A 55,943-nucleotide genomic window follows, 5' to 3' on the forward strand; every position below is an offset into this window, starting at 1 on the left:
GGAACTATGAACGCGTGCACCGCTTCTCCGCAGCGGTCATCCGCCACGCCGACAACGTAGGCCTGATCGACATCCGGGTGACCGGCCAGCACCCGCTCGATCGGCCCGGCGTACACCGGGAGCGCGTCCACGATGATCACGTCCCGTGCCCGGCCGGTCAGGTAGAGGTATCCGTTGTCGAGGTAGCCGAGGTCGCGGGTGCGAATCCAGCCGTCGACGAGCACCTCGGCGGTCTCCGCGGGATCGCCGAAGTACGCGGACATCATGTAGTCGGTGCGTACGTAGATCTCACCGTCGCGGATGTCCACCTGCACGCCGGGCAGCGGGCGGCCCACCGAGGCGAGGACGCCGTCGCTCATCTCGCGGGGCGTCAGCGTGGTCAGGCCGCCGGTTTCGGTCTGCCCGTAGGCCTGGTGCACCACCGGACCCAACAGCCGCATCGCCTCCGCCAGTCGATGTGGGGCGAGCGGTGAACCGGCGACCACCATGGCGCGCAGGGTGCTGGTATCCGTCGGCGCGACGCGCAGAGCGTCCAGCATTTGGTAGAGGCGGGGCACGTTCATGATCGTGGCGGTGATCCGCAGTCGCTCGATGACCTCGGGAAATAGTTGAGTGCCAACGGGTTCCGGGATCACCGCGGTACCGCCGCCGAGTAGGCACAGTCCGAGGTAGTCCTGAACGACCGCGCTGGCCAGCGTGCCGAACAGGAGGTAGCGATCGGTGCAGGCGGCCAGTTCGGCGGTGTCGGGGCTCCAGGTTTGCTTGCCCCAGGACCAGTGGGCGGACATCGCCCGGTAGGTCTGTGCGCAACCCTTGGGCAGGCCGGTGGTACCGCTGGTGTAGCAGATCCGGGCGAAGTCGTCCGGACGTGCCTCGATTGTCAACGGCTCGAACGGACTTCGCAGCAGGGTGGCCACCTGCTCGTCATCCAGGACGGCATCGACCCCGTTGGTCAGTACGTGCCGCTGCTGTCGCTCGCTCAGGCCCGGCCGAACGCCGATTACGCGGCAGCCCATGGTGAATGCCGCAAGATAGGCGGCCAGCGATTCGGGGCTGACATTCAAGACCATGGCCACGCCGCTGCCAGGGCCGAGTCCTGACCTACGCAGGCCTGCGGCGAGTTTGCCCATCATCGTGAGCAGCTGACCTCGGGTGACGGCGCGAGATCCGTGCTCGACCACCACTTTTCCCGGTTCGGCATGCAATGCCTGCACGATCGACTCAGGAAACCTCACGGTTTGTGATGATAGTGATTTCAGCGTTGGAATACTTTGAGATTCAACAAGTTTGGCCGGGTCGCCAGTAAGGTCGCGCTCCGGGCTTGGCGCACAGCCGGTCTCGACCTAAGGCGACGTGGTGCTCTACCCGCGTTCGTCACTCACTGGATGGCGCCTGGACCTGCGCGCGAGGTGACAACGTTCGCGTGCATCGGCTGGCCGCGAGCGCGCAACGCAGTTCGGCATGGCTGATCTCGCCGCACGCGTCATGGCGGATGGCCCGCCGTGCGCGCCTGCCACTTGCCCCCCAGCACGTCATGACGATGAGCTGATCGACCATTTCGGGTGCCCCGTGGATGTCGCCCCGGGGTCTTCTCGCTGAGAAGGCTCCGGGCACGTATCCCGAGCGCGATGATTTCTGCAGCTGTGTCTCGTCTACACATCAGAGCCGATTCGTCCGATCCTCGGGAGAAACCATGACTGAGCAGACCGCCAAAGCCCTTCCTCCAGTCGTCGACCAGCAGACCTGGCAAGCCGCGCTCGACGAGCTGCGGATCCGGGAGAAGGCCGCCACCCGTGAACTCGACGCCATCGCCGCCCAGCGCCGCAGACTGCCGATGGTCGAGCTGCCGGACTACACGCTGATCGGTCCGGGCGGCCCGGTCCGACTGGCCGACGTGTTCGACGGGCGTTCCCAACTGATCGTGTACCACCACATGTGGTCCGACGGTGCGGAGTGGCAGTGCGGTGGCTGTACCGGGCTCACGTCGCAGTACGTCCGGCTGGGCTTCCTCGAGCCTTACGATGCCCGTTTCGTCATCGTCACCAATGGGCCGATCGAGGAAGCGCTGGCGTACAAGAGAAAAGTCGGCAACAAAATGGACTGGTACTCGTCGTCGGAGAGTTCGTTCGGCGCCGACGTCGGCGCGCCGCCCGGTGGAGGCTTCGCGGTGAACGTGTTCCTCCGCGATGGCGAAAAGGTTTACCGCACTTGGCATACCAACGGCCGCGGTACCGAGCAGCTCAGCTACACCTTCGCGTTGATCGACACCCTGCCGTGGGGCCGCCAGGAGGAATGGCAGGATTCACCCGACGGTTGGCCGAAGTCGCCGACGTACTCCAAGTGGCTCGATTCTCCCGACGTCGCCCGGCTTTACGGCCCGGACACGGTAGCGAGTTCCGCTGGCCGCCGGCAAGATGAGGCGTGAGGCCGCCGGGATGAGAACGAAGCCTTCGCGCAGTGGTCACCTGCCGATCAATGGTCTGAGCCTCTATTACGAGGTGTATGGCGAGCTCGGCACGTCGGAAATTTCTCCGCTGCTGCTCATCCCCGGCGCGTTCATGGCCACCGACTCGATGACGTCGTGGACCCGCGCCTTCGCGGACCAGCGTGCTGTGATCGTCTTCGACCAGCAAGGGCATGGCCGCACACCAGACACTTCGCGCGAGATGTCTTACGAGCAGTTCGCCGACGATGCCGCGGCGTTGCTGCGCACGTTGCATGTCGAGCGTGCGGACGTGATGGGTTACTCGCAGGGCGGCGGGGTCGCGTTGCAGTTGGCGCTGCGTCACCCGGCGCTCATCGACAAGCTGGTCTCGATGTCGGCCACCTACCGCAGGGACGGCTGGTACCCGTCGGTGCTGGCGGGCATCGAGAGTCTCAGCGCCGCGGCGTTTGTCGGTTCGCCGGTCGAGGAGGCGTTCATGGAGCACACGCCGGACGCCGCGGCGTTCGGTGCCTATATCGAGAAGATGAAAGTCTTGAACGTCAACGACCAGAACATCAGCGACGCGCAGATGGCTTCGATCTCGGCGAAGACGATGGTCATCGTCGGTGACGCGGATGCGGTGAAGCCGGAGCATGCGCTGGCGATGTTCAAACTGCGCGGCGGCGGCGACGAGGAAGCGGCAGCGACGGGGATGCTGCAGAAGGTTCCGGCCGCACGCTTGGTGATGCTGCCTGCGACGTCGCATATCAGCATCGCCGGGGAGTCGACGGTACTCGCGCCGATGGTGAGTGCGTTCCTCGATGATGTGCCGCCGGAGACGCCGGACTTTTTCTGAGCGTCGCTGGGGGCTTATGGCCACGCGCACACCGGACCGGCGCGGCATCGGGCAGCAACTGATCTGCTGGATTCGCCGCGCCGTGTTCACCTTTCGACAGGTATGTCAGGAACCTGACGCCGTCGTGATCCGACGCCTCCGACGGGCACTCGGCGGCCCGGACTGCAGCACCCGAAGCTTTCGCGGCGGTCGTGTCGATCTCCGGCCTTCTCGGCGGGGAGGGGCGTCCTCTGATCGCATAAGGCTGGTCTGGCTCACCTCAGGTACGATATTTATACGCGTACGAGAAAGGTGGGAGAGTGTCGAACACGACTGGCCTTGTCGAAGTGGGGGAGCAGCTCGCGCCGCCACCGGAGGCCGATCCCAAGGGTGGTTTGGCGGCTCTGTTGATCCCGCATCGATGGGGTTTCCTCGCCGTAATCCTGTTGCAGGCCGTCGGCGCCATCGCGGGTCTGGCGCCATTGCTGGCGGTGGTCGAATTGGGACGAACGCTGTTGTCGCCCGGACCGATCGATAACGGTCATGTCTGGACCGTGGTGCTGTGGGGTGCCGTCGGTTTGTTCGTCCGGCTGCTGTTCACGGCCGCGTCGTCGGGCGTCGGGCACCTGCTCGACAACCGAGTGCAGCTGTCGTTCCGGCGAGAACTGGCCGAGCATCTGGGGCGGGTACCGCTCGGCTGGTTCGCCCGGCGCAAAACCGGCGAGCTGGCGAAGGTCGTTGGTGACGACGTCAGCGCGGTGCATCCGTTCATCGCGCACACCCCCGGCGAGATCGTCTCCGCGTTTCTGGTGCCGCTGGTTTCGCTGATCTACTTGTTCACCGTCGACTGGCGGCTCACGCTCATCACGCTGATCCCGGTGGTGTTGGCGGTGCTGTTCGTCCCCTTGATGATGACCCCAACCAAGGTGCGGGAGGAGCGCGAGTTCCAAGAGGGCTTGGGGCGCATCGGGGATACCGTCATCGAGTTCGTGGAGGGCATCTCGGTGGTCAAGGCGTTCGGCGGAGCCGAGCGTGCGCACCGCAAATTCTTCACGGCCGTGGACGATTTCGTTCGAGTCTTCTACCGGTGGGTGATCGGTCTGTCCCCGATCGCGTCGGGGATGCAGTTGGCGCTGTCGCCGCCGTTCGTGCTGTTGGTCGTGCTGATCGGCGGCTCGGCCCTGATCACCTCCGGCGGCATGCCCCCGGCCGACCTGGTGCCGTTCCTGCTGCTCGGTCTCGGCCTGACGGCGCCGTTGGCGGCGCTCGGCCACGGCTTCGACGACATACAGTCCGCCGGTGGCGCGGTCGGCCGGATCAAGCAGGTGCTCGCGGTGCCGCCACTGGCGGAGCCGTCGCACGCGGTGGCGCCGCTCGGGCATCGGGTGGAACTGCGCGACGTCCGATTCGGTTACGACGACGATCGCGAGGTGCTGCGCGGCATCGACCTGGTGCTCGAGCCTGGCACGGTCACCGCGATCATCGGGCCGTCGGGCAGTGGGAAGTCGACCCTGGTCCAGCTGCTACCGCGGTTCTTCGACCCCACCCATGGCTCGGTCACTCTCGGCGGCGTCGACCTGCGCGAGCTCGGCAGCGGGGAGCTGCACCAGCTGGTGTCGTTCGTCTTCCAGGATGTCCGCCTGCTCCGCGCGTCGGTGGCCGAGAACATCGCGCTGGCGGTGCCGCAGGCCGACCTCGACGACGTGGTTCGAGTCGCCAGGCTGGCGAACATTCACGACCGGATCCTGGAGTTGCCGCGCGGCTACGAGACCGTGCTCGGCGACGAAGCCAAGCTGTCGGGTGGTGAGGCACAACGGATTTCGATCGCCCGCGCGCTGCTGGCCGACGCGCCCGTGCTCGTGCTCGACGAGGCGACCGCCTTCGCCGATCCACAAACGGAACAAGCGGTGCGCCGCGCGCTGGCGTCGCTGGCCGGGGATCGGACCATCCTGGTCATCGCTCACCGCCTGGAGACGGTCGCCGACGCGGACACCGTAGTGGTGCTGGAGTCCGGCGTGATCGTCGAACGCGGCAAACCCGCCGAACTGCTGAGAAACAACGGAAAGTTCGCCGAGTTCTGGCAATCGCATCGCTCGGCGATCTCCGACGAGATCGACACCCACGCTTACGCGCTCGAAGGAGATGAGCCTCGATGATTCGGATGTTGCTGAGCGTGCTCGGAAACGAGTACGCGCCGCCGATGCGCCGCACCGTCATCCTGATGACGGCCACCGCGATAGTCGAAGGTCTGTCCTACGCCCTGCTGATTCCGGTGCTGCGGGAGCTGTTCGGGAGCGATCCCGGCGCGGCCCGGCCCTGGCTTATCGCGTTCGGCGCCGCCGTCGCGGTCTATGCGGTGCTGGATTATCTGAGCAGCTTGTCCGGATTCCGCGTCGGCACCACCCTGCTGCACGGCATGTATCACCGGCTCGGCGATCACCTGGCCCGGTTGCCCATCGGTTGGTACAGCGGCGGTCGCGTGGGAGAGGTGTCCGCGATGGCCAGCCGTGGCCTGCTCATGGCGATGGGTGTGGCCGCGCATCAGTTGCGACCGCTCATCTCCGCCTGCGTGACACCGTTGACGATCGTCGTGGTGATTCTGGCCCTCAACTGGCAACTCGGGTTGGCCGCCTTGATCGCCGCACCGATTGTCGTGCTGATCCATGTCTGGGCCGGACGCGCGATGGCCGCTGTCGACACCGAACGGATGGCCCGCGCTGACGACGCCGCCGGACGCGTCATCGAATACCTCCAGGCACAGCCGGTGTTGCGGGCAGGCGGCCGGACCACCGAACGCTTCCGGTTGCTCGACGACGCACTGCAAGGCGTCGAGCGCGCGGCACGTCGCTCCATGCTGGCGACACTCCCGGCCACCTTCGCCCTGGCGTTCGTGGTGCAGGCGATGTTCACCGCACTGCTGGTGCTCGGTGCCTACCTCGCGCTCGACGGAAGTGTCGGTGCCGCAGAAGTAGTCGCGATCCTGGTACTCGCGGCGCGATGCGCCGACCCGCTGATGTCGCTGGCGGAGTTCGGCGGCAAGATCCGCGCCGCCCGCGGCGAACTGGCCAGGCTCGACGCGGTGCTGCGCACCGAGCCGCTGCCGGAGCCGACCGACCCGATCGTGCCGCGCCACTACGACCTGACGTTCGAGTCGATCACCTTCCGGCACGACGACCGCACGGTGCTGGAGAACGTGTCGTTGTCGGTGCCGGAGGGCAAGCGGCTCGCCGTCGTCGGCCCGTCCGGTGCCGGCAAGAGCACACTGCTGCAGTTGCTCGCGCGGTTCTACGACGTGGACGCGGGCGCGGTGCGGATCGGCGGGGTCGACGTGCGCGCGATCGACGCCGACGCGTTGATGGAGCAGATCGCCATCGTCTTCCAAGATGTGTACTTGTTCGACGGCACGATCGAGGAGAACGTCCGCCTCGGCCGCCCCGACGCCACCGACGCCGAGGTGCGTGCGGCGGCGACCGCGGCGCGGTTGGACGAGGTGATCGAGAGGTTGCCCGGCGGCTGGTCGGCTGATGTCGGCGAAGGCGGTGCCATGCTGTCCGGCGGTGAACGCCAACGTGTCTCGATCGCTCGGGCGCTGCTGAAGAACGCCCCCATCGTGCTCCTGGACGAGGTGACCTCGGCCCTGGACCCGGTGAACGAGGCGGCCGTGCACGAAGGCATCGAGCGACTGATGGCAGACCGCACAGTGATCATGGTGGCGCACCGGCTACGGACCGTCCGCCGCGCCGATCGCATCGCCTTCCTGGAGGACGGTGGGATCGTGGAGCAGGGCAGTCACGACGAGCTGCTGCGCGCCGGTGGGCGATACGCGGACTTCTGGAGTGTTTCCCTGGAGACGGTCGCCAGCGAGTGAATCAGGGCGAGCCGGCGCGTTTCGTCGGCTCGCCCGCACTCGTATGCTCGCGCCCGGTCTGGCCGTCGCCTACGACGGGAACAGGCTGGGCTGAACTTGGCACAACTGCGCGACGAACCAGGCGATTGGTTACGCCCGGTCGCGCTGGGGTGGGCCGGCTACTCGAGGGGAGTAGCGAGACCAGAGATGAGGTCTTGAGTTTCTGGATCGACAGCGTGGATGACCACGCCCCGCATCCCTCGGGTCAAAAGAACCTTGTAAGTATTGCGAATGAGGATATCGAAATCCTCATCGAACAGGGCCTTACTTCTGAGCTTGTTGTCCTTGTTGGCATCTCGGCGCACTGCAAGTTGGTTGCGTTCGACAACGATCTCTGGTCCGAGTATGACACCGGCCCAGTCGTACTCGAATCCTTGGGCTGTGTAAATGCAGCCGACTTGTTCGAAGCCGCGCGGGTCGTTTGCCCACAGCCAACTCGGCGGAGGATCGTCCGGACCGCCAATTCTGTCCGCGAACTTATTCCATGGTTTGTACCACTCGCCGATTTTTATATCAGGTACCAGAAGCCCGTCACTGTCCGGTTCGCGGGTCCAGTCCCAGCAATAGCCAGCGGTGATCCTTGCGGAGACCGTTTCAGTGATCTGCGCCCGTAGGAAATCTTCCATCTGTTGTGGTGAGCGTGCTACGCGGACTGTGAAGTGATCGTCGTCTTTCCACTTCATCGGCCCGAACGCCCGCAGTCCGAGCAGGTTCAGTACCCACTCGTCGAAAGCTGAGCTGCCGCCACAGCGGAATTGACCGTTGAGGTTGATCTGGAAGACCGGCAGTCCTGCTCGTGCGGCATGGTCCCTGATCAGATCGACCGTACCTACTTCGTCCGGCCGGACCACTTGATTCTCGTCGAGGAGGAACACGGGGACCCTCGCGGCCTCTATCAATTCGTCAACCTGAGGACGCTTTGTCCGGAGAACGCTCCGTGTGTAGCGGTCAGTCGAGGTTCGCCGGATGCGGTGGGCCTCGTCGCAGATGACTACGTCCAACCACTCCTCCTGCATGGTGGTCAGACTCTTGTAGTAGGTGATCAGCTTCTCCAGCTCGCGCTCTTGACGGCCGTAGGTCCTTCGCATCGTTTTAGTGATGGCTTCCGACCCTGTTGCATATCGCACTCTGCGACCGTCCGCACGAAGGCGTTGAAGTAGCGACATCGCAACGATGCTCTTACCGCTGCCTGGTCCACCAGTCACGAGTACGACGCTCTTGTGATTGCCCTTGCGCGAGAGATTGATCCGATTCATCACCGCCTCGAAAGCGAGTCTCTGGTTGTCCACCAAAGAATCCCCTGCCGCGCGAAGATCCGCCGCAGTGGATTTCAGGAGTGTCGTCCTTCGCTGGATCTCGCTGTCGAGCAAGCGTTTCGCGGCCTCGGCGCCGGAAGTGGGCGCCAGCCGCGCGCGAAGATACTCGATGAACTCATCGCGTTGGTCGCCGGTGAACAGGCATCCGAATTGATCGGGATCGAGCTGGAAGAGTGGCTCTACAAACTGTCGTTCAGCATTGTGTAAATACGCAACCCCATACAGTGCCACACCGTGGTCATGGAGTACGGCAACGTCCCTTTGCAAGTACTTGCAGTAGCCACGCACCTGATCGGCCGGGTGCAGTTGATCTCCTCGGGTATGAAGTGACCACACGATCCGGGGGCTGTTCCACCCCAACTCGGCGTGCGTCCATTGCTTCAGCTCTACCAAAACATAGCTGTCGGCGCCGGTCGTCGGATGGGTCCCGGCGAGCACGGCGTCGACGCGTTGGCTCGAGCCAGGAAGGGAACACTCGATCAGCATGGCGACCTCAGGAAGGCCCGCACTGATCAAGACCTTGGCCAGCACCGGAAGGCTGGCATCCCATGATCGACGTTCCGGCGGGCTGCCCTTCTTGCCCGAATTGTCAGTGATAGCAGCCACCAACTTCGCTGCTCGCGACAGGGACACGACTTCCGGCGCGGTTGTGCAAAACGCCCGAAGCTTCACCGGCCCGCCAGTTTGCTTCACAGCAACCCACCTTTTCGAGCCTGCGGCAGTGCGGCTATCCGAAAGCAGGTTGCTCAGCAACCCACTGTTGATCTTCGGAATCTTAGCTCGACGTACACGATCACGCGTGAAGGTCTGTCAGATCGGCATCCTCTCGAACGATGCTCGACGGTGTGAGGGTTCCGCTGAGCACCTGCAAGAGTTCGTGCCTGTCGCATAGATCGTCCGTTGCCAACTGCTAGAACCAGAACATGGCAATCGACAGGCTCCAGCACATGGTTGCAGATTTCGCGGCGAAACGAGGATGGGAGCAGTTCCACACGCCCAAGAACCTTGTCATGGCGCTGACCGGAGAGGTCGGTGAGTTGTCCGAGCTCTTCCAATGGCTGACCGACGAACAGAGCCGGGCGATCGTGCGTGATCCGGGGCAGCGTACGAAGGTCGAGGAGGAGATCGCCGACGTCTTCATCTACCTGCTGCGACTTATCGATGTCCTGCAAGTCGACCTCGTGGACGCAGTCGAGACGAAACTGCGGAAGAACGCTGAGCGGTATCCGATCGAGCAGGTCTACGGCCGCGCCGTCAAATACTCGGAACTCGAGCACGATTAGGGCCGGGGGCGCGGCTTAGGGACGGGCGTACCTGGAAGGGGGTCCGGGGGCGAAGCCCGCCGGGCGGGGTGTGGGGGTTGCACCCCCACAAAACAGACGGAGCGAATCCTGCGAGCGCTTTCCGCGAGCAGGATTCGCCCATGAGCGGAGTGGGCGCAGAGGGGTTCGAACCCCCGACCGCTGGTGTGTAAAACCAGAGCTCTACCGCTGAGCTATACGCCCTTGTCGTTACCGACCGGGTTATGAATCTAGCGCGGTGAGCGCTTTCTCCCAAGCCGCCTGGTCACGGGGCTCTCCGGGGCCGTTCATCTCGGCGAAGCGGATGTATCCGGTGCGGTCGACGACGAAGGTTCCGCGGTTGGGGTAGCCGGATTTTTCGTTGAAGACACCGTAGGCCTGGGCTACGGCACCGTGCGGCCAGAAGTCGGACAGCAGGGGGAAGGTGTATCCCTGTTCGGCGGCCCAGATCTTGTGGGTGGGCGGCGGGCCGACGGAGATGGCGAGGATCTCCGCGTTGTCGTTCTGGAACTTGGGGAGTTCGTCGCGCACCTTGCACAGTTCGCCTTGGCAGATGCCGGTGAAGGCGAGCGGGTAGAAGACGATCAGGACGTTCTTCTTGCCGTGGTAGTCCGACAGGCTGACGTTCTGGTTGTTCTGGTCTTTGAGCGTGAAATCCGGCGCGACCGTGCCAACTTCGAGCGGCATCGCAAATCCTCCATCGTGTCGGGTTTCCGCCGGGCGGCACGATCACCGCCCGGCGACACCATAGCGAAAGGTGGGTCAGCGCTGCTTCGAGGGCGCCTTCGGTTGGACCAGGCGGCTGCCCGCCCAGGTACCCAGGCTGATCGCCGAGGTCTGAGTCAGACCGGCGGTGGGTGCGGATTCAGCGATTTCGCTCGGTTCGACATGGCCTGGATGTCCGGTCTTGGGCGTGAGTACCCAGACGAAGCCTTCGTCGGCGAGCGGACCGATCGCATCCATGAGTGCGTCGACCAGATCACCGTCCCCGTCACGCCACCAGAGCAGCACGACGTCGACTACTTCATCGGAATCCTCGTCGACAAGTTCGCTGCCGATGGATTCCTCGACGTCGGCTCGCAAGTCGTCGTCGACGTCCTCGTCCCAGCCCAATTCCTGGACAACCAAGCCGTGTGTAATGCCAAGCTTCTGAGCGTAGTTCTGCGCGTCCGCCGCGGCGACCACGGTGGTGTCCTCCTCAACTCCCGACAATAGGTAGTTGCAAGCGAACATGGTTATGGCCGCCAGCGCAAGCCGATCCGAAGAAAATGGCCCGGAATGTCGCGTGACAAAGTTGTGTCACGGACCGTTTCAGCGCTTCGGGCAGGCGTCGCGGACGGCGTTGCGAGCGTCGTTGACCCGCCTACTTGCCTCGTTGAGCGGCCCGACGGGCGCGGTGTAGGTCATCCGGCGGGTCTCCGCGGAGAGCGCGCGAGCCGCTGTGACGTAATCGGTGAATTTTGTGGCCAACTCGCCGGGCAATGAGTCCTTGGCGGTGTTGACTCCGGTCTCCACCTTGTTCGCGGCGTCATCCAGGGTTGACGCGGCAAGCTCGCGCTTGGCGGCGTAGTCGGGCGCGTTGGCGTCGTGCGCGTCGACGAATTCGTTGTACTTGGAGACCCCGACGCCGGTGGTGGTCGGGAACTGACCACAGTTGTCGGTGATCGCCTTCGTCTGCGCCGCAGCACGCTTGGACGAGGTTGCCGCGGCCGACGAGGCCGCTGCCTCGGTCTTGTAGGCCGCTAGATCTGCGGTGTTGGGATTGGCTGTGCCCTCGACCCGGTTCGCGCAGCCTGCCACGACCAAGCCGACCACGACCGCTCCGGTCGCGCACACCAATCCGAACCCGCGCGGGTCCAGCGTCTTCATCGTCCTCCCGTATGACGTGCGCCTCGCCGGCGCTCGAAAACTACAGCGGCCTGGGCTCATGTTGCCCAGCGCACGGTACTGGATTTCCTGCTGACATGATGACCTGGGGCACACCATCGGCAAGGATGGAGGGTGCGCCCCGACCTTACGTAAACGAGTGGTACGCAAACCCACGCGAATCCACTCGGGGATACCGACGCTATCCGCATGTCCACCCCTGTACGAGGAGCAGATTTGACCGACCTGATCCACTCTTCCGCTCCAGCGCAACCCGCTGGATCCGACTCCGCCGCTCCGGCCGGGCGCGATCCGAACGGATCGCTCGCCCAGCCGACCGAGCGTGTTCGGGTTATCCGCGAAGGGGTGGCGTCCTACCTACCGGACATCGACCCGGAGGAAACCAGCGAATGGCTCGAGTCGTTCGATGAAATGCTCGATCGTGAGGGCCCCGGCCGAGCGCGTTACCTCATGCTCCGTTTGCTGGAGCGGGCCGGTGAACGCCGTGTCGCCATCCCCGCGTTGACGTCTACCGATTACGTCAACACCATCCCCACCGAGAACGAGCCGTGGTTCCCCGGCGACGAAGAGGTGGAGCGGCGCTTCCGCGCCTGGATCCGCTGGAACGCCGCGATCATGGTGCATCGAGCCCAGCGCCCCGGCATCGGTGTCGGCGGCCACATCTCGACCTACGCGTCCTCGGCGGCGCTGTACGAGGTCGGCTTCAACCACTTCTTCCGCGGCAAGGATCACTCCGGCGGCGGCGATTCGATCTTCATCCAGGGTCACGCCTCGCCGGGTATCTACGCGCGCGCCTTCCTCGAGGGCAGGCTCGGTACCGACCGGCTCGACGGCTTCCGGCAGGAGTACAGCCACGGCGGCCCCGGCCACGGGGTGCCCTCGTACCCGCACCCGCGGTTGATGTCGGACTTCTGGGAGTTCCCGACGGTGTCCATGGGGCTCGGCCCGATGAACGCCATCTACCAGGCGCGGTTCAACCACTACCTGCACGACCGGGGCATCAAGGACACCTCCGATCAGCACGTGTGGGCGTTCCTCGGCGACGGTGAGATGGACGAGCCGGAGTCGCGCGGTCTCGCGCACGTCGCGGCGCTGGAGGGCCTGGACAACCTGACCTTCGTGGTCAACTGCAACCTGCAGCGGCTGGACGGTCCGGTGCGCGGCAACGGCAAGATCATCCAGGAGCTGGAGTCGTTCTTCCGCGGCGCGGGCTGGAACGTCATCAAGGTGATCTGGGGTCGGGAGTGGGACGCGCTGCTCGGCGCGGATCGCGATGGCGCCCTGGTGAATCTGATGAACACCACCGCCGACGGCGACTACCAGACCTACAAGGCCAACGACGGCGCCTACGTCCGCGACCACTTCTTCGGCCGCGACCCGCGTACCAAGGCGCTGGTGCAGGACCTGTCCGATCAGGACATCTGGAACCTCAAGCGCGGCGGCCACGACTACCGCAAGGTGTACGCGGCCTACGCGGCCGCGATGGCGCACAAGGGTCAGCCGACGGTGATCCTGGCCAAGACGATCAAGGGCTACACCCTCGGCAAGCACTTCGAGGGCCGCAACGCCACGCACCAGATGAAGAAGCTGACCCTGCAGGACCTCAAGGACTTCCGTGACCTGCAGCGGATTCCGATCAGCGACGCCGAGCTGGAGAAGGATCCGTACCTGCCCCCGTACTACCACCCGGGCATGGAGTCACGCGAGATCCAGTACATGCTCGATCGCCGCAAGGCGCTCGGCGGGTTCCTGCCCGAACGGCGCACCACGGCAAAGCCGCTGCAACTGCCCGGTGACGAGGCGTACAAGTCGGTGCGCAAGGGGTCGGGCAAGCAGAGCGTCGCCACCACCATGGCGCTGGTGCGGCTGATGAAGGAGCTGCTGCGGGACAAGGAGATCGGCAAGCGGATCGTGCCGATCATCCCCGACGAGGCCCGCACGTTCGGTATGGACTCGTGGTTCCCTTCGTTGAAGATCTACAACCGCAATGGCCAGTTGTACACATCGGTCGACGCCGAGTTGATGCTTGCCTACAAAGAGAGCGCCGTCGGGCAGATCCTGCACGAGGGCATCAACGAGGCGGGCTCGACCGCGTCGTTCACCGCGGTGGGTACCTCGTACTCGACGCACGGCGAGCCGATGATCCCGCTGTACATCTTCTACTCGATGTTCGGTTTCCAGCGCACCGGCGACGGTCTGTGGGCCGCCGCGGACCAGCTCGCGCGCGGGTTCGTGCTCGGCGCGACCGCAGGGCGAACCACGCTGACCGGTGAGGGGCTCCAGCACAACGACGGCCATTCGCTGCTGCTCGCCTCCACCAATCCGGCTGTGGTGACCTACGATCCGGCGTTCTCCTTCGAGATCGCGCACATCATCCGGGACGGCCTGCGTCGTATGTACGGCGGCGGCACCCCGGAACCGGGTCCGTACGCCCTGCCGGGCACCGACACCCGCAAGGCCGACGGCGGCTTCGGCGGCGAGGACATCTTCTACTACATCACCCTCTACAACGAGCCGTACCAGCAGCCCGCGGAGCCGGAAGACGTCGACATCGCCGGTCTGCTCAAGGGCCTCTACCTGTACAAGCGCGGAGGCGAAGGTGACGTGCGCGCTCAGATCATGGTCTCCGGCGTCACCGTGCCGGACGGTCTGCGCGCGCAGGCGCTGCTCGCCGAGGACTGGGGTGTGCAGGCCGACGTCTGGTCGGTGACCTCATGGGGCGAACTCCGCAAGGAGGCGCTGAGCCGGGAGATCGCCGCGCTGCGCTACCCCGACGAGGACCACGGCGTTCCGTACGTCACCGAGGCGCTGTCGACGGTCGAGGGACCGTACGTCGCCGCGACGGACTGGATGCGTGCGGTGCCGGATCAGGTGCGCAAGTGGGTACCCGGCGACTTCATCACCCTCGGCACGGACGGCTTCGGCTTCTCCGACACCAGGGCCGCGGCCCGTCGCGTGTTCAATGTCGACGCGCAGTCGATCGTGGTGGCCGCCCTGTCGGGCCTGGCCAAGGCCGGAAAGATCGACGGCGCCAAGGTGATCGAGGCGGCGTCCAAGTACCGCATCGATGACGTCGACGCCGCGCCGAAGGACGCGTCGAGTTCCGATGGGGACGGCGAGTAGCGGACGATTGAATGGTGGACCGTAAACCGCCGCGGCCGCGACGGATCTCCGAGGGCTCTTCCGAGCACGAGGTGTATCTGCCGACGGGCGCGCTCTCCCCGAACCGGCAAACCCGCGACCCACTCCCGGACACGCTGCTCAAACGCGTGAAGCAGTTCTCCGGGCGCCTCTCGACGGAGGCGGTCGGGTCGATGCAGGATCGGTTGCCGTTCTTCGCCGATCTGGACGCCGCGCAACGCGCCGGTGTCCAGATGCTGGTGCAGACCGCGGTGGTGAACTTCCTGGAGTGGCTGCAGGACCCGGACAGCGATATCCGGTTCAGTCTCGATGCGTTCCAGGTGATTCCGCAGGATCTGGCGCGGCGGCTGACGCTGCGCCAGACCGTGGACATGGTCCGGGTGGCCATGGAGTTCTTCGAACAGTGGCTGCCCGCGCTGGCGCGCAACGACCGGCAGCTCGTCGCGCTCACCGAGGCGGTGTTGCGGTACGGGCGTGAGCTCGGCTTCGCCGCCGCCTCGGTGTACGCGAGCGCCGCCGAGTCGCGTGGTGCGTGGGACACCCGGCTGGAGGCGCTCGTCGTCGACGCCGTGGTGCGCGGCGACACCGGCCCGGACATGCTGTCGCGGGCCGCCACGTTGAACTGGGACGCCACCGCGCCGGCGACGGTGCTGGTCGGCACGCCGCCCGGCGAGCAGGGTGTTTCCTCGGTGGGGTCGGTGCATGCCATCGCGGCACGGCACGGCCGGGCCGCACTGGCGGTTGTGCAGGGCACGCGGCTGGTGATGGTGGTGAGCGGTCACCTGGGGGAGTCCTCTTATATATCGCCGTTCCTGGCGGACCTGCTGGCCGAGGTCTTCTCCGACGGGCCGGTGGTGATCGGCCCGACCACGCGCACGCTGGGTGCCGCGCATGCCAGCGCGGTCGAGGCCTTGGCCGGTATGGAGGCCGTGGTGGGCTGGCGGGGCGCGCCACGCCCGGTGCATGCGACCGAATTGCTGCCCGAACGCGCGTTGCTCGGCGATCGAGCTGCGATCGACGCGTTGAACGAGTATCTTGTCCTTCCGTTGGCCTCGGCGGGATCGTCACTGGCGGACACACTCGAGGCCTATCTGGATTGCGGTGGCGCTGTCGAGACGTGTGCACGCCAGTTGTACGTCCATCCAAATACCGTTCGCTACCGCCTCAAACGGATCGCCGAAATCACGGGTCGTGATCCGATGAACCCGCGGGACGCGTATGTGCTCCGGATCGCCGCAACAGTGGGTCGTTTGACACGAACCCGTAACGAAACGTCAACACCAACCCCAGAGGCCACTCATTTCGCATCGGGCGGCGAGGGCCTGTAACGGAATCCGTGGGTTGTTCGATCCGGCCGACTCACGTGGTCTTTTGTGGGACCTCCACAAAACGCGAGGGCAAGCTTCATTCGCGTCGACATCTCCTGCGAGGCGCCTCACAGTGTTCTCTTAGGGGTGTGATCGCGTTGTTCGCCCCTGGACAGGGGTCCCAGACTCCCGGCATGCTCGCGCCTTGGCTCGATCTCCCTGGCGCGACTGACCGGCTTATCCTCTGGTCCATGGCCTCCGGCCTGGATCTTGTTCGCCTCGGCACCACCGCGACGGCGGAAGAGATTACCGATACCGCCGTGACCCAGCCGCTCGTCGTGGCCGCCGCGCTGCTCGCCTACGCGGAAATCCCCACGGATTCACTTCCGGCCGCTACCATCGTCGCCGGGCACTCGGTCGGTGAACTCGCCGCCGCCGCGGTCGCCGGGGTCATCTCCCCGGATGACGCGGTGAAATTGGCCGCCATCCGCGGAGCGGAGATGGCCAAGGCGTGCGCGTTGGAACCGACCGGCATGTCCGCGGTGCTCGGTGGCGATGAGGCAACCGTGCTCGCTCGGCTCGCGGAACTCGATCTCATTCCGGCCAACCGCAACGCGGCGGGCCAGATCGTGGCCGCAGGCCGGTTGGACGCGCTGGCGGAACTCGCCGCGAACCCGCCGGAACGGGCACGGGTTCGCGCGTTGCCCGTCGCGGGTGCCTTCCACACCGCGTTCATGGCGTCGGCCCAGGAGGCTGTGACCGATGCCATAGCGCAGATCGTGCCGAACGACCCGACCAGGACTTTGCTGTCGAACTTCGACGGCAAGCCGGTTACCTCGGGACGCGACGCGGTCGCCAAGCTCGCTGCCCAGGTCACCCGGCCCGTTCGCTGGGACCTGTGCACCCAAACCGTAAGGCAGGCAGAGGTTTCCATGGTGGCGGAGTTGCCGCCTGCGGGGACCCTGGTCGGCATTGCGAAACGGGAACTGAAGGGCGTGCGCACACTGGCCCTGAAGACCCCGGAAGACCTCCCCGCGTTGGCCGGAGTCAGCATCTCCGGCTAGCTTTCCTGCGCGGCCATGCATCGATATGCACGGCTGTGACCGAGCGGACGTAACCATCGGCCGTCTCGATCCGAAAACAGTACGAGCCCTACAAAGAACCAAGAAGGGAGCCACGAAGTGGCCGCTCTGACCCAGGAACAAATCGTCGAGGAACTCGGCAAGATCATCGAAGAGGTGACGGGTATCGAACCCTCCGAGGTGACGATCGAGAAGTCCTTCGTCGATGACCTGGACATCGACTCGCTGTCCATGGTCGAGATCGCGGTGCAGACCGAGGACAAGTACGGCGTGAAGATCCCGGACGAGGATCTGGCCAGCCTGAAGACGGTCGGCGACGCTGTCGGCTACATCCAGAAGCTCGAGGCCGAGAACGCTGACGCGGCCGCGGAGCTCAAGGCCAAGTTCGACGCCGAGTAGGGCCGACACTGTGACCACTCCTTCCACTTTGAACGGGAATTTCCCCAACGTCGTCGTCACTAGCCTGGCGGCGACCACGTCGATCGCTGGTGATGTCGATGCGACGTGGAAGGGACTCCTCAACGGCGAGAGCGGTATCGACGTTCTCGAGGATTCCTTCGTCGAGGAATACGACCTTCCGGTCCGCATCGGCGGCCACCTGAAGGTTCGGCCCGAGACCCTGCTGACCCGAGTCGAGTGCCGGCGCATGGCGTACGTCGAGCAGCTCGCGACCGTTCTCGGTCGCGAAGTCTGGCGTAACGCGGGCAGCCCGGAGGTCGACCCGGAACGGCTGGGTGTGGCCATCGGCACCGGGTTGGGTGGCGGCGACGCCCTCATCGACTCGGTGGACAAGCTGAAGAGCGGTGGCTATCGCAAGATTTCGCCGTTGGCTGTGCAGATGGTCATGCCGAACGGTCCTTCGGCCGTTGTCGGCCTCGAATTGAAGGCCAGGGCAGGAGTGGTCACTCCGGTCTCGGCATGCTCATCCGGCTCCGAGGCCATCGCCAACGCATGGCGGATGATCGTCATGGGCGATGCGGACATGGTCGTCACCGGTGGCGTCGAGGGTTACATCGACGCGGTGCCGATCGCGGCGTTCAGCATGATGCGTGCCATGAGCACCCGCAACGACGATCCGAAGGGTGCCTCGCGCCCGTTCGACAAGGATCGCGACGGCTTCGTCTTCGGTGAGGCGGGTGCCCTGATGGTCATCGAGACCGAGGAGCACGCCAAGGCACGTGGCGCCACCATCCACGCTCGCCTGCTGGGTGCCGGCATCACCTCCGACGGCTTCCACCTCGTCGCGCCCGCCCCCGATGGCGTCGGCGCGGCACGGGCGATGACCCGGGCGATCCAGACCGCTGGTCTGACCGCGAAGGACATCACCCACGTCAACGCTCACGCGACCGCGACCCCGATCGGCGACACCGCCGAAGCGAACGCGATCAACCTGGCGATTGGCAAGCACGCTTCGGTGTACGCCCCGAAATCCGCACTGGGACACTCGATCGGCGCCGTCGGCGCGCTCGAGTCCGTGCTCACCGTGCTCAGCATCCGGGACGGCATCGTCCCGCCGACGCTGAACCTGGAGAACCAGGATCCGGCCATCGATCTGGATGTGGTGCACGGTGAGGCACGCCGCCAGGAGATCGAGTACGCGATCAACAACTCCTTCGGTTTCGGTGGGCACAATGTCGCGCTCGCCTTCGGTCGGGCATAGCCGCCTGAACCGAATCGACTGCACAGCGACCCCGGCGGGATCGGGCCATCAGGCCTGGCCCCGCCGGGGTCGACATTCTGCAGCCGCGGTTGCGGCGCACTCATTCAGGTGAGGAGAAAACGCGATGACCATCATTGCTCCCGCGTTTCAACAAGACACAGCGTCTGATCCGCGTGATCCGCTCGGTCGACTGCAGCGCTTCTTCGATCCCGGAACCCTTCTGCCGCTCCACCCGCGCGACAAGTCCGGTGTGCTCGCCGCCATCGGCGAGGTAGACGGGGTCCGCACCGTCGCCTACTGCTCCGACGCCACCGTGATGGGCGGTGCGATGGGCGTCGACGGGTGCAAGCACATCGTCGACGCGATCGACACCGCCATCGACTCCAGCCTGCCGATCGTCGGTATCTGGCACTCCGGCGGCGCCCGCCTGGCCGAGGGTGTCGAGGCTTTGCACGCCGTCGGCCTGGTCTTCGAGGCCATGGTTCGCGCGTCCGGCCTGGTACCGCAGATCTCGGTGGTCGTCGGCTTCGCCGCCGGTGGCGCCGCCTACGGTCCCGCGCTCACCGACATCGTGATCATGGCCCCCGAGGGCCGCATCTTCGTGACCGGCCCGGACGTGGTGCGCAGCGTGACCGGCGAGCAGGTCGACATGGCCACGCTCGGCGGCCCGGCTACGCACGGCAAGAAGTCCGGCGTCACCCACATCGTCGCCGACGACGAGGCCGACGCGGTGCATCGCGCGCGTCGCCTGGTGTCGATGTTCGCAGAACAGGGTGAGTTCGATCTGGTCGCGGCCGAGCACGGCGACGTCGACCTGAAGGCGATGCTGCCCGAATCGGCCAAGCGCGCCTACGACGTGAAGCCGATCATTCACGAGCTGCTCGACAACGTCGACGGCGAGAGTTCGTTCGAGGAACTGCAGGGCGGTTACGCGCGCAGCATCGTCACCGGTCTCGGCAGGCTGGCCGGGCGCACCGTCGGCGTGCTCGCCAACAACCCGATCCGGCTCGGCGGCTGCCTCAACTCCGAAAGTGCCGAGAAGGCGGCGCGTTTCGTGCGGATGTGCAACTCCTTCGGTATTCCGCTCGTCGTGCTCACCGACGTTCCCGGGTACCTGCCCGGCGTCAGCATGGAGTGGGAAGGGGTGGTGCGCCGCGGTGCGAAGTTGCTGCATGCCTTCGCGGAGGCGCGCGTGCCTCGGGTCACCCTGGTCACCCGCAAGATCTACGGTGGGGCCTACATCGCGATGAACGCCCGCGCGCTCGGCGCGACGGCGGTGTACGCGTGGCCCGGGTCCGAGGTCGCGGTGATGGGGGCCAAGGCTGCGGTCGGCATTCTGCACAAGAAGGCGCTGGCCGCCGCGCCCGACGACGAGCGGGAAGCATTGCACGAGCGCCTCACTGCTGAGCACGAGCGCATCGCGGGTGGGGTCGAGCGGGCAGTGGCGATCGGTGTGGTCGACGAGGTGATCGATCCGGCCAAGACACGCAGCACCATCGCCGCCGCGCTGGCCGCTGCGCCGTCGCGAGCCAGTCACTTGAAGAACATTCCGCTCTGATCTGAAGCGCGAACAGTGGGCCCCGGGTAGTCCCGGGGCCCACTGTCGTTGTCCCGCAACGCTTCTCCCATACCGCCACCGTCAGCAGAACCGCCACGACCCCAGGGCTCGCAAACAACAGCCGCACTAGTTCTCGGGATCCGCGCTCCCCGCGGGTGTCAGTGCTGGTGCGTATCCCGGGAGATAGTGCAGATCGTTGACGACGGGCAAGGTCGGTAGCATCGGGAGGTGCGCTATGAGGAGCTTGCCGACGTGCCGTGTTCCATCACGCGGCCGCTCGTGATCTTCGGCGATCGGTGGACATTGCTGATTCTGAAGTTCGCGTTCTCCGGGATCCGGCGGTTCAACGGGTTTCAGAGCGCGCTCGGTATCTCGCGTAGTCGGCTGCAGGACCGGCTGGATCGGCTGATCGAGCACGGGATTCTGGTGAAGCAGAAGGCTGCGGTGGGGGCGTACGAGGAGTACCGGCTCACGCAGAAGGGGCATGACATCTACCCGATCCTGATGGCCATCCGGGACTGGGGTGACACGTACATGGCGCCCGAAGGTGCGCCGGTGCGCTACACCCATCAGGGCTGCACGGGTGAGGCGCACGCGGGGCTCGAATGCGATGTGTGCGGTCAGGAGCTGACCGCGCGGGATGTGATTCCCGAGCCGGGGCCAGGACTCCTCGAATCGGGTCAGTCGGCGAACCAGGTTGCTACCTGATCCACGTCCTCGCGTGAGGTGCGGAAGCTGTTGATCGGATGCTCGGTGTCCGGGTAGCCGAACGAGATGCCTGCGACCACCCGGCGATTGTCCGGTATGCCGAAATAGGCGCGGAGGAACGGGGCATACGACGCCAGCGCCGCCTGCGGTGCCGCACCGAGACCGAGGCTCTGCGCGCCGAGCAGGAAGTTGCCGATGTACAGGCCGCAGTCGACGGCACCGTAGACGCCGAGATCGGCCTCGGTGGTCACGATCGCCACATGCGGTGCGTCGAACAGTTCGAAGTTGCGTAGCGCCTGGCGCATCGTCTGCTCGCGGTCGCCCTTGCCGATGCCGACACTGTCGTACAGCCGCAGACCGCACTCGCGCCTGCGGTCCCGGAACACGCCCGTGTATTGCGCGGGGAACTCGAAATCCGGCTCCGGCGTTGCGGTTTGGATGTGTGCGAGCAGTTCCGCGCGGAAGCGGTCGGTGCCGGTGCCCTCGGTCACCGCCACCTGCCAGGGCTGAGTGTTGCACCACGAGGCGGTGCGCTGTGCCACCCGCAACAGCTGCTCGATGACCTCGTGCGGCACCGGGTCGGCGCGGAACTGCCGACAGGTCCAGCGTTCGTCGAGCAGTCTGGACAATGCCGTGTACTGCGCGGTGTCCACATCGGCTGTCGTCATTCCGCTCCTCGGTTTTGGTTCTATTTTGAGACTGAACGCTAGCATCGAAAGGCCTGTGGCGGAATGGTGCAAGGTCAGGCAACGGTGACTGCAGGGGCGCGGCGACTCGAGACGTGCCGGTTGCGAGGTAGGGCGACCGGAAGGTCGACCTGGGCGTGTGCGGCGGAAATCGGCAACGCAGGGGCGGCCTGGCGAACGCGGTGGCACGGCGCCGTCGAACTGGGCGGTCGGATCGAGTGCAGGCATTGTCGGGCCATGAGCCCGCTGACAAGGCAGAATCCAGCGCATGGCTTTCGGAGCCCCCGCCGCGCGTGATCGCAAGCGGCACGGCAGGCACTACACGCCGCCGGTGCTCGCGCGGTTTCTGGCGCAGCGGCTGCTCACGCACCTGCCGCGGCCCGAATCCGGGGTGTTGCGGGTGCTCGATCCGGCGTGTGGTGACGGGGAGCTGCTGTTCGCTCTCCGGGACGAGGCGGCGACTCGGCTGCCCGGCGTTCGGGTCGAGTCGACCGGGTATGACCTGGACGCGGGGGCGCTCGCGGTGGCGCGGGCGCGGGAGCCGGGAGCCGGCGTCGACTGGCATGTCGGTGACTTCCTCACCGCGTCCCACGAGCTTGCGGCGGCGTCGTTCGATGCCGTGATCACGAATCCGCCCTATGTGCGGACCCAGCAGCTGGGCGGTGCCACCGCGCAGCTGCTCAGCAAGCAGTTCGGGTTGCGCGGGCGGATCGATCTGACGCATCCGTTCGTCGCGACGCTGCCGCGTCTGCTGTGCCCAGGCGGTGCGCTGGGTTTGTTGTGCGCCAACAGGTTCCTGACGACCAAGGCAGGCACCAACATTCGGCGGTTGCTGCTTGCCGAACTGGCGCCGGTCGAGTTGTACGACCTGGGAGACACCAAGCTCTTCGAGGCGGCGGTACTTCCCGCGATAACCATCGCTACGCGTGCTGAGTACGGCGGGCAATGCCGTTACGCCTCGGCCTATGAGACCGATGTCAGCGAAAATGCCTCGGAGATGGACCTTTTCGGCGCGTTGACCGGTGACGGCTGTTGCCTCGTCGCGCACAATGGGCGGACCTTCGCGGTGGAGGTCGGCACACTGGTGACGGGCCATGCCCCGCCGGAAGAGCCTGGGACGCAGGAGCTTTACCCCGCCCGCATCGAGGCAAGCCGTGCCGAGCAGCGCGAACCCCTCCGCCCCGAGCGCAGGCTGCAACCTGGAACGTCTCCCGCACGGACTTTGCGAGCGCCCGATTCGCAGTCGGCTGAACTACCGGTTGCCCCACTCCGCGCAACCGCCCGGCGCACATCGGAACCCGAGACCGCGTGGCGCATGTCCAATGCCGAGGTCGACTCCTGGCTGGATGCCATCGCCGCGGCGACATGGAAGACCTTCGGCGAGGTCGCCCGAATCCGGGTGGGCATCAAGACAACTGCGGATCGGGTGTTCATTTCGGATCGGTGGGCCGAGGTCGAGCCGCCTCCCGAACCGGAGCTGTTGCGCGAGCTGATCACGCATCATGATCTGGAACCGTGGCGGATCGTCCGGGCGCGGGACACCCGCGTGCTGTACCCCTACGACTGCGGCCAGCCGCGCCGCACTCCTATCGATCTGAACGAATTCCCTTGTGCTGCGGAGTATCTGCGCACCCACAAGGACACGTTGTCGGCCCGCCACTACCTCGGCGCGAGCGGGCGTGAGTGGTTCGAGATCTGGGTGCCCCAGCGTCCGCAGCTGTGGTGCGAGCCGAAGCTGGTGTTTCCGGATATCAGCGATCGGCCGCGGTTCGCGCTCGACCGGTCGGGGGCGGTGGTGAACGGTGACTGCTATTGGATCTCGCTACCGGATCTGGCCGGGACGCCGTCCGCCGCGGATCTGCTCGCGTATCTGCTGATGGGCGTGGCCAATTCGGCGCTGGGTCTGCGGTTCTACGACGCGGTGTGCGGCAACCGGCTGTACTCGGGGAGGCGCCGGTGGATCACGCAGTATGTGACGCGGCTACCGCTGCCGAATCCGGATTCACCATCCGCGGCGGCCATCATCGAGCTGGCGCGCGAGTTCGTCGACGGCCGGGTGCCGGACGCGGCGGCGCGAACCGAGCTGGACGAGCGGGTCGCAGCGGCGTTCGGGGTGGCCCCCGCGCTGCACGCCTTCTGAGCCTTACGCGGTGACGTGCACGCCCACCATGGGCAGCAGGGTGCGGCGGGCGAACTCGCGGGCGGCGTCGCGGTCGGCGACCGGGATGAGCCCGTCGGGGGTGAGGGCCAGGGAGAGCGCGAGCCGGGCCATGATTTCGGCGACCAGGTCGGCGTCGAAATCGTGGGTGTTCTCGGTGTCGCGGAGTTCGCGCAGCTTTTCGGCCAGGTAGCCGCGGCCCACGGCGAGGATCGGGCCCGCGTCGGTGGTGAGCCGGGGCAGGATCAGGTCCGGTTCGGTGCGCAGCAGCCGGCGCAGCAGCTCGTTGTTCGCGATCGCGGTGATGAAGGCGACGAAGATCTCCACCAGCTGGTCCTCGGAGCCGTTGACGGCCTGTACCTGCTTGTCGATCATCGTGACGAAACGCTGTGCTTCGCGCACACTCACCGCTTCGACCAGCTCGTTCTTCGATTCGAAGCGGCGGTACAGAGTGGCGGGGCTGATGCCGGCGCGGCGGGCGATCTCACCCATGCTGGTCCGCTTGATGCCGAAGTCCAGGAACGCCGACAGCGCGCTCTCCAGGAGCTTCTCGCCGTCGGCGACGGGCTTGTCCAAGATGCGCTGCAGCATGGGCGGAACACTTGGCATCTGGTCTCCAGTCGATTCGTGCGAGGGCCGGCGTGCGGGGATGGCGTCGCGACGGTGCGGGTGATGGGCCTTCATTATTTCACCGGCCTCCGGCGGCTCGTCCGAGGATCGCCGGATTGGCGTCCAGGTCGCGCGTCCAGCTTTGTCTGGTTAGCCTCTGTGGATATCCGATTTGGATGTCGGGTGGGCTGGAAAGGGTTGAGCCGTGGCGTATTTCGCGAATCGGGTGGTGGCGATCACGGGAGCGGGGTCCGGCATCGGCCGCGAACTGGCACTGGCCCTGGCCGCCGACGGCGCCCTGCTGGCGCTGTCGGACAAGTCGGCCGACGCCGTCGCCGAGACCGCGAAACGCTGCGCCGAGGTGGGCCATGAGCCGGCGGTGAGCACGGTGGACGTCACCGACCGCGCGGCGGTGCTGGACCATGCCGCGGCGACCGCGGCGCGGTACGGGCGGGTCGAGGCGCTGTTCAACAATGCCGGAATCCTGCATGTCGGCAGTGTGGCGGACTCGCCGTTCAGTGATTTCGAGCACGTGATGGACGTGGACTTCTGGGGAGTCGTCAACGGCACCAAGGCTTTTCTGCCGTATCTGCTGGCCGCCGAGCGGGCGCACGTGGTGAACATGTCCTCGGCGTTCGGGTTGGTTGGCATGGCCCAGCACGCGCCGTACAACTCGGCGAAGTTCGCGGTGCGCGGCTTCACCGACTCGCTGCGCCAGGACATGCGGGCGGCGGGCGGCAGGGTCCGGGTGACCGGGGTCTATCCCGGCGGCGTGCTCACCTCCATCGCGCGGTCGGCGAGCGTCGCGCCCGGCATCGACGCGGCGGCGGTCGCGCGCCGGTTCGAAGGGCATGTCGCGCGCACCAGCCCGGCCGCGGCGGCCAGGACGATTCTGCGCGGCGCCGCGCGCGGCGAGGCGAAGGTGCTCGTCGGACTGGACGCCCTTCTTGTGGACCTGGTCACAAGGTTCGCGGGCGCGTATCACGAACGGGTGCTGGACATGGTATTTCGTTCCTGACCGTGCGCACCCGCGCGGTCGGGAACGGATGATGGTGAAATGGCAACTGGTCGAACGTTTCTCGTGACGGTGTCCGATCGGGCACGATCGATCGGACGCGACTGATGGCGAAATGGATCCTGGTCGAGTGCTTTTCCGGCGTGCCCGGCAAGGTGATCGCGTTCGGTGTCACGCCGAAGTCTTTCGTGCCGCTGCGCAATATCGTGCGCAACCCGCTGTCGCTCGCGGACGCGGAAGCCGCCCTCGTGCGGGCCTGCCGGATTCGCGAACCGGTCGCGCATGTGTCGGACGACGGTAGGCGCACGGTGCGGGCCGAGCCGCTGCTCATCACGCCGGAGCGGGCGCATGCCGTCCGGCTGTGGGTTGGCCCGGTGCGCGAGCCGCTGCCGCCGCGAGAACCGGTGGGGGCGTGGTACTTCAACCTCACCACCAATCGGTCGGTGCGCAGCGTGGATCTCCTGGATTTGTACGGTGTGGCGCCCGAGGACCGGGCGGCGGAGGTGGCCATCGCGGGCGCGTTCACCCGGTTGGTCACCAACCGGGACGAGAGCGAGGCGCTGGCGAAGATCGTGAACTCCGCGCCCGGTACCGAGCATCAGGCGGTGTGGACCGTCCGCCGCGACGACGGGGCCTTGCGCGCAGGGCATTTCGCCTGCCGGATCATTATCGAGCCCGATGCCGACGGGCACGAGGAGGTCTTGTTCCGCGGGGTGACCCAGGACATCGGTGCCGCGACCGCGGTGCCCGCCGCGCCGCCGCCGATGATCCTGGAGTACCAACTGCTGGAGGCGTCCACGGCGCCGGGGGAGTACCGGGCCATCATGAATCTTCGTTCGCTGCAATTGATTCGGTGGATCGGGCCGCCGATGCCCGAGATCGCCTGGGCGGATCTGCCCGGTCAGCCCGCGCCGCAGATCCATCCGGACGATCTGGCGGCCGCGCAGGCCATGTCGCGGGAGTTGGCGCGGCATCGCACCGAGGGCACGCTACGGCTGCGCCGGGTGGATGGTGGCTGGCAGTCGGTGCGCGTGCGGGCCGCGCTGATGGTGCTGGATCAGCACACCACGGCCGGGCTGGCCACGGTCACCGCCGGCTGACCCGCGGTGACCGTGGGATGACGATCACTGGCGCGGTAAGTCCAGCGCCGCCATCTCCTGCTCGATCGCGTTGGCGGCGAAATCGACACCGCTGGAACGCAATTCGTGGACTCGTCGCTGTAATGCCTCGATGCCGCCCGGTTGAGCGGCGATGTCGGCCACGCTGATCCGCCCCGTGGACCGGTGCATACTCGACTGCATGTACGCCATCATCGTGAAACCTCCTGCCTGCACGCTTCTGCACCCACCGACCCAGGTGGGTTAACCACTGCGCTACAAGCCGCACGACAACCGTGTCGGCAGGAGACCCCGGGTCACCGGGCACGCTGGCCGAATGTTATCAGCGATTCCTACTGGTCGCTTGATCAGTGTGTGCTGTCTCACACCTCTTTTGCGGCACGGTGATTGGCCGTGTTGTGTAGGTACACAGCCCCATTCAGCTTTATGCCGTCCTGCTCGGCCTCGCTGAGCTCACGCCGGACCTTGCCCGGCACTCCGGCGACGAGCGAGCCGGGCGGAATCTGCGCGCCCTCCGGAATCAGCGCGTTGGCCGCGATCAAACTGCCCGCGCCGATCACCGCGCCGTTGAGCACGGTGGCGCCCATCCCGACGAGCACGTCGTCGCCGACCGTGCAGCCGTGCAGGATCGCGTTGTGCCCGACCGACACCCCGCTGCCGACGGTGAGCGGAAAGCCGGGATCGGCGTGCAGTACGCAGCCGTCCTGGATGTTGGTCCGCTCGCCGACGCTGATCGCCTCGAGGTCACCGCGCAGCACGGCGCTGTACCAAACGCTGACCTCGGCCGCGAGCCGGACCCGGCCGATCACCGTCGCGTTGGGCGCGACCCACGCCGCCTCGTCGATCTCCGGGGCGAACTCACCGATCTGAATCCTCATGCGGACGAACCTAGCCGTGCCCCCTGGAACAACGCGCGGTGGGCGGCCGGGCTGGTGCCGAGGATGCGGTGGAAATGGTGGCGCAGGCTGACGGCGGTGCCGAAGCCGGTGTCGGTGGCGATGCGGTCCATGGTGTCGTCGGTGGTTTCCAGCAGCAGCCTGGCGCGGTCCGCGCGCTGGTGCAGCAGCCACTGCTGCGGGCTGTTGCCGGTGCGATCGCGGAAGCGGCGGGTGAAGGTGCGCCGCGACATCAGCGCGACCCTGGCCCAGCCGTCGAGGTCGATCGACTCGCCGAGATGTGTTCGCGCCCAGACCATCGCGCGTTCGATGGGGTCGTCATCGGCGGCGTCGGGGATCGCGATCGGGATGTACTGGGCCTGCGAGCCGCTGCGGTGCGGTGCGGTGACCAGGTCCCTGGCCAGTTCGGTGGCCACGCGGCTGCCGAGGTCGGTGCGCACCAGGTGCAAGCAGCAGTCGAGGGCGGCGGCTACACCTGCGGACGTGACCACGTCGCCCAGGTCCGACCACAGGGTGTCGGCGCGCACGCGGACCGCGGGGAAGGCGCGGGCCAGCTGGGCGGCGGCCGCCCAGTGCGTGGTCACCTCGCGGCCATCGGCCAGCCCGCTGGCCGCAACGGCCCACGAGCCGAGGCAGAGGCCGGCGATCCTGGCGCCTGCCGCGTGGGCCTGATGCAGCGCGCTGCGGAGTTCGTCCGAGACCGGCAGATCGCATTCCCAGGCCGGGATCACCACCGTGTCCGCCCGGATCAGCCGGTCGAGTCCGTGTCGCACCTCGATGTCGAAACCTGCTGGGGTGTGCAGAGTTCCGGGCTTCTCGGCGCAGACGTCCACCTGATACAGCGCCGGGCCGTGGACGCCGACGCGGCCGAACACCAGGCTTGGCACGGACAGGTGGAAGGGGCTCATGCCGTCATAGGCGAGGACGGCTACGGTATGCATGGCCCGATTTTAGCGGTAGGCGGCTCTCGGGCCACTGTCGGGTGTGCCGGCGCGTTGACAAGCTCGATGACATGACGAACAACCAACTCGACGTGCTGCACATCGGTGGACCCTCCGTCCGGCTCCGCTACGCGGGCCGCACCTTCCTGACCGACCCCACGTTCGACGCGCCCGGCGACTACCCGGGACCGGTCACGTTGCACAAGCTCACCGGTCCCGCGGTGCCCGCCGACCAGGTCGGTCCGGTGGACGTCGTACTGCTCTCGCACGACGAGCACGCCGACAACCTGGACAACTCCGGACGCGAATTCTTGAAGACCGCGCAGACCGTGCTCTCCACGCCCGGTGCCGCCGAGCGGATCAATGGTGTTCGGGGCCTGGAGAATTGGGAGAGCGTGACGATCTCCGGCATTCGGATCACCGGCGTGCCCGCGCTGCACGGGCCCGAAGGGTGCGAGCCGTTGACCGGGGTCGTCACCGGGTTCGTGCTGCAGGCCGAAGGTCAGCCGACCGTGTACGTGTCGGGTGACAACGCGTCGGTCGATCGGGTCGCGCGGATCGTCGAGCGGATCGGCCGGATCGACGTGGCGGTGCTGTTCGTCGGCGCGGCCAATGTCGGGCACTTCGGCGACACCGACCTCACACTGAACGCGCGCACCGCGGTGCAAGCGGCCGAGGTGCTCGGCGACGCGGTGATCGTGCCGGTGCACGGCGAAGGATGGGTGCACTTCAGCGAGACGCTGGATCGGCTGCGGCGGTTGTTCGAGTACGCGGGGCGGGACAAGCAGCTGCTGATTCCGCCGCTCGGCGAGGAGATCGCCGTCTGATCAACGTGCGCAGAAACCGCTCGTCGGCGGGCGGTCTCGTGATCATCGTGTGCCGCCCGCGCGTCGTTCGTGGCGTGTGCCCGGCACGGGGTCCACGATGGCGGTATGAGGATCGGAGTTCCACGGGAGGTCAAGGAGCAGGAGTTCCGGGTGGCGCTCACGCCGGCGGGTGCCGGGGAGCTGGTCGCGCAGGGACACGAGGTGCTGATCCAGGCCGGGGCGGGGGTCGGCTCGCGATTCGCGGACGCCGACTATGCGGCCGCGGGGGCGCGGCTGGTGCCGTCCGCCGACCAGGTCTGGCGGTCGGCGGAGCTGGTGTTGAAGGTGAAGGAGCCGATCGCCGAGGAGTATCCGCGGATGCGGCGCGAACAGGTGCTGTTCACCTACCTGCACCTGGCCGCGTCCCGTGACTGCACCGACGCCATCCTGCGCTCCGGCATCACCGCGATCGCCTACGAGACCGTGCGGGCCGCCGACGGGTCGCTGCCGCTGCTCGCGCCGATGAGCGAGGTCGCGGGCAAGCTCGGGGCGCAGGTCGGGGCGTATCACCTGATGGCGCCGCTCGGCGGGGCGGGCATGCTGCTCGGCGGCGTGCCCGGGGTGCCGCCCGCCGATGTGGTGGTGCTCGGCGGCGGGGTCGCCGGGTCGAACGCGGCGGCGGTCGCTGCCGGTATGGGTGCGCGAGTTACCGTGCTGGACACCAACTTGCCTCGGCTGCGTGAGCTGGACGCGCGGTTCGATGGGCGGATCGCCACGGTCTCCTCGAACGCCGCCGAGATTCAGCGGGCCGTCGCCGCCGCCGATCTCGTCATCGGTTCGGTGCTGGTGCCGGGGGCGCGTGCGCCGAAACTCGTATCCGACGAGCTCGTCGCGCAGATGCGGCCCGGTTCGGTGCTGGTCGATATCGCCATCGATCAGGGTGGCTGCTTCGCCGGGTCGCGACCGACCACCCACGCGAATCCCACCTTCCGCGTGCACAATTCGTTGTTCTACTGTGTCGCGAATATGCCGGGCGCGGTGCCGCCCACGGCCACCGTCGCCCTCACCAACGCCACCTATCCGTACGTCCGCGCCATCGCCGAACTCGGCTGGAAAGAGGCGTGCGCCGTCCACCACGACCTCGCGCACGGTGTGACCGCGGACGCGGGCCGGCTGTTGTCGGTGGAAGTGGCTGCGGCGCATGGGTATACGATGCCGCAGCCGGTGGGTCTGGCGGGCTGACCGCCCGCGGCGGACACGAGCGGTAACCCGGCGGCTGCTGGTGCGATGGCTACCTCGCTGCCATCGCCGCTGGTTTGTCGTAGGACAACGCCAGACCCAGCCTCGGCGTGGGCGCGGACCCGGGGTCGGGCTACGCCTCCTCGGTGCGGTCGGCGCCGAGATACCAGTCGGGCTTGCCTTCGGTCGGCAGGTCGTGCAGCTTGTCGGGGTTGCGGACGACATTGATGGCGACGATGCGGCCGTCATCGATGACGAAGGCGAACACGCCGGTGTGGTTGCCGTCGAACACGACAAGGCCGGGCTCGCCGTTGACCAGCACCGCGCGGCCCCACCCGCCCGCGGCGGACGGTGCGTGGTACCAGCCGAGCAGCATCTTCGCGATGAGCTCGGCGCCGTACACCGGCTGCCGGATCGCGGGGACCTTGCCGCCGCCATCGGCGGTCAGGCTGACGTTCGCGTCGAGCACGCCGAGCAGGGCGCTGAGATCACCGGAGCGCCAGGCGACCGCGAAAGCGGAGACGACCTTCTCCTGTTCGTCCGGCGAGGCGGGGAAGCGCGGGGTGCCGTCCTCGACGCGCTTGCGAGCGCGCGATGCCAGCTGCCGCACCGCGGCCGGGGTGCGGCCGACCACCTCGGCGACCTCCGGGCCGGTCATACCGAACACGTCCTGCAAGACGAACGCGGTGCGCTCGGCGGGGGACAGCGACTCGAGGACAACCAGGAGTGCCGTGGTGACCCGCTCGTCCTGGGTGACCCGGTCCGCCGGGTCATCCCAGCTGGTCACCTCCGGCTCCGGCAGCCATTCGCCGACATACTGCTCGCGCCGGACCCTGGCCGACCCGAGGTGATCCAGTGCGAGACGACCGGTCACGGTGCTGAGCCAGGCGCGCAGATTCTCGATCTGTCCCGCCGTGCCCGCCTCGTGCTGGCGTTGCAGCCGCAGCCACGCCTCCTGCACCACATCATCGGCGTCGGTGAGACTGCCCAGCGTGCTGTAGGCGAGCCTGCGCAGATACGGCCGATGCTCCTCGAACCGCCGGGCCAGCTCCGCCTGGTCGAGTGGTTCGGGAGTAGAAGGCTGATCGGAAGTCACTGCTGTCGCCGTTCGGTCGTTCCGCCCCGCCGGGCGTGAGTTCATGGTGCGTCACCAGGTCGACGACGCAGCGGATCAGAGTGTGACACGCCGTAGAACTCCGACACGGTATGACCGCCACCGGCGAGGTCCGCGTCACTGACGCACCGAGCTCCGCATGATCGGGCCACACCACCCAGCGGCCCTCGTCTGGCACCCAGGCGACATCGTCGCCGAACCGTGTAGCGCGGCTGCCGAGCGGGATACAGCGGCGGCAAAGTCGAGTGGGCGCGCCGTGGTGTCCCGTTGGGCGGGGTTATGCATGATCGGCGGGACATGGTGATGGCAAATCGAGTGGGCGGGTTGTGGTCTCCCGTTGGGCAGGGCTACGCATGATCGGCGGGACATGGTGGCGGCAAATCGAGTGGGCGGGTTGTGGTGTCCCGTTGGGGTGGGGGTGGCTGATGGTGGCCGGGACGTGACGGCGGCAGACTTCGAGTGGACGCGCTGAGATGTCCCGTTCGGCGTGGTAGCGCGTGGTCGCCGGGGGTGGTGGCGGTCGAACGTCGCCTGGGCGCATTGTGGCGTCCTGTTGGCTGCGGTGGCGCATGGTGGGCGGACTTGGTGGCGGCGCGCTGAGTTGGTGCTGGCGGCCGAATGTCGAGTGGGCGCATTGTGGCGTCCTGTTGGGTTTACGCATGGTCGGCGGGGGGTGGTGGCGGCCGAACGTCGCCTGGGCGCGCTGTGATGTCCGTTCGGCGTGGTGGCGTTTGGTTGGCGGGACATGGTGGCGGCAGCCGCTGGGGGGAGGTGCGCGGCTGTGTCCCGCTGGGCATGGGGTGTGGGAGGAGCGGATAGGCTCGGTGGGTGCAGAAGGGGACCGCTACCGCTGGTGGGTTGCTGTTGGGGTTTGTGCTCGATCGGGTGTTGGGGGATCCGCGGCGGTGGCATCCGGTGGCCGGGTTCGGTTCGGCGGCAAGCGCGCTCGAATCGGTGACGTATGCCGATCGGCGTAGTGCGGGGGTACTGCACGAGGTGCTGTTGGTGGGCGCGGCGGTCGGGGTCGGTGTGGGGGTTCGTGGGCTCGGGCTGCCTGCGACCGCGCTGGCCACCTGGACGGTGCTCGGCGGACGGAGCCTCGCAAAGGCCGGTAGTGCGATGGCCGAACGGCTGGAGGCGGGCGATCTGGCGGGTGCTCGCGCGCTGCTGCCCTCGCTGTGCGGCCGCGATCCCGAGGTGCTCGATGCCGACGGATTGGCCCGCGCCGCACTGGAATCCATCGCGGAGAACACCTCCGACGCGACCGTGGCTCCGCTGGTCTGGGGTGCGCTCGCCGGTGTGCCCGGTCTGCTCGGGTACCGCGCGATCAACACCCTCGACGCGATGATCGGCTACCGCAACGACCGCTACCGCAACTTCGGCTGGGCCGCCGCCCGCACCGACGACCTGGCCAATTTGTTGCCCGCGCGCCTCACCGGCCTGCTCACCGTCGCGCTCGCCCCGCTCGTGCAAGGCCGCCCCGCCGCCGCCCGCCGCGCCTGGCGCCGGGATGCCGCAAAACACCCCAGCCCCAACGCCGGTGTGGTCGAGGCCTCGATGGCAGGGGCTCTCGGTGTCCGCCTCGGTGGCCGCACCCAGTACCGTCACGGCACCGAACTCCGCCCCACCCTCGGCGACGGCCCCGCCCCGACCGTCGCGGACCTGCACCGCGCCGTACACATGTCGGAAGCCGTGCAGTTCGCGTCGGTCGTGGTCGCGGCTCTATGGGCTCTTGCCAGGCGCTCGACGCCGTAGGGCGGTGCGTCATCGAAGGTGTTGTGGTGCCGTACATGTCGGAGGCTGTGCAGTGCGGATCAGTCGTGGTCGCCGCTCCTTGGGTGCTCGCCAGGCGCTGGACACGGTAGGGCTGCGCGGCATCGAAGGCACCCCAAAGTTCGCGGGTCGATCGAGGCTGCGGCCGTAGCGGTCTGCCGGACGCGCGCTGGTTGGTGGGGCCGTAGCTGCTGCGGCATCGGAGTGGCGGTCAGCCGCGGCCGCGGCCGTAGCGGTCTGCCAGGCGCGCTTCGGTTGTCGGTTTGGGTGCAGCCGGAGTGGTTGCGGTGGTGGGTGTTTCGGGTGACGTGGGGTCGGGTGGGGGGCTCGCGCTGACCGGTTCGGTTGCGGAGCTCGCTTTTTCCCTACGGCGTTCCCGGATCTCGGCGTAGACGAAGTAGCCGAGGCCGAGCGGCGCCATGATGCCGAAGGCCAGCCATTGCAGGCCGTAGGAGAGGTAGGGGCCCGCGTCGAGCTGGGGGAGGGGGGTGGGGGTGAAGGCGCCGGGTTGGTTGTCGTCGAGTTGCAGGTAGCCGCCGCGTTCGCCGGTGGGGATCGGGGTCAGCGGTTGCTGCAGGACGGCGGCTTCCTGGGTGGTGTCGATCGAGTACACCTGCCGGTAGCCGTCTTGGATGGACGGGTCTTTGCCGGGTGTGATGCCTTCGGACATCCGGACCCTGGCTTCGAGGCGTTGCGGTCCGGCGGGCGGGTCGGGGATCGGCGGCGGCCGGGAACCGTCCACCGCGGCGACCAGCCCGCGGTCGATGAGCAGCAGGCGACCGTCGTCCAGCCGGAAGGTGGAGAGCACGGAGTAGCCGGGGGCGCCGTCGAGATGACGCAGCCGAACCAGCACCGTCGAGTCCGGCAGATAGGCGCCGGAGGCGGTGACCTTGCGCCATTCGGTGTGCGCGTCGTCCGCGCTGGAGCTGTCCAGGACGGTGGTGATGTCGATCGGGTCGGCGCGCACCGAGTCGGCGATGAGCTGGTTGCGGTGCGAGGTGCTCGTGTTCTTGCCGAGCTGCCACGGCGCGAGCACCGTGAAGCACAGGTAGGCGAACACGGCGACCACAGCCGCGAGGATCACCCAGCTCGGGCGGAGCAGAAAGGTCAGTCTGCGCATCAGATTCGCCGATCCAGCAGCGGGTCGGGCGGCTGGGCAGGCAGGCCGAGCGCGTCGCGCACCCAGTCGAGCAGGCCGGGCATCGCCGCCTCGATCTGGTCACGGACGAGTTCGAAATCGGCCGTGTCGCCGTAGTAGGGGTCTGGCACGTCGGGCCCGTCGGCGGCCGGGTCGAAACTGCGTAGCAGCCTGCGCCGATCCGACGGCACACCCAGGCGGGCCAGTTCGCGTTCGTGGGAGGTGTCGAGGGCGATCAGCAGGTCGGCGTCGCGATGGTCGGCGCCGAGGGCGGCGGCGATGTGCCCGGTCGCGTAGCCGTACTTGCGCAGGGTCGCGGTGGTGCGGGTGTCCGCGTCGTCGCCGACGTGCCAGGCGCCGGTGCCCGCGCTGCTCACCCGCACCCGATCGGCCAGTCCCGCGCGGGAAAGGTGCATGACGAAGATCTTCTCCGCCATCGGAGAACGGCAGATGTTGCCGGTACAGACGAACGACACGTGCAGCTCACCCACGACAGCCATTCTGGCCGGTCGACCTACCGGCCCGCCACGTAGGGTGTGATCTCGTGTCCGAGGACAGCGTCGAGCACGCGAAACTGCGCCACCACGGCGACGTGGACGCACGCCCCGGCATGCTCGACTTCGCGGTGAACGTGCAGGGCAGCGCGCCGCCGGACTGGCTGCGGCAGCGGCTCGCGGCCAGGCTGGACACGCTCGGGCGCTACCCGAGCGCGGCGGAGGATCACACCGCCCGGTGTGCCGTGGCGGCCAGGCACGGGCGCAGCCCGGACGAGGTGCTGTTGCTGGCGGGTGCGGCCGAGGGCTTCGCCATGCTGCCGAGGCTCACACCCCGACTGGCCGCCTTGCTCCACCCGTCGTTCACCGAACCCGAGCTTGCGCTGCGCGCTGCCGGTGTCGCGGTGACCAGGGTGCTGCTCGCGCCGCCGTACACCCTGGACCCGGCGGCCGTCCCGGCCGAAGCCGACCTCGTGGTGCTCGGCAACCCGACCAACCCGACCTCGGTGCTGCACCCCGCCGAAACCATTCGCGCGTTGCGCAGGCCGGGCCGGACCATCGTGGTCGACGAGGCGTTCGCCGACGCGGTGGCGGGGGAGCCCGAATCGCTCGCCGGGTACTCCGCACCCGATCTGCTCGTCCTGCGCAGCCTCACCAAAACCTGGGCGCTCGCCGGACTCCGCTGCGGTTACTTCCTCGGTGCGCCCGAGCTTCTCGCGCGCCTGAATCACGGCCGAGCCCACTGGCCGCTCGGCACCCTGCAACTGGAGGCGATCACCGCCACCGCCGAGCCGCACGCGGTCGCGGCGGAACAGCAGCGTGCCCAGGCGATCGCCGTCGAACGCGACGCGATGATCGAGCGGCTTACCGAACTAAGCGTCCACGTCCACACGCCTGCCGAGGCGCCGTTCCTGTTGCTCCGCGTCCCCGACGGCGAGCTGCTCCGGAAGTACCTGGCCGACAAGGGTATTGCCGTCCGTCGCGCGGATACCTTTCCCGGCCTCGGGCCGAACCATCTCCGTGTCGCGGTGCGCGGAACCGCCGAGGTGGACCAACTCGTCACCGCGATACGAACGGCGGAGCTTTGGTGAGCACTTCGACCGAGGCGCACTCTCGACCAGGTGGTCATCCGCGACCACGTGCCGGGTTGTCCGCCCGCGGGTCGGCTCGGCCTGGAATGCGACAGCTCATGGACGGATCAGAGGAGGGTGAACGATGACCACACTGGCGGACCTCATCGAAGTGCTCGACGCGGCGTACCCACCGAAGCTGGCGGAGTCGTGGGACTCGGTCGGGCTGGTCGCCGGTGATCCGGCCGACGAGGTCACCCGGGTGCTGTTCGCGGTCGACGCCACGGCGGCCGTTGTCGAGGAGGCGATCGATTGGCGGGCACAGGCTTTGGTGGTGCACCATCCGCTGCTGTTGCGCGGCGTCGACACCGTCGCGGCCGACACTCCGAAAGGTGCGCTGCTGCACCAGCTCATCCGCTCCGGCTGCGCGTTGTTCACCGCGCACACCAACGCGGACTCCGCCGATCCCGGTGTCTCCGACGCGCTGGCGGCGGCGATCGGCCTGACCGTCACCGGCCCGATCGATGCGAAACCGGAAGCCCCCATCGACAACTGGGTCGTGCAGGTGCCCCCGTCGCACGCCGACGCAGTGCTGTCCGCCTTGTTCATGGCGGGCGCGGGCGGTGACGGCGACTACCGCGACTGCGCACTCCGAGTGCCCGCGGTCGGCCAGTTCCGGCCGATGTCGGAGGCCACCCCGGCCGTCGGCGTGCTCGGCGAACTCCAGCGGGTCGACGAGGAGCGTCTCGAGCTGATCGCGCCGCCCGCCGCCCGCGCCGCCATCCTCTCCGCGCTGCGCGCCGCCCACCCGTACGAGGACCCGGCCTACCACATCACCGAACGCGCCTCGCTGCCGTCGACGGTCGGCATCGGCCGCGTCGGCACCCTGCCGGAACCGGAGTCGTTGCGCGCCTTCACCGATCGCGTCGCCGCGGCACTGCCACCGACCGCATGGGGCGTGCGCGCGGCGGGCGACCCGGACCGCTCCATCTACACGGTCGCCGTCTGCGGCGGCGCGGGCGACTCCTACCTGAACGCGGTGACTCGCCGCGGCGTCGACGCGTACGTCACCGCTGACCTGCGCCATCACCCGGTCGACGAGCACCTGCGCAAGGGCGGCCCCGCCCTCCTCGACGCCGCCCACTGGGCAACCGAATTCCCCTGGTGCGCACAGGCGGAACGGGTCGTCCAGGCCGGCCTGCCCGACCTGGAGACGCGCGTCTCTACCCTGCGCACCGACCCGTGGACGGTCAGCGCGCGGAGCTGAGCCGACCAGTAGCCGTGGCAAGCCGGTTCGATCCGTAGACGTGCCGCGCTGGGCCGATCGGCAATAGCGTCAAGCGAGCTCGATTGGTAGTTGCGCCAGCTGGGTCGACCAGCAGTCGCGCCGCGCTGGGCCAATCAACGGGTCGTGCGTAACTGGCACGATTAATAGTTGCGCCAAGCTGGGTCGGCCAGTAGTTGTGCCGCGCTGGGCCAATCGGCAGTTGCGCCAAGCTGAGTCGATCAGCAGTAGCGCCGGGCCGGGCCGATCGACAGTTGCGCCTTGCTGAGTCGGTCAGCAATCATGCCAGGTCGGAGATTGATCGGCAGTCGTGCCGGACCAGCCCGGTCAGCAATAGCGCGGAGCTGAGCCGATCAGTAGTTGGGCGGAGCCGGCCCGACCAGTAGTTGGGCGGAGCCGGCCCGATCAGTGCCTGCGTCGAACCGAGCTGATCAGTGCTCGCGCGGAACCGCCCCGATCAGTAATTACGTGGCGGCTGTCCGTGCCAGGACGGGTCCGCGGGCTGCCCGCTGTGCACGTTTTCCGATTGCGCTCGCCCGGTGAGCTCCGTGGCCTGCTGCTGCGTGAGCTTCGACTCGGCACCGCACCAGGTGCATTGCAGGGTGTGCTTGGTGCTCAACGGGATCAGTGGCACGAAGAACAGCGTGAATTTGGTGACCAGTTTCCGTAGCACGTGGGCCGCCGGATTGCCGCAGCTCGTGCACACCAGGGTGAGCACGGCGAGCCGATGCGCGTACTGCCGCCAACCAAAGATCACCATGGAAAACCCCCGAAGAATTGAACTTTGACCCCTTCGACCTTACCGCCGCTTCGGCGTGTCGGCGCGTGTCAACTGGATTCGGCTGTGCGGTCGGTTGTTTCCGCGAGTCAGGTGGTGATTCGGGGGTACAACTACCGCATGAATTTCCCGGTGAACTTCGGCTTCGTGCAGATCGGGTTGATCTTGATCATCCTGATCGCGCTCGCACTGCTCATCTCCGGGCTGCTGCGGGCCCGCCGGGTCGGCTTCCGCGCGCTGATCACGCGCGGCGGCAGCGGGCTGGTGCTGCTGGTGGTCGCGGTGGTGCTGCTCTGGCTGGCGACGCTGATGCAGACCTATCTCGGATTGACCGGAGAGATCAAAGCGGCGCACGTGGTGGCCAAGGAGGTGGAGGGGCAAGAGCACCTGCTCGATGTCGAACTCACCCTCTACGGCGACGACCAGCACGACGAGCAGCGGCTGAAGTACCAGGTCGAGGGTGACACGTGGGTGCTGCAAGCGGGCATCGTCGAGCTGGAACCGTGGGTGAACGCTCTCGGTTTCCACTCCGGATACAAGATCAGCAGGCTGTACGGCCAGCGCCTGGACGGGGTGGCGACCTCGCAGAACCAGATCTTCCTCAACGGCGGCGACCGAGACTTCTTCGATGACATGCGCAAGGGCCGCTGGTGGACCGAGCCGTTCGTGCGCTCGGCCTACGGCAACGCGGTGATCGCCGTCCCCGGTGAGTACGACGTCTTCGTGTCCAGGGACGCCATCAAGACCCGCGCCCCCGCCTGACACCGGGTGGGCGGAGGCGGCGGCACCCAATTGGTGCGGCGTCGGTCAGCGGGAACGGTCCGGCGGGGTACGGTTGAACACCGACCCATCCACAGCGTCCAGGAGTTTGTCCGCGTTGAATGTCGAACCACCCATCCAGGCCAAGCTGCTACAGCTCGCCGCTGTCGACGCCGAGCTGACGCGGATCGCGCACCGCCGCACCGTGCTGCCCGAACAGCAGGAGGTGGCCCGGCTGGAGGCCGAGCGCAACGCGCACAAGGACGCCGCCGTCGCCGTGCAGATCATGCTGGACGACCTCGATCGCGACATCCGCAAGCTGGAAGGCGAGGTCGACGCCGTCCGTAAGCGCGAGGAGCGCGACAAGGGCATGCTGAGCGCCGGAACGGTGAACGCCAAACAGCTCTCGGAGATCCAGCACGAACTCGGCAGCCTGGAGCGCAGGCGCTCGGTGCTCGAGGACGAGCTGCTGGAGGTGATGGAGAAGCGCGAGGCCTCCGCCGACGACTATCAGCACGCGGGCGCCCGGCTGGACAAGACCGAGCAGGAACTGGCCGACGCGCAAACCCAGCGTGACGAGGCCCTCGCCGATCTCGAGGTGGCACAGGGGCGTTGCGACGCCGACCGGTCCAAGCTCGTCTCGCTGTTCCCGGCCGACCTGCTGGCGATCTACGACCGGCAGCGGGCCCAGCACGGTGTCGGCGCGGCGCTGCTGCAAGCCCGCCGCTGTGGCGCGTGCCGGATCGAACTCGATCGCGGCGAGATCGCCCGGATCGCGAAGACCGCCCCCGAACTGGTGGTGCGGTGCCCGGAGTGCGGGGCGATCCTGGTGCGCACCAAGGAATCGGGGCTGTGACCGCTCGACCGGCGCGGGCAGCGCGGTGACCGAGCGCGAGGTGATCGTCGAGGCCGACGGCGGCTCCCGGGGTAATCCGGGACCGGCGGGCTACGGCGCAGTCGTCTTCGCCGCCGATCATGTGCGGGTGCTCGCCGAACGCCGCGAGTTCATCGGCGTCGCCACCAACAATGTCGCCGAATATCGTGGCCTGGTCGCGGGTTTGGAGGCGGCGGCCGAACTCGGCGCCAGCGTCGTCGCGGTGCGGATGGACTCCAAACTGGTCGTCGAGCAGATGTCGGGCCGCTGGAAGATCAAGCACGCGGCCATGATTCCGCTGGCCGACCGGGCTCGCAGGCTGGTCGCGGGTTTCGAGCGGGTGAGCTTCACCTGGATTCCGCGGGCCGAGAATTCGCATGCCGATCGGCTGGCCAACGAGGCGATGGACGACGCCACCCTGGTGGACGAGGTGCGCACCGCCCGCGAGGCCGAAAAGCCCACGGCCGCACCGGTTGCCGAAGACCCGGTGGTTTCGGCCGTCGCGGCGCAGCCCGCGCCCGGCTGGACCGGTGCCACCGGTCGCCCGACCCGCCTGCTGCTGTTGCGCCACGGTCAGACCGAACTGTCTGTGCAACGGCGCTATTCGGGTCGCGGCAACCCGCCGCTCACGGAGCTCGGCCGCGAGCAGGCCGCGCGCGCCGCGAAAATGCTTGCCGCCAAAGGCGGTATCTCCGCTGTAGTGTCCTCGCCGCTGAGCAGGGCTCGCGATACCGCCGAGGCCGCGGCGGCAGCGCTGGACGCACCGCTCACAGTCCTGGACGGCCTCATCGAGACCGACTTCGGCGAGTGGGAGGGCCTGACCTTCCTGGAGGCGGCCGAACGCGACCCGGAACTGCACGCCCGCTGGCTGGGCGATGCGTCGCTGCCCGCGCCCGGCGGGGAGAGCTTCGACCAGGTCCGCGAGCGGGTCGACGCGGTCCGGCGTGATCTGGTGGGGCTGTATCCCGGGGCGAACCTGGTCGTGGTCAGTCATGTGACGCCGATCAAGACGCTGCTCCAGCTGGCGCTCGGAGTGGGGCCGTCACTGCTGTACCGGCTGCACCTGGACCTGGCGTCGCTGTCGATCGCGGAGTTCTATCCGGACGGCGGGTCGTCCGTGCGTCTGGTGAACGACACCTCATACCTATAGCAACTGTTCATCCGTCCGTCGCCGGAAGCTCGGCGATGGTCACGCTGTGCTGCCATCCTCTGCCACAGCATGTGATCTAGGGCGCGTCGGCCGAAGGTTTTCGTTCGGATTCGCGGTGCGGCGGTTGGCGGCGTATAACAGTTGAGTCTCGTCGGTCGGGCAATTCGGCCGCAGCTGGGTGTGGGTGAGGGTGAAAGTCAGTTCGGGCGAACACTTTTCAGAGCCGCCACACAACGATGTGGTTCGGGTCTCCATCGCGCCCGCATTGTGGTGCGGCGCACAGGTGTGTTGCGGACCGGCTTGCCCGTGTCGATGCTGAGTCAACCAGCAGGCAACCAGCGTCGATCTGACTCCGCTGCGCAGGCGCTTCCGCTTGCCGATGTGGCGACCGCAGATTGTGTCGGGGGCGGTTCCCTCCCCGGTCCGGGCGAGCACGGTGATAGTCGCGTGCTCGCTTTTTCGAAAAGGAGAGAAGTGACAACGAAACTCAGATCGCTGGCCGCCGCGACGGCCGCCGTCGCATCGGTGATCGCCGGTGCCGCGGGTACCGCCTCGGCGGCGCCGAGCGCCGTGCTCGGCGGCAGCTCGGGCATCGCGTTCGAGAACAACTCCGTGTGCTCGCTCACGGCGATCGGGCACGACAACGCGGGCAGGCTCGTCGGCATCACCGCGGGCCACTGCGCGCCCACCGGCGCCCGGCTGATCGCAGAGCACACGCCGGATGCCGGAGTGATCGGTAAGGTCGCGTTCTCCGATGACGGCAAGGGGCTGGACTACGCGGTCCTGGAACTCAACCCGGAGCGGGTCACCCCGGTCCGCAACGTCGGCCCGACCACCATCGCGGGCCTCGGCGCCGCGCCGGGACCCGGCGCCACCGTGTGCTCCAGCGGCCGCTCCAGTGGTTCGGACTGCGGCGTCGTGTGGGGCGAGCTCGACGGCACCACCATCAACCAATACTGCTCGCAGCCGGGCGATTCCGGCGGCCCGGTGGTCGTCGGCGATCGGCTGGTCGGCATGAATCAGGGACGGCTCACCGGTATCGGTCCGGTCGGCTTCGACGTGCCGTGCACCACGGCCGCCAACCCGCTGCACTCGCCCGCGTTCTTCCAGCCGATCCTGGTGATCCTCGCCGCCATCAACGCTCAGGGCGGCGTCGGGGCCGGCTTCCAGCCGATCTAGTTCGCGCGTCCGGAATTCGCCGCGGCCGCCAGCTCACGCAGCGCGGCCGCGGTGAATTCGTCCAGCGGGTAGAACAATTCGATCGCCAGCTCCGAGAGGGTCACATCGGCCGGTGCGCCGAAGGTCGCCATCGTGCTGAACATCGACAGCTCACCCATCGGCGTGCGGATCCGGATCGGTACCTCGAACGGGCTCGGCTGTGCCGCAGCGGCTTTCGGCTCGTCCGGGGGATCGGGTAGCCGCGGATAACGGCGTACCTCGTCGTACAGCGCCGTCAGCTGCGGGTCGCCACTCGCCCCGACCTGCCTGGCCAGGCGCTCCAGGAACAACGCGCGGACCTGGCTCAGGTTGGCCAGCCGCGCGGCCAGCCCTTCCGGATGCAGCACCAGGCGATACACATTCGGCCGCGGCAGCAGCAACTGCTCCGGAATCCCGTGCAGCAGAACGCCCATCGCCGCATTGCCGGTCACCACATTCCACAGCCGATCGACGACCACCGCCGGATACGGTTCGTGCGCGGTGAGCATTGTTGTCAGCGCGGCCCGCACCGAGGTCAGATTCACGTCGTCGAGGTTGCTCTCCCGGTAGGCGGGCGCGTAATCGGCGGCCAGCAGCAGGGTGTTGCGTTCGCGCAGCGGCACCTCCAGCGCCTCGCTCAGGCGCAGCACCATCGCCCGGCTCGGTTTGGCGCGCCCGGTCTCCACATACGACAGATGCCGCGCCGAGGTGTCCGCCGCCAGCGCCAGGTCGAGCTGGCTGAGCCTGCGCCGCTGCCGCCACTCGCGCAGCAGCATGCCGACGCTCGATCGAGTTTCCCGCTGAGGTTGTGCCACCTGAGCAGGCTAATCACCGCGCACGTCGTGCGGCCATGACCTCGGAGGTCATTGAGACGCTCACCTCACGTCGGCAAGGTGGGTTCCGGAGCCGATCGGCTCCGTCGACGCGACCCACAGGAGCAGGACATGAACGCGGGCCACCTGACCACCCGGCCGAGCATTGACTACTTGCGCACTGCGCTGCGGGTGGACGGCTGGAGTACCGGCGGCTTCGGGGTCGTCATGCTGGCCGGTGCGGCGGTGCTGCGTGATCCGCTCGGCTTGCCCACCACCTGGTCGATTCCGTTCGGCGTCGCCATGCTCGGCGGTGCGCTCGCGTTGCTGCTCATCGCGGGAGCGATCGAGATCCCGTTTCACCAGGCGTGTGCCGTCGTCGCGGTGAACGCAGCGTCCGCGGTCGGGATGGTGGTCTTCGCGCTCTCCGGCCTGATCGACCTGACTGGCCTCGGCATCGCATTCCTGTTCGTCGGTGCGACGGTGGTCGCCGCCTTCGCCGCGGTGGAATTCGCCGGCCTGCGCCGGGCCGGTTACTGAAGGGAGCTATCCGATGACGATGCCGAACTCCGAGCCGCGCACCGCCGACGAAGCGAAGCTCCTGCGGCTTCTTGCCACGCAGTCCGCCGCCTGGGCCGCCGGTGACGGTGCGGCTTTTGCGGCCACCTTTACACCCGATGCCGACTTCGTCTCGGTGATCGGCGAATTCATCCGTGGCAGAACGGAACTCGCTGCGGTAATGCAGGAAGGCTTCGACGGCTTCATGCAGGGGACTCGACTCTCCGATCCGGAAACCACCGCGATTCGGTTTCCGACGCCGGACGTCGCGGTCATGGTGACCAGTGGGGTCTGTGTGCTGCGGTCGGGTAGGGCGGGTTGCCGACCCGAAGACCTGTCCGTGCAGACCAGAGTCGCGCTCCGGTGCGCGGGTGAGTGGTTGTTCACGACATTCCAGAACACTCGGATCAGGTAGCTCGGCGGACCGAGGCGGATCGACTGGTGCGCGCCGCACTCGGCAGTTCAGCGCGGGATGTCCGGGTGGCTGGGCTGGCAAAAGGGTTTGCACCACCGGCTACCCGGCGGGTATCCATTCGGGAATGAACCTGTCGACGATAGAGCTCCGGCGATTGAGCGCCGATGAGTGGGGCGTGTTCCGGCGGGTTCGATTGCGGGCGCTGGCCGACACTCCGCAGTTCTTCGGATCGACGCTGGCGCAAGCGCAGGCGCGCACCGAGGCGGACTGGCGGGCCGCGCTGACGGACCGGGCGCAGTTCGTCGCCGTCGCCGACGGGGTCGAGCTCGGCACCGTCGGCGGTATGCCCGACCCCGAACGTGGCGGCATTCATTTGATCTCGATGTGGGTGGCGCCCGAGGCGCGCGGCACCGGAGTGGCGGATCTGCTCGTGCGCGCCGTCCTCGACTTGGCCGCCGCGGGCGGGCACACCGAGGTCCGGCTGGAGTTCGCCGACGGGAACGTGGCGGCCGAACGCCTGTATCTGCGTAACGGATTCGTGCGTACCGGGGTCAGCGCCTTCGTCCGGCCGGGTGAGCCGACGCTGGAATACGAGATGGTGCACAAGCTTTAGCGCGTCGAGTTTGCCTGCTCGACCCCCGGGTATTCGCTCCCCGATCGAGAGGTGACGGGCATGGCGAAGCAGGGAGTGGCGCGGCGCGCACACCGTCTGGTGGATTGGTCGAAAGGGCCGTCCGTGCTGAACTGGCGGTCGTGGTGGGGGGTGCTGCGGCGGACCGTGACGGAATTCCTGGACGACAACGTCACGGATTGGGCTGCGGCACTTACCTATTACAGCGTGCTGTCGATCTTCCCCGGTCTCATCGTGCTCACCGCGTTGCTCGGGGCGCTCAGCCCGTCCGCCACGCAGTCGCTGATCGACACCATTCAAGACCTCGGACCCAGCAGCGGCACCGCCTTGTTGGTCGATGCGATCAAACAACTGCAAGGGTCGCGACAATTGGCGGGGCCGTTGGCCCTCATCGGGCTCGGCACCGCGCTGTGGACGGCTTCGGGATACATCGCGGCCTTCATGCGCGCCGCCAACGCGATCTATGACGTCGAAGAGGGCAGGCCGATCTGGAAGACGATTCCGGTGCGCGTCGGACTGACCGCCGCGATGGTGGTGTTGCTCGCGTTGTGCTTGATCGGCGTGGTGGCCACCGGCGGCATCGCCGACCGCATCGGGCAATGGCTCGGCGTCGGGTCGGCCGGTGTGCTGGTGTGGGACATCGCGAAATGGCCGGTGCTCGCGGTACTGATCAGTCTGGCGTTCGCATTGCTGTACTGGGCCGCGCCCAACGCGCAGCAGCCCGGCTTCCGCTGGCTGAGCCCCGGCAGTGTGCTTGCCGTGCTGCTGTGGATCGCCGCTTCCGCCGGATTCGCCGTCTACGTCGCCAATTTCGGTTCCTACAACAAGGTCTACGGATCTCTCGGCGGTGTCGCCGTCTTCCTGGTGTGGCTGTGGTTGTCCAACGTCGCGGTGTTGCTCGGCGCGGAGTTCGATGCCGAACTGGCCCGCGGCCGCCGCATCGAACAGGGCCTACCGCCCGACCAGGAACCCTTCCTGCCACCACGCGACACCCGCGCGATGTCCGAGGAAGACAAGCGCGACGCCGCCGACACACACGGGGCAGCAGCCACGTCAGCCGACGACTCCGCCGCTGACAGGAGGAAATCATGACCCAGGCCGACCATCCGGATCACGAGACCGACAAGTTCCACGAGGTAGCCGACGCGGTGCGAGAAAAGGCCACCGAAGCCGAACGCCTCGCTGCCGAGAGAGCCGCGGAAGTTCGCCGGATCGCCGAGCAGAAAGCCGCCGAAGTAGCGCGACGGGTCCAAGAGCAGTCCGCCCAGGCAGCCGGTGACACCGAAGCCGCCACCGCGGCGGCGGAGCGGGAAGCCGCGGAAAGAGCCGCGGAAGCAAAGAAAAAGGCCGCCGAGGCAATCCGGCAGGCCGCCCAGCGAACTGGTGAAGCAACAGAACGGGCCCGCGTCGCCACCGACAAGGTCAGTCCCACAGTGCCCGAACCTGATGCGCAACAGCGCAATTCCTTCGCCGCCGCAGCCCGCCGCCGACCCATCCCCGCCGCGCTCGCCGCGCTGGCAGCGTTCGTCCTCTGGCGGGTGCTACGCCGCCGCTGAGGGTGATCAGCGCGCCGCTCATTGGCCGGGTGTGCGTATGCGGGCCGAGTGGGAGTGCATGCGGACGGGGGCGGCGCAGTGAGTCGGCCGGGCGTTCTGGTCGAGCGCGCGGCGCTCGCTTGAAGGTCGGGACGGGGCGCACTCTGGCGGGCCGCGCAACTGGGCGAGCGTGCGCGTAGGTCGGGTGGGGGTGTACCGGTGCTGTCAGGCGCGCGCGGCATCCAGCTTGGCTGGAATCGGCCGAAGTGCGGGTCGGCGTCGTGTAGGGCTGCCTAGAGCGGTGCACGCCTTGGGGTTTCAGGCTGAGGCGAGGTGGTGGGTGGGGTGTAGGCGGAGGAGGGTGATGCCGTAGGTGACGATCCAGACCACCCAGAGGAGCCAGCTGATGAGGCTGAGCAGGGCGAGGGGGCTCGGGTGGTCCATCACCAGGGGAGTGAGGGTGGCGGAGGTGAATAGTCCTGCGGCTGCGATCGATCCGAGGATGGCGTGCCAGCGGGGGATGAGGTTGGTGCGCAGGCCGCCGAGGGACAGGCCGAGCAGGGCGGTGGCGAGGAAGGTGCCGTTGAGGACGAACAGGGCGTTGTGAAAGGCCCACAGGCCGTCGGTGGGGGCGTGGTCGGCGGTGGCGCTGAGGGTCAGGCGGATGGCGACGACGCAGAGGAACGTGGCGTTCTGTAGCAGTAGGCCGGCGAAGCCGACCAGTGCCCAGGCCGAGCCCGCGGCGCGCTCGCGCGGCCAGATGGTGGCGACGGCGGCGGCGCCGAACACCGTGGCGCATACCCAGGCGGCTGGTGTCAGGGCCGAAGACAGCTGGGTGAGGCCCGCTTTCGTGGTGAAGAAGGCGTTGACGTCGCTGATGTCCGCGCCGACTGGGGGCATGCCCGCCGGTTCCAGGATCAGGTTCGCTCCGACGATGATCAGTGCGAAGCCGAGGCCGGCGAGGCCGCCGATCCGGGCGAACGGCCAGGCCACCGCGTGCTCTGTCTTATCTGTCATATATTGAATATAAGCAGCGAAAAATGAAAGAGGAACCCCTGTGACCGAAGAACCGGCCCGCCGCCGCTACGACTCGCTGCGCCGCACCGCCCAGGCGCAGCAGACCAGCGCCGAAATCGCCCGCGCCGCAAGGGCTTTGTTCGTCGCCAAGGGCTGGGCCGCCACCACGGTGCGCGACGTGGCGCGGGAGGCGGGCGTCTCGGTGCCGACCGTCTACGCTGCCTACGGCAACAAGAACGGCCTGACCTGGGCCCTGGCCGACGCCGCCGACCTGTCCGCCGACATCGCCCGTCTGCTCGCCGACCTGGAGGCCGCCCCCGAACCGCCCAGACAGCTCGCCGCGATGGCCGCCTACGACCGCCGGTTGTTCGAGCGCGCGGGCGAGGTGATCGTGCTGCTGCGCGAGGCGGGACGCACGGAACCCGAACTGGCCCAGGCCTACCGCGACGCCCGCGCCCGCGCCGACGACGCCCACCGTCAAGTCCTGTCTGCTTGGCCGCCGGGGACCCTGCGCCTGGACCTCGCTACCGCCCTCGATATTTACGCCGCGATCTGCAACATCGACGTCTACACCGAACTCACCGTCGAACGCGGCTGGTCACCGGAGCGCGTCGAGAAATGGTGGGCAGATGTGGTGACTCGCGAACTCCTCGGCGAATCACACTGATCGGTGTGTCCGGTGGGTGGGGATCGGATTTGCTTGGCCCCCATCGTCGCAGCCGAGGCTCCGATCACGCCGGTAGCGATCAGCCACAGCGCCGCGACCACTGTCGGCAGGGCGTACCCGTCAACACAGCCCCGCCAGTTTGTACAACACCAGCGACCCCGCGACGGCCACGTTGAGGCTGTGCCCGGTGCCGACCATGGGAATCTCCACCGCGACGTCGAGCAGTTCCAGTCCCTCCGCCGGGATGCCGGTCGATTCGTGGCCGAGCACGATGACGGTGCGGCGTCGGGCGGTCGGCAGGTCGGCCAGCCGGATGGATTCGTCGGTGAGTTCGACACCGACGATGGCGGATCCGCCGCTGCGCTGGCGTGCCAGCCAGCGGTCGACGCGACCGTTGATCCAGTGCACGCACTGCGGTTTCCGGAGGGTATTGCCCTGGGCGAGGGCCTCGGGAATCCACGGCAGGCGCGGTACCGCCATGCACGCGCCGACGGCGTCGCAGGTGCGCAGCATGGTGCCGAGGTTGACGCCGTGCTTGGGCCACAGCGGCGCGATGATCAGATGATTCCAGCAGCCGTGCGCGCGTTGCCTGCGTTCGCGGCGCAGGTCGGGGCGGGACTTGACCCGCGCGGCCGTCACGGGCGGACGGGAAGGGCCTTCCCGTGGGGCACAACAGTTTTCATAGCGGCGATGCTTCGCGGCGCACCGGGGCCATCGTCGGCGACAAGGGACGTGAACTACGTCTTACGATACGGCACCGCCGGATACCAAGCGATTGTCGGCGGCTTGCCCACCGCCGACCACCCCCTACGGCCGCAGAATCGAGACCAGGAACTCCGTCTGGTCGTACACGGCCTTCTCGAACACGTCGTCGAAGTAGATGTCGAAATGCCCCACCGGATAACGCTTCACCACCGCGTGCTTGGTGCGTTCCGCCGCACGCAGCGCGGACTTGATGGGGGTGATCGAGTCGTTCTCGCACAATGCGTAGAGCACCGGCATCTTCAACGCCTTGGCCCGCTTGCCCGGCGAGTCGAACAGCGCCGAGAACGCCACGCGCGCAGCGACCTTCGGCTTGTAGTGCTCGCTCTCCTCGGCCAGCCTGCCGTTGCCCTCCGGCACGTCGGCGGCGCTCATCAAGGCCGCCGTCCGCTGCCGCCCGGCCAGCCGGATGCCGACGTGCTTGCGCCGGATCGGCCCGACCAGCAGATCGGTGGCGGCGATGGCGGTCACCTTGGTCATGCTGATCGGCCCCTTCGCCAGCGCGCAGGCCAGCCCGCTGGTGAACGGCACCTGGGCGACCACCGCGGCCAGGTAGTCGTCGTCCGGCGCGACCGCGAGCACGTGCCCGCCGCTGAACGAGGTGCCCCACAACGCGATCCGGGTCGCGTCGACTCCGCGGATGGTGCGCGCGTAGGCGATGGCCGAACGCCAGTCCTCGCGCTGGCGCCCGATCCGGATCACCTGGCGCGGCTCGCCTTGGCTGGCACCGAAATGCCGGTAGTCGAATACCAGGACCGCCATGCCGGCGGCGGCGAAGCGCCGCGCGTACCGGTCGAGCCCCATCTCCCTGTTCGCCCCCAGGCCGTGTCCCATGATGACGAGTGGACGGGGCTTCGGTGCACCATCCGGACGGTAAAGCCAGGCGGCGCACTGCTCGCTTCCGGAGGGGAAGCCGACCTCGACACGTTCCATGGCACCCAACCGTACTGCGTCGGCGGGGCCCGCACCCTGGGGGTGTGCACGGCGACCAGTACTCTGGTACGGCGGACGAGTTGGCCGGGCGACCGCGGCATCGGGAACGGGCACGGTTGTGCCGCCGCCCGAAGCCGAGGAAAGTCCGGACTCCACAGAGCAGGGCGGTTGCTAACGGCAACCCGGGGCAACCCGCGGGACAGTGCCACAGAAAACAGACCGCCCACGGCCTCCGGGCCGTGTGGTGAGGGTGAAACGGTGCGGTAAGAGCGCACCAGCGCCCCGGGTGACCGGGGCGGCTTGGTAAACCCCGCCCGGAGCAAGGTCGAAGGTCGCATCGTTCGCGGTGCGGCTGCGCAGGTGTTCGAGGGCTGCTCGCCCGAGCCTGCGGGTGGACCGCTCGAGGCACCCGGTGACGGTGTGTCCAGATGGATGGTCGCCCCCCGGTGCGAACCGGGGACAGGATCCGGCTTACAGGCCAACTCGTCCGCCTCGCCGGATCCCGCGCCGCGGGTGGTCGCCGGGCGAACGGCGCGTGAACGGCTGAGATCCATGCTGTAGCCGAAGGATTGGCCCGCCCCGGACCCGCGCGATACCAGTACATTGTCGGTCGAGGTTTTGTGCGGCATGTCCGATTCGGGCCGCCGCGGGATCGACTGCAAGGAGATCGTCATCAACGTTCACACCATGCTGCGCCGTGCGGGAATCCTCGCCTACGCAACAGCTCTGGCCACGGTGGCCTGCGCGGGTGTCGCAGGCGCGCAGCCAACGACCACCGCTCCCGCGCCACCACCGCCGCCGCCCAACAACATCGACATCACCGCCGCCACCAGCAACGGCGGTGATGTGGATATCCAGGTGACCTACACCTGCGAGCCGCAGAGCAAGGCGGTGACGTTGCAGGTATTCGTGCGCGGCACCGCGGAGGGCGCGGAACAGACGGTAGGCGCCAAGACCAAGGCGACATGCGACGAGCAACGCCAGACCGCCACCCTCACCGCCACGAAAATCCCCGAGTCCGAACCGTTCACCCCTGCGGTAGGTCAGCAAGTGCGGGTCATCGGCGCCCTGGTCGCCGGCGACAACGAGCAGAGCCTCGAAGGCGGCACTGCCATCAAGCGACTGACTGTCAAATAGGCAGTCCGGTCTCCGGCCGGGACCGGCCTCGCGGTGCCATCATGGAGGTAGCCGCGGGGCCGGAGCGCCCAGGCGCCCGCTTCTGTTGCACACGGGCGTGATTCGAGGCCAGGCATGGAAACTCTGGTTGTTCTCGGCAGTCTGCTAGGTACGGGTGTGCTCACCGCCGCGAGCGTGCGAGTGGTCGCGCAATACGAACGGGGGCTGATCTTTCGATTCGGGCGGGTGGTCGCGACGCGAGATCCGGGGCTGCGCTGGCTGATTCCGTTCATCGACCGGATGCGCAAGGTCTCGATGCAGATCGTCACCCTGCCGGTGCCCGCGCAGGAGGGCATCACGCGCGACAACGTCACGGTGCGGGTGGACGCCGTCGTGTACTTCCGGGTGTTCGACCCGGTGCTCGCGGTGGTGGAGGTGCAGAACTATCTGTTCGCCGTCGGACAGGTGGCGCAGACGTCGCTGCGCTCGATCATCGGCAAGAGCGATCTGGACAGCCTGTTGTCCAATCGGGAGGAGCTGAACAAGGGTCTGGAGATCATGATCGACAGCCCGGCGCTCGGCTGGGGTGTGCACATCGACCGGGTGGAGATCAAAGATGTGGCACTGCCGGACTCGCTGAAACGCTCGATGTCGCGGCAGGCCGAGGCCGAACGCGAACGCCGCGCCAGGGTGATCTCCGCCGAGGGCGAGTTGCAGGCATCGAAGATGCTCGCGCAGGCGGGCGCGCAGATGTCGGAGTCGCCCGCGGCGTTGCAGCTGCGACTGCTGGAAACCGTCGTTCAGGTTGCGGCGGAGAAGAATTCGACCCTGGTGCTGCCGTTCCCGGTGGAGTTGCTTCGCTTCCTGGAGCGCAGCACGGCCCCGGCCGCACCGCCGCCGCCGACCACGGATCGGCAGGCGGCGGTCACCGAACAGCACGACAAGCCCGCCGCGCTGGCCGCGAGCGAGCAGCCGCGGCAACTGGATGCGGCGGACGAATCGTCGACGGCGCGCGCGAACAGCCCACGCGAGTGACCCGACCGGCGTATACCGATACGGGTACGGCCGACGCCGTTCGCGGCGGCGCCGTACGACCCGCACCGGTAGCGCAACGTAAGGACCGGACCGATGTCCGTGCTCATTCCCGTCATCGCCATCATCAGCATGATCACGATCGGCTACGTGCTGAAGTACCTGCCCGGCTACCTGCCGTGGCTGAAGCAGCGGTAGCTCAGCACATCATCCTGGCCATCTGGTAGATGGCCTTCGCCTCCTCGGCGGTCGCCTCGACCTTGCCGGAGGCGCGCTTGGTGATGCTCTTGACGACCTCGTCTTCGGGCTTGCTCGCCTTGATCTCCTTGCAGGTGTCGCTGAGGATGTTGGCGATCTTCGTGTCGTCCTTGCCGTCGGCGAGTTTCGGGAACGCGCCGCGGAAGCTGACGACGAACGCGCCTGCCTTGACGTTGTCGACGACCTGGGCATCGCCGCTCGACTGCGCGGCGGAAGTGGCAGCGGGGGTGGCACTGCTGGCTTTGTCGTCCCCACAGCCGGTGAGCAGTAGGGCACAGAGGGTGGCGCTGGCCGCGAGAGCGGCGGTAGTTCTGATCACGGAGCGGGATGCTAGCGGTCCGGAACCAAAGTCGCCTCCCGTCGGGTGAACGGGAGGCGACAGGTTGTGGCAGAAGACTTGTGGTCAGACCGGAGCGATGACGAAGACCTGGGCCCAATACGCCGCCTGGTCCGAGCCGATCAGCGGTACCAGGTAGTCGAACAGAATCGATGACATAGCTGTGGAACTCCCAATTGTCGACGTACGGGACATTTCGGAATGTGCGGGCAAAGTGTGAGACCCGCTACGGCGGCCCACGTTAGCAGCCACGTCGCCGGCCTGCCCGGTAGGCGAACTCGCCGCGCGTACCCGCCGCTAACTAGCCGGACCGTGATCGACGTCATAAAGTAGTGCGCGTTGGCACGGCCCGTTGCGTGGCCGCAACGAGCCCTTCACACTTCGAATGCGGGAAAGCAGGTCTCAACTCTATGCGGATTGTTCGCTCACTGGTCGCCGGCGCGTTGATCGCCGGGGCTGCTTCGGTTTTCGCCATGATGGGTGCCGGGTCCGCCGGTGCCGTAGCGGTGACGCCGCTGCCGGGTGGGGTGCAGGTCGACCTCAGCCCGGCTGACACGGTCTGGGTGGCCCAGAACCGTTTCGGACAGACCCTGGCGGGTCTGCCCCATCCTTCGGCCCCTTCGTTCGGCCAGGCGCTGGACGCGGCGGCCGCAGTGTCGGCGTCGGTCCCGGGCGGACATGTCACCTTCACCGTGTACGGGCCGCTCGATTCGTTGAACGGCACCATGTTGGCGCTGCAGTAGGTCTGGCACCGACAGCGTGGAATTGCATCAGCGGATCGTCTCGGCGCCGGTAGATTTCGGCGCCATCCGTTCCGAATTCGGCCTGGCCTCGGCGTATCCCGCCGAGGCCAGCACGGAAGCCCGCGACGCGTCCGACGCGTTCGCGGGCGACCGGGCCGATCGCACCGACATCCCGTTCGTGACGATCGACCCACCGGGGGCCATGGATCTGGACCAGGCCCTGCATCTCGAGCGCACCGGCACCGGCTTCCTCCTGCATTACGCCATCGCCGACGTCGGCGCCGTGATCGATCCGCATGGCGCGCTGGCCAAGGAGTCCGGCGCGCGGGGGCAGACCTACTACCTCCCCGACGGCACCGTCCCGCTGCATCCGCCGGTGCTGTCGGAAGGCACCGCGAGCCTGCTGCCGCAGCAGCGAAGGCCCGCCGCGCTGTGGACCATCGAGCTCGACGAAAACGCTGAGCCACAACGCTTTTCGGTAGAGCGCGCGCTGGTGTGTTCGCGCGCCAGACTGGACTACGCCGGGGTACAGGCCGACGCCGACGCCGGCCGACTGCACCCTTCGATCGCGGCCCTGCCGGAGTTCGGCAAGCGGCGCATCGAGGCCGGACTGCAGCGCGGCGCGATCGGGTTGCGACTGCCCGCGCAGAGCATTGTCCGGGACGATCGGTCCGACGGACACTGGCGGTTGATCGTCGAACCGCGCACCGCCGCCGACGACTGGAACGAGCAGGTCTCGTTGCTCACCGGCATGTGCGCGGCCCGCATCATGCTCGACGCAGGCGCGCCCGCGCTGCTGCGCACCATGCCGCCGCCCGCCGAGTCGGCGATAGCGTCGATGCATCGCACCGCGGCCGCGTTGGGCGTCGAGTGGCCCGAGGAGCTGTCGGTGGGGCAGCTGCTCGCTCGGCTCGATCCGAACACCCCCGCCGCGCTGGTGCTGATGTCCGAGGCGACCAGCCTGCTGCGCGGGGCGTCCTACACCGTGGTGACCGAGGACACCGTGGCCGCCACGCCGGAAAGCTTGCAGCACAGCGCGATCCGCGCACCGTACGCCCACGTCACCGCGCCGCTGCGCAGGCTGACCGACCGCTTCAGTACCGAGATCTGCCTGGCCCGTTGCGCGGGTATCGAAGTGCCGCAATGGGTTCGGGACGGACTGGCGGACACCGCCGACAGCATGCGCCGCAGCGACGCGATCGCAGGCAAGGTCGAACGCGCCTGCATCGACCTCACCGAGTCCACCCTGCTCGCCGAACGCGCAGGCACCGAATTCGACGCGGTGGTAGTACGCGAAGCCAACGGCAACCGAGCCGCGGAGATCTTCATCGCCGACCCACCCGTCCTCGGACCCTGCGCAGGCGAACCCCCGGAAGGCGCCACCGTCCGCGTCCGCCTGGTCTCCGCCGACCCGATCGCCCGCAAAATCACCTTCGCCTACCCGGCCCAACCCGCACCCCCGGCCTGACCACCGCGGCCGAATACGCACTCGCTCTCGGGATGCGCACCCACTGGGAGCGTCTAGAGCGATTGCACATCCTGAGAAAGAGTGCGGCGTCGTGGACTGCGTGCTGGTGGGGTGCCGGGGCTACCCGTCCGACAGTGCGGCCGCGGCCTCGGGGTAGAGAGTGGGGGCTACTCGCCCGACAGTGCGGCCGCGGCGTCGGGGTAGCGGCTGAGGGCTTGGCGGGCTGCGGTGTCTTCGGCGCCTGCCAGGATGCGGTAGAGGGCCGTATCTTCGCCTGCGGCGCCGGCGTCGGCTGAGATGCCGTAGATGGCGTGTTGTGATTCGACGGCGTCGCGATGGTCGCCGAGTACCGTCTGGAGCCGTTTGGCGCGGGTGCCGAGGTCGCTCGCGTCGGCGCCGATGACGGGTTCTGCCGCCTCGCACGAGTACCGTAAACGCTTGGCGCTCTTGCGGATATCGTGCAGCAGCTCGATCCGCTCGGCCGGGGTTACGGTGGTCTCCTGCTGGATCAGGGCTTGGACGCGTTCCCGGTCGCGTTCGAGGACGACGCCGAAGAAGTCCGCGGCGGGCACCCTGCCGCGTGCGGAACGCAGCGGTGGTTCGGTGCGCCACCTGGTGAGCTCGTCGCGCAGTTCGCGGTAGCGCCCGCTGTCCAGCGCCAGCAGCACGTCGGCGTGGGCCGCGGCGTACCTGCTGTGCGCCGCGGTGACCAGGCGCGCGGTCACCAACTCGACGTCGGCGGCCGAATGATCGGACTGCTGGCCATGTTTGGTCAGCAGCGTCTCGAACCGTTCGGCGCGCACCTCGGCGTCGCGGGCGACACCGAGGACACCGGCCAGCCACTTGAGCTCCTCGCCCATCGCCCTGGCCGGCGTCCGTTCGAACAACCCGCGATAGGACCGCAGCACGCTGCGTAACCGTCGGGTGGCCACCCGCATCTGGTGGATCGAGTCCGGTGCGTCGGCGCGCACCTCGGGCTCGGCGGCCAGCAGCCGATCCACATTGTCGCTGAGTGCCGCGACGATGGCCTCGCCTGCTGTGGCCGTCATGATTTATCCCGTCTTCGCGAATCTGTCGGTGGCTTCGATCAAATGGTGCGTGATGCCGGGCTCGTAGGAGGCGTGTCCGGCGTCCTCGACGATGTGCAACTCCGAGCCGGGCATCGCCTTGTGCAGATCCCAGGCGCTCACCGCGGGGCAGACGATGTCGTGGCGGCCCTGCACGATGACCGTGGGAATGTGGGTGATGCTGGCGATATCGCGCAGCAGCTGACCCTCCTCGAGGAACGCGTGATTGCGGAAGTAGTGGTTCTCGATCCGGGCGAAGGCCAGCGCGAACCGGGGTTCGGCGGTCTCGGCGACCCGATCGGGCTGCGGCAGCAGCGAACTCGTCGCACCCTCCCAGGTGGACCAGGCGACCGCCGCGGCGAGTG

55 protein-coding genes, 1 tRNA gene and 1 other RNA gene (2 of these 57 running past the window's edge) are annotated in these 55,943 nt (G+C 67.6%); 35 read left to right on the forward strand and 22 right to left on the reverse strand.

Translation table 11 applies throughout. From position 1 onward, the window contains the following. A protein-coding gene (locus ACIHA7_RS16155; RefSeq protein ID WP_397289990.1) for a class I adenylate-forming enzyme family protein crosses the window boundary here: on the reverse strand, positions 1–1,235 show its 5' portion. Its footprint begins 163 nt before the window's first position; the window shows 1,235 of its 1,398 coding nt (coding positions 1–1,235); its start codon is at positions 1,233–1,235; its stop codon lies beyond the left edge, outside the window. 458 nt (positions 1,236–1,693) lie between these two features. On the opposite strand from ACIHA7_RS16155, the gene ACIHA7_RS16160 reads away from it, so the two are divergent. The 4 genes from ACIHA7_RS16160 to ACIHA7_RS16175 all read left to right on the forward strand — a co-directional run bounded on the left by ACIHA7_RS16160 (position 1,694) and on the right by ACIHA7_RS16175 (position 7,128). Further along, entirely contained in the window at positions 1,694–2,425 is a 732-nt protein-coding gene (locus tag ACIHA7_RS16160) for a DUF899 domain-containing protein (protein WP_397289992.1), read from the forward strand. Positions 2,426–2,435: 10 nt separating this feature from the next. Then, positions 2,436–3,281, forward strand: coding sequence for an alpha/beta fold hydrolase (locus tag ACIHA7_RS16165; RefSeq protein WP_397289994.1), 846 nt, complete (start codon positions 2,436–2,438; stop codon positions 3,279–3,281). 299 nt (positions 3,282–3,580) lie between these two features. Further along, positions 3,581–5,416: an ABC transporter ATP-binding protein gene (locus tag ACIHA7_RS16170; RefSeq protein WP_397289996.1), complete on the forward strand. Its 1,836-nt coding sequence runs from the start codon at positions 3,581–3,583 to the stop codon at positions 5,414–5,416. Further along, the gene (locus ACIHA7_RS16175; protein WP_397289999.1) at positions 5,413–7,128 is read left to right on the forward strand and encodes an ABC transporter ATP-binding protein; all 1,716 of its coding nucleotides are present in this window, start codon (positions 5,413–5,415) and stop codon (positions 7,126–7,128) included. The genes ACIHA7_RS16170 and ACIHA7_RS16175 overlap by 4 nt, the downstream gene beginning before the upstream one ends. Before the next feature lie 158 nt (positions 7,129–7,286). Here the strand turns inward: ACIHA7_RS16175 and ACIHA7_RS16180 are convergent, their stop codons facing one another. Continuing rightward, positions 7,287–9,176, reverse strand: coding sequence for a DNA/RNA helicase domain-containing protein (locus tag ACIHA7_RS16180; RefSeq protein WP_397290002.1), 1,890 nt, complete (start codon positions 9,174–9,176; stop codon positions 7,287–7,289). Between the two features lie 254 nt (positions 9,177–9,430). Here ACIHA7_RS16180 and ACIHA7_RS16185 point away from each other — a divergent pair, with 254 nt between their 5' ends. Beyond that, on the forward strand, positions 9,431–9,766 hold the full coding sequence (locus ACIHA7_RS16185; protein WP_397290004.1) for a nucleotide pyrophosphohydrolase: 336 nt from the start codon (positions 9,431–9,433) through the stop codon (positions 9,764–9,766). Positions 9,767–9,916: 150 nt separating this feature from the next. Here the strand turns inward: ACIHA7_RS16185 and ACIHA7_RS16190 are convergent. The 4 genes from ACIHA7_RS16190 to ACIHA7_RS16205 all read right to left on the reverse strand — a co-directional run bounded on the left by ACIHA7_RS16190 (position 9,917) and on the right by ACIHA7_RS16205 (position 11,653). After that, positions 9,917–9,988 (reverse strand) — tRNA-Val (locus ACIHA7_RS16190). An 18-nt stretch (positions 9,989–10,006) separates the two neighbouring features. Further along, positions 10,007–10,471 (reverse strand): peroxiredoxin, encoded by a 465-nt coding sequence (locus ACIHA7_RS16195; protein WP_397290006.1) that lies wholly within the window; start codon positions 10,469–10,471, stop codon positions 10,007–10,009. A gap of 75 nt (positions 10,472–10,546) precedes the next feature. Further along, entirely contained in the window at positions 10,547–10,969 is a 423-nt protein-coding gene (locus ACIHA7_RS16200) for a DUF3052 domain-containing protein (protein WP_135235750.1), read from the reverse strand. A 126-nt stretch (positions 10,970–11,095) separates the two neighbouring features. Beyond that, positions 11,096–11,653: a hypothetical protein gene (locus tag ACIHA7_RS16205; RefSeq protein WP_397290009.1), complete on the reverse strand. Its 558-nt coding sequence runs from the start codon at positions 11,651–11,653 to the stop codon at positions 11,096–11,098. A gap of 234 nt (positions 11,654–11,887) precedes the next feature. Here ACIHA7_RS16205 and aceE point away from each other — a divergent pair, with 234 nt between their 5' ends. The 7 genes from aceE to ACIHA7_RS16240 all read left to right on the forward strand — a co-directional run bounded on the left by aceE (position 11,888) and on the right by ACIHA7_RS16240 (position 21,127). After that, positions 11,888–14,794: a pyruvate dehydrogenase (acetyl-transferring), homodimeric type gene (gene aceE, locus ACIHA7_RS16210; RefSeq protein WP_397290011.1), complete on the forward strand. Its 2,907-nt coding sequence runs from the start codon at positions 11,888–11,890 to the stop codon at positions 14,792–14,794. Between the two features lie 11 nt (positions 14,795–14,805). Next, entirely contained in the window at positions 14,806–16,140 is a 1,335-nt protein-coding gene (locus tag ACIHA7_RS16215) for a CdaR family transcriptional regulator (protein WP_199856586.1), read from the forward strand. Positions 16,141–16,268: 128 nt separating this feature from the next. Further along, positions 16,269–17,183: an ACP S-malonyltransferase gene (locus tag ACIHA7_RS16220; protein ID WP_397290014.1), complete on the forward strand. Its 915-nt coding sequence runs from the start codon at positions 16,269–16,271 to the stop codon at positions 17,181–17,183. A 117-nt stretch (positions 17,184–17,300) separates the two neighbouring features. After that, the gene (acpM, locus tag ACIHA7_RS16225; protein ID WP_107655016.1) at positions 17,301–17,600 is read left to right on the forward strand and encodes a meromycolate extension acyl carrier protein AcpM; all 300 of its coding nucleotides are present in this window, start codon (positions 17,301–17,303) and stop codon (positions 17,598–17,600) included. Between the two features lie 10 nt (positions 17,601–17,610). After that, complete coding sequence (locus ACIHA7_RS16230; protein WP_397290016.1) at positions 17,611–18,861, forward strand: KasA/KasB family beta-ketoacyl-ACP synthase; 1,251 nt, start codon at positions 17,611–17,613, stop codon at positions 18,859–18,861. 124 nt (positions 18,862–18,985) lie between these two features. After that, positions 18,986–20,419, forward strand: a complete 1,434-nt coding sequence (locus tag ACIHA7_RS16235) for an acyl-CoA carboxylase subunit beta (RefSeq protein ID WP_397290018.1) — start codon at positions 18,986–18,988, stop codon at positions 20,417–20,419. Between the two features lie 228 nt (positions 20,420–20,647). Next, on the forward strand, positions 20,648–21,127 hold the full coding sequence (locus tag ACIHA7_RS16240) for a winged helix-turn-helix transcriptional regulator (protein ID WP_397290020.1): 480 nt from the start codon (positions 20,648–20,650) through the stop codon (positions 21,125–21,127). On the opposite strand, the gene ACIHA7_RS16245 is transcribed toward ACIHA7_RS16240, so the two are convergent. Beyond that, on the reverse strand, positions 21,100–21,795 hold the full coding sequence (locus tag ACIHA7_RS16245; RefSeq protein ID WP_397290022.1) for a nitroreductase: 696 nt from the start codon (positions 21,793–21,795) through the stop codon (positions 21,100–21,102). The genes ACIHA7_RS16240 and ACIHA7_RS16245 overlap by 28 nt on opposite strands. A 286-nt stretch (positions 21,796–22,081) precedes the next feature. On the opposite strand from ACIHA7_RS16245, the gene ACIHA7_RS16250 reads away from it, so the two are divergent. Next, complete coding sequence (locus tag ACIHA7_RS16250; protein ID WP_397290024.1) at positions 22,082–23,953, forward strand: Eco57I restriction-modification methylase domain-containing protein; 1,872 nt, start codon at positions 22,082–22,084, stop codon at positions 23,951–23,953. Positions 23,954–23,956: 3 nt separating this feature from the next. On the opposite strand, the gene ACIHA7_RS16255 is transcribed toward ACIHA7_RS16250, so the two are convergent. Beyond that, the gene (locus ACIHA7_RS16255; RefSeq protein WP_397290026.1) at positions 23,957–24,562 is read right to left on the reverse strand and encodes a TetR/AcrR family transcriptional regulator; all 606 of its coding nucleotides are present in this window, start codon (positions 24,560–24,562) and stop codon (positions 23,957–23,959) included. Between the two features lie 223 nt (positions 24,563–24,785). On the opposite strand from ACIHA7_RS16255, the gene ACIHA7_RS16260 reads away from it, so the two are divergent. Further along, the gene (locus tag ACIHA7_RS16260) at positions 24,786–25,598 is read left to right on the forward strand and encodes an SDR family NAD(P)-dependent oxidoreductase (protein WP_397290028.1); all 813 of its coding nucleotides are present in this window, start codon (positions 24,786–24,788) and stop codon (positions 25,596–25,598) included. A gap of 104 nt (positions 25,599–25,702) precedes the next feature. Further along, positions 25,703–26,695: a GAF domain-containing protein gene (locus ACIHA7_RS16265; RefSeq protein WP_397290031.1), complete on the forward strand. Its 993-nt coding sequence runs from the start codon at positions 25,703–25,705 to the stop codon at positions 26,693–26,695. A 24-nt stretch (positions 26,696–26,719) separates the two neighbouring features. Here ACIHA7_RS16265 and ACIHA7_RS16270 read toward each other — a convergent pair whose 3' ends face one another. From ACIHA7_RS16270 to ACIHA7_RS16280, 3 genes are all read right to left on the reverse strand, one after another. Further along, the gene (locus ACIHA7_RS16270) at positions 26,720–26,896 is read right to left on the reverse strand and encodes a hypothetical protein (protein WP_397290033.1); all 177 of its coding nucleotides are present in this window, start codon (positions 26,894–26,896) and stop codon (positions 26,720–26,722) included. A gap of 179 nt (positions 26,897–27,075) precedes the next feature. After that, entirely contained in the window at positions 27,076–27,591 is a 516-nt protein-coding gene (locus ACIHA7_RS16275; RefSeq protein WP_397290035.1) for a gamma carbonic anhydrase family protein, read from the reverse strand. Continuing rightward, a complete protein-coding gene (locus ACIHA7_RS16280; RefSeq protein WP_397290037.1) occupies positions 27,588–28,550 on the reverse strand; it encodes a GlxA family transcriptional regulator in 963 nt (320 codons plus the stop codon). Before ACIHA7_RS16280 ends, ACIHA7_RS16275 begins: the two co-directional genes overlap by 4 nt. Positions 28,551–28,621: 71 nt before the next feature. On the opposite strand from ACIHA7_RS16280, the gene ACIHA7_RS16285 reads away from it, so the two are divergent. Both ACIHA7_RS16285 and ald read left to right on the forward strand, forming a co-directional pair. Beyond that, complete coding sequence (locus tag ACIHA7_RS16285) at positions 28,622–29,377, forward strand: MBL fold metallo-hydrolase (protein WP_397290039.1); 756 nt, start codon at positions 28,622–28,624, stop codon at positions 29,375–29,377. Between the two features lie 105 nt (positions 29,378–29,482). Further along, a complete protein-coding gene (gene ald / locus ACIHA7_RS16290) occupies positions 29,483–30,598 on the forward strand; it encodes an alanine dehydrogenase (RefSeq protein ID WP_397290041.1) in 1,116 nt (371 codons plus the stop codon). A gap of 130 nt (positions 30,599–30,728) precedes the next feature. Here ald and sigJ read toward each other — a convergent pair whose 3' ends face one another. Further along, positions 30,729–31,691: an RNA polymerase sigma factor SigJ gene (sigJ, locus tag ACIHA7_RS16295; RefSeq protein ID WP_397290043.1), complete on the reverse strand. Its 963-nt coding sequence runs from the start codon at positions 31,689–31,691 to the stop codon at positions 30,729–30,731. An 846-nt stretch (positions 31,692–32,537) separates the two neighbouring features. Here sigJ and ACIHA7_RS16300 point away from each other — a divergent pair. Then, positions 32,538–33,464, forward strand: coding sequence for a cobalamin biosynthesis protein (locus ACIHA7_RS16300; protein WP_397290045.1), 927 nt, complete (start codon positions 32,538–32,540; stop codon positions 33,462–33,464). A 229-nt stretch (positions 33,465–33,693) separates the two neighbouring features. On the opposite strand, the gene ACIHA7_RS16305 is transcribed toward ACIHA7_RS16300, so the two are convergent. Both ACIHA7_RS16305 and ACIHA7_RS16310 read right to left on the reverse strand, forming a co-directional pair. Continuing rightward, positions 33,694–34,602, reverse strand: coding sequence for an SURF1 family protein (locus ACIHA7_RS16305; protein WP_397290047.1), 909 nt, complete (start codon positions 34,600–34,602; stop codon positions 33,694–33,696). After that, entirely contained in the window at positions 34,602–35,120 is a 519-nt protein-coding gene (locus ACIHA7_RS16310) for a low molecular weight protein-tyrosine-phosphatase (protein WP_397290049.1), read from the reverse strand. The genes ACIHA7_RS16305 and ACIHA7_RS16310 overlap by 1 nt, the downstream gene beginning before the upstream one ends. A 44-nt stretch (positions 35,121–35,164) precedes the next feature. On the opposite strand from ACIHA7_RS16310, the gene cobC reads away from it, so the two are divergent. Both cobC and ACIHA7_RS16320 read left to right on the forward strand, forming a co-directional pair. Further along, complete coding sequence (gene cobC, locus ACIHA7_RS16315; RefSeq protein ID WP_397290051.1) at positions 35,165–36,205, forward strand: Rv2231c family pyridoxal phosphate-dependent protein CobC; 1,041 nt, start codon at positions 35,165–35,167, stop codon at positions 36,203–36,205. A 124-nt stretch (positions 36,206–36,329) separates the two neighbouring features. Next, positions 36,330–37,451, forward strand: a complete 1,122-nt coding sequence (locus ACIHA7_RS16320; RefSeq protein WP_397290053.1) for a Nif3-like dinuclear metal center hexameric protein — start codon at positions 36,330–36,332, stop codon at positions 37,449–37,451. A 475-nt stretch (positions 37,452–37,926) separates the two neighbouring features. Here the strand turns inward: ACIHA7_RS16320 and ACIHA7_RS16325 are convergent, their stop codons facing one another. After that, complete coding sequence (locus ACIHA7_RS16325) at positions 37,927–38,229, reverse strand: hypothetical protein (protein ID WP_397290055.1); 303 nt, start codon at positions 38,227–38,229, stop codon at positions 37,927–37,929. Positions 38,230–38,367: 138 nt separating this feature from the next. Between ACIHA7_RS16325 and ACIHA7_RS16330 the strand changes: the two genes are divergently transcribed. The 4 genes from ACIHA7_RS16330 to ACIHA7_RS16345 all read left to right on the forward strand — a co-directional run bounded on the left by ACIHA7_RS16330 (position 38,368) and on the right by ACIHA7_RS16345 (position 42,209). Beyond that, a complete protein-coding gene (locus ACIHA7_RS16330; protein ID WP_397290057.1) occupies positions 38,368–39,009 on the forward strand; it encodes a hypothetical protein in 642 nt (213 codons plus the stop codon). Positions 39,010–39,124: 115 nt separating this feature from the next. Beyond that, a complete protein-coding gene (locus ACIHA7_RS16335; RefSeq protein ID WP_397290059.1) occupies positions 39,125–39,862 on the forward strand; it encodes a zinc ribbon domain-containing protein in 738 nt (245 codons plus the stop codon). 25 nt (positions 39,863–39,887) lie between these two features. Further along, positions 39,888–41,030 carry a bifunctional RNase H/acid phosphatase gene (locus ACIHA7_RS16340; RefSeq protein WP_397290061.1) on the forward strand — a complete coding sequence of 381 codons (1,143 nt, stop codon included), beginning with the start codon at positions 39,888–39,890 and terminating at the stop codon, positions 41,028–41,030. Positions 41,031–41,504: 474 nt separating this feature from the next. Then, on the forward strand, positions 41,505–42,209 hold the full coding sequence (locus tag ACIHA7_RS16345) for a S1 family peptidase (protein ID WP_397290063.1): 705 nt from the start codon (positions 41,505–41,507) through the stop codon (positions 42,207–42,209). Here ACIHA7_RS16345 and ACIHA7_RS16350 read toward each other — a convergent pair. Continuing rightward, on the reverse strand, positions 42,206–43,003 hold the full coding sequence (locus ACIHA7_RS16350) for a helix-turn-helix domain-containing protein (RefSeq protein ID WP_397290797.1): 798 nt from the start codon (positions 43,001–43,003) through the stop codon (positions 42,206–42,208). The genes ACIHA7_RS16345 and ACIHA7_RS16350 overlap by 4 nt on opposite strands. Before the next feature lie 168 nt (positions 43,004–43,171). Here ACIHA7_RS16350 and ACIHA7_RS16355 point away from each other — a divergent pair, with 168 nt between their 5' ends. The 5 genes from ACIHA7_RS16355 (at position 43,172) to ACIHA7_RS16375 (ending at position 46,199) form a co-directional block, all read left to right on the forward strand. Next, on the forward strand, positions 43,172–43,579 hold the full coding sequence (locus ACIHA7_RS16355) for a hypothetical protein (protein ID WP_397290065.1): 408 nt from the start codon (positions 43,172–43,174) through the stop codon (positions 43,577–43,579). 13 nt (positions 43,580–43,592) lie between these two features. Next, complete coding sequence (locus ACIHA7_RS16360) at positions 43,593–44,012, forward strand: SgcJ/EcaC family oxidoreductase (protein WP_397290067.1); 420 nt, start codon at positions 43,593–43,595, stop codon at positions 44,010–44,012. A gap of 124 nt (positions 44,013–44,136) precedes the next feature. Next, a complete protein-coding gene (locus tag ACIHA7_RS16365; protein ID WP_397290069.1) occupies positions 44,137–44,625 on the forward strand; it encodes a GNAT family N-acetyltransferase in 489 nt (162 codons plus the stop codon). A 60-nt stretch (positions 44,626–44,685) separates the two neighbouring features. Then, positions 44,686–45,735 (forward strand): YihY/virulence factor BrkB family protein, encoded by a 1,050-nt coding sequence (locus ACIHA7_RS16370; protein ID WP_397290071.1) that lies wholly within the window; start codon positions 44,686–44,688, stop codon positions 45,733–45,735. Then, on the forward strand, positions 45,732–46,199 hold the full coding sequence (locus ACIHA7_RS16375; protein ID WP_397290073.1) for a hypothetical protein: 468 nt from the start codon (positions 45,732–45,734) through the stop codon (positions 46,197–46,199). Before ACIHA7_RS16370 ends, ACIHA7_RS16375 begins: the two co-directional genes overlap by 4 nt. Before the next feature lie 297 nt (positions 46,200–46,496). Here ACIHA7_RS16375 and ACIHA7_RS16380 read toward each other — a convergent pair whose 3' ends face one another. Next, entirely contained in the window at positions 46,497–47,195 is a 699-nt protein-coding gene (locus tag ACIHA7_RS16380) for a hypothetical protein (RefSeq protein WP_397290075.1), read from the reverse strand. A gap of 40 nt (positions 47,196–47,235) precedes the next feature. On the opposite strand from ACIHA7_RS16380, the gene ACIHA7_RS16385 reads away from it, so the two are divergent. Next, a complete protein-coding gene (locus tag ACIHA7_RS16385) occupies positions 47,236–47,862 on the forward strand; it encodes a TetR/AcrR family transcriptional regulator (protein ID WP_397290077.1) in 627 nt (208 codons plus the stop codon). Positions 47,863–47,982: 120 nt separating this feature from the next. Here the strand turns inward: ACIHA7_RS16385 and ACIHA7_RS16390 are convergent, their stop codons facing one another. Both ACIHA7_RS16390 and ACIHA7_RS16395 read right to left on the reverse strand, forming a co-directional pair. Further along, positions 47,983–48,501 (reverse strand): TrmH family RNA methyltransferase, encoded by a 519-nt coding sequence (locus tag ACIHA7_RS16390; protein ID WP_397290079.1) that lies wholly within the window; start codon positions 48,499–48,501, stop codon positions 47,983–47,985. Between the two features lie 168 nt (positions 48,502–48,669). Then, a complete protein-coding gene (locus ACIHA7_RS16395) occupies positions 48,670–49,557 on the reverse strand; it encodes an alpha/beta hydrolase (RefSeq protein ID WP_397290081.1) in 888 nt (295 codons plus the stop codon). Between the two features lie 76 nt (positions 49,558–49,633). On the opposite strand from ACIHA7_RS16395, the gene rnpB reads away from it, so the two are divergent. The 3 genes from rnpB (at position 49,634) to ACIHA7_RS16410 (ending at position 51,708) form a co-directional block, all read left to right on the forward strand. Further along, an RNA gene (gene rnpB, locus ACIHA7_RS16400) (RNase P RNA component class A) lies at positions 49,634–50,047 on the forward strand. 137 nt (positions 50,048–50,184) lie between these two features. Further along, on the forward strand, positions 50,185–50,694 hold the full coding sequence (locus ACIHA7_RS16405; RefSeq protein WP_397290083.1) for a hypothetical protein: 510 nt from the start codon (positions 50,185–50,187) through the stop codon (positions 50,692–50,694). Between the two features lie 114 nt (positions 50,695–50,808). After that, on the forward strand, positions 50,809–51,708 hold the full coding sequence (locus ACIHA7_RS16410) for a slipin family protein (RefSeq protein WP_397290085.1): 900 nt from the start codon (positions 50,809–50,811) through the stop codon (positions 51,706–51,708). A gap of 196 nt (positions 51,709–51,904) precedes the next feature. Here the strand turns inward: ACIHA7_RS16410 and ACIHA7_RS16415 are convergent, their stop codons facing one another. Next, positions 51,905–52,282 carry a hypothetical protein gene (locus tag ACIHA7_RS16415; RefSeq protein WP_397290087.1) on the reverse strand — a complete coding sequence of 126 codons (378 nt, stop codon included), beginning with the start codon at positions 52,280–52,282 and terminating at the stop codon, positions 51,905–51,907. A 428-nt stretch (positions 52,283–52,710) separates the two neighbouring features. Here ACIHA7_RS16415 and ACIHA7_RS16420 point away from each other — a divergent pair, with 428 nt between their 5' ends. Further along, complete coding sequence (locus tag ACIHA7_RS16420; RefSeq protein ID WP_107655050.1) at positions 52,711–53,043, forward strand: hypothetical protein; 333 nt, start codon at positions 52,711–52,713, stop codon at positions 53,041–53,043. A gap of 16 nt (positions 53,044–53,059) precedes the next feature. Further along, complete coding sequence (locus ACIHA7_RS16425) at positions 53,060–54,511, forward strand: RNB domain-containing ribonuclease (protein WP_397290089.1); 1,452 nt, start codon at positions 53,060–53,062, stop codon at positions 54,509–54,511. Between the two features lie 167 nt (positions 54,512–54,678). Here ACIHA7_RS16425 and ACIHA7_RS16430 read toward each other — a convergent pair whose 3' ends face one another. Both ACIHA7_RS16430 and pip read right to left on the reverse strand, forming a co-directional pair. Beyond that, positions 54,679–55,560, reverse strand: a complete 882-nt coding sequence (locus tag ACIHA7_RS16430; RefSeq protein ID WP_397290091.1) for a CHAD domain-containing protein — start codon at positions 55,558–55,560, stop codon at positions 54,679–54,681. 3 nt (positions 55,561–55,563) lie between these two features. Then, positions 55,564–55,943 carry the 3' portion of a prolyl aminopeptidase gene (gene pip / locus ACIHA7_RS16435; RefSeq protein WP_397290093.1) on the reverse strand. 598 nt of this gene lie beyond the right edge of the window, so only the last 380 of its 978 coding nucleotides appear in the window; its start codon lies beyond the right edge, outside the window; it ends in the stop codon at positions 55,564–55,566.

Source organism: Nocardia sp. NPDC052316, assembly GCF_044547795.1.
Lineage (GTDB): Bacteria > Actinomycetota > Actinomycetes > Mycobacteriales > Mycobacteriaceae > Nocardia.

Excerpts from the sequence above, each read along its gene's own strand:
- ACIHA7_RS16160 (WP_397289992.1), top strand. The coding sequence starts at position 1,694 with ATGACTGAGCAGACCGCCAAAGCCCTTCCTCCAGTCGTCGACCAGCAG.
- ACIHA7_RS16165 (WP_397289994.1), top strand. The coding sequence starts at position 2,436 with ATGAGAACGAAGCCTTCGCGCAGTGGTCACCTGCCGATCAATGGTCTG.
- ACIHA7_RS16175 (WP_397289999.1), top strand. The coding sequence starts at position 5,413 with ATGATTCGGATGTTGCTGAGCGTGCTCGGAAACGAGTACGCGCCGCCG.
- ACIHA7_RS16185 (WP_397290004.1), top strand. The coding sequence starts at position 9,431 with ATGGTTGCAGATTTCGCGGCGAAACGAGGATGGGAGCAGTTCCACACG.
- ACIHA7_RS16195 (WP_397290006.1), bottom strand. The coding sequence starts at position 10,471 with ATGCCGCTCGAAGTTGGCACGGTCGCGCCGGATTTCACGCTCAAAGAC.
- ACIHA7_RS16205 (WP_397290009.1), bottom strand. The coding sequence starts at position 11,653 with ATGAAGACGCTGGACCCGCGCGGGTTCGGATTGGTGTGCGCGACCGGA.
- ACIHA7_RS16215 (WP_199856586.1), top strand. The coding sequence starts at position 14,806 with ATGGTGGACCGTAAACCGCCGCGGCCGCGACGGATCTCCGAGGGCTCT.
- ACIHA7_RS16235 (WP_397290018.1), top strand. The coding sequence starts at position 18,986 with ATGACCATCATTGCTCCCGCGTTTCAACAAGACACAGCGTCTGATCCG.
- ACIHA7_RS16245 (WP_397290022.1), bottom strand. The coding sequence starts at position 21,795 with ATGACGACAGCCGATGTGGACACCGCGCAGTACACGGCATTGTCCAGA.
- ACIHA7_RS16250 (WP_397290024.1), top strand. The coding sequence starts at position 22,082 with ATGGCTTTCGGAGCCCCCGCCGCGCGTGATCGCAAGCGGCACGGCAGG.
- ACIHA7_RS16255 (WP_397290026.1), bottom strand. The coding sequence starts at position 24,562 with ATGCTGCAGCGCATCTTGGACAAGCCCGTCGCCGACGGCGAGAAGCTC.
- ACIHA7_RS16265 (WP_397290031.1), top strand. The coding sequence starts at position 25,703 with ATGGCGAAATGGATCCTGGTCGAGTGCTTTTCCGGCGTGCCCGGCAAG.
- ACIHA7_RS16270 (WP_397290033.1), bottom strand. The coding sequence starts at position 26,896 with ATGCAGTCGAGTATGCACCGGTCCACGGGGCGGATCAGCGTGGCCGAC.
- ACIHA7_RS16275 (WP_397290035.1), bottom strand. The coding sequence starts at position 27,591 with ATGAGGATTCAGATCGGTGAGTTCGCCCCGGAGATCGACGAGGCGGCG.
- ACIHA7_RS16280 (WP_397290037.1), bottom strand. The coding sequence starts at position 28,550 with ATGCATACCGTAGCCGTCCTCGCCTATGACGGCATGAGCCCCTTCCAC.
- ACIHA7_RS16285 (WP_397290039.1), top strand. The coding sequence starts at position 28,622 with ATGACGAACAACCAACTCGACGTGCTGCACATCGGTGGACCCTCCGTC.
- ald (WP_397290041.1), top strand. The coding sequence starts at position 29,483 with ATGAGGATCGGAGTTCCACGGGAGGTCAAGGAGCAGGAGTTCCGGGTG.
- ACIHA7_RS16305 (WP_397290047.1), bottom strand. The coding sequence starts at position 34,602 with ATGCGCAGACTGACCTTTCTGCTCCGCCCGAGCTGGGTGATCCTCGCG.
- ACIHA7_RS16310 (WP_397290049.1), bottom strand. The coding sequence starts at position 35,120 with ATGGCTGTCGTGGGTGAGCTGCACGTGTCGTTCGTCTGTACCGGCAAC.
- ACIHA7_RS16320 (WP_397290053.1), top strand. The coding sequence starts at position 36,330 with ATGACCACACTGGCGGACCTCATCGAAGTGCTCGACGCGGCGTACCCA.
- ACIHA7_RS16325 (WP_397290055.1), bottom strand. The coding sequence starts at position 38,229 with ATGGTGATCTTTGGTTGGCGGCAGTACGCGCATCGGCTCGCCGTGCTC.
- ACIHA7_RS16330 (WP_397290057.1), top strand. The coding sequence starts at position 38,368 with ATGAATTTCCCGGTGAACTTCGGCTTCGTGCAGATCGGGTTGATCTTG.
- ACIHA7_RS16350 (WP_397290797.1), bottom strand. The coding sequence starts at position 43,003 with ATGCTGCTGCGCGAGTGGCGGCAGCGGCGCAGGCTCAGCCAGCTCGAC.
- ACIHA7_RS16355 (WP_397290065.1), top strand. The coding sequence starts at position 43,172 with ATGAACGCGGGCCACCTGACCACCCGGCCGAGCATTGACTACTTGCGC.
- ACIHA7_RS16360 (WP_397290067.1), top strand. The coding sequence starts at position 43,593 with ATGACGATGCCGAACTCCGAGCCGCGCACCGCCGACGAAGCGAAGCTC.
- ACIHA7_RS16365 (WP_397290069.1), top strand. The coding sequence starts at position 44,137 with ATGAACCTGTCGACGATAGAGCTCCGGCGATTGAGCGCCGATGAGTGG.
- ACIHA7_RS16370 (WP_397290071.1), top strand. The coding sequence starts at position 44,686 with ATGGCGAAGCAGGGAGTGGCGCGGCGCGCACACCGTCTGGTGGATTGG.
- ACIHA7_RS16375 (WP_397290073.1), top strand. The coding sequence starts at position 45,732 with ATGACCCAGGCCGACCATCCGGATCACGAGACCGACAAGTTCCACGAG.
- ACIHA7_RS16380 (WP_397290075.1), bottom strand. The coding sequence starts at position 47,195 with ATGACAGATAAGACAGAGCACGCGGTGGCCTGGCCGTTCGCCCGGATC.
- ACIHA7_RS16395 (WP_397290081.1), bottom strand. The coding sequence starts at position 49,557 with ATGGAACGTGTCGAGGTCGGCTTCCCCTCCGGAAGCGAGCAGTGCGCC.
- ACIHA7_RS16405 (WP_397290083.1), top strand. The coding sequence starts at position 50,185 with ATGTCCGATTCGGGCCGCCGCGGGATCGACTGCAAGGAGATCGTCATC.
- ACIHA7_RS16410 (WP_397290085.1), top strand. The coding sequence starts at position 50,809 with ATGGAAACTCTGGTTGTTCTCGGCAGTCTGCTAGGTACGGGTGTGCTC.
- ACIHA7_RS16420 (WP_107655050.1), top strand. The coding sequence starts at position 52,711 with ATGCGGATTGTTCGCTCACTGGTCGCCGGCGCGTTGATCGCCGGGGCT.
- ACIHA7_RS16430 (WP_397290091.1), bottom strand. The coding sequence starts at position 55,560 with ATGACGGCCACAGCAGGCGAGGCCATCGTCGCGGCACTCAGCGACAAT.